This is a genomic window from Finegoldia dalianensis, assembly GCF_046255015.1.
Lineage (GTDB): Bacteria > Bacillota > Clostridia > Tissierellales > Peptoniphilaceae > Finegoldia > Finegoldia magna.
This window is the reverse complement of record NZ_JBDLBQ010000006.1, coordinates 57,672-115,342: the sequence shown is the minus strand read 5'-3', so window position 1 is coordinate 115,342 and position 57,671 is coordinate 57,672. Positions and strand designations below refer to the sequence as shown.

The window sequence follows — 57,671 nt, the reverse complement described above, 5'->3', positions numbered from 1 at the left end:
TACTGTCTATAATATTCTTAGGGAAGAAACTTACAAATACATCTGCAAAAGGTGGAACTTCCTTAACCTTGTCTGCAACATCCATTTTGATGTTGGCATTCATTCCTATGTTTACTAATTTACCTAAAATTATAGACAATATAGCAGCTAAAACATTGTGTAAAGCTAAAATAATAATTGTTTTGCCACCCATTGATCTTAATTTTTCTGAGCTTTCCAAAGATGCAACTGTAGTAATAATTGAGAATAATAATAATGGAATTACAAATGCTTGTAATAAACTTGCAAACACACGACCAAATATTGCTACGTAATCTGTGCTTCCTTTGAAAATAAGTCCTACTATCGCACCCATAGCTGTAGCTAATAAAATTCTAACCATGAATGAAGTACCTTTTTTCTTCAAACGGTCGATAACTACGCATAACGCAAAAGCTACAACTAAAGCGATTAAGCTTTTAATCATATTTACATCTCCTTTTTATTTTTTTGTCACATTAATCTTATCATATTGTCTGAATATAAACAATCATTTGTACTTTAAACTATCGTTTTCATGAAAATTTATTTATTGAATTATCCTATAAATCGATTTTTCCTGTAATTTAAGAGGTTTGTTTTAATACTAACCAAAAAAAATTATCAGAATACTTTTAAAATTATTTTAAAAATTATATGAGATATTATTAAGTTATCAATGTTTGTTCAAATTTTATGTTCAATTTTATAATTAGAAAATTTATTTAATTATTGTAATATATTGTTTTTATCAATAAAAAAAGACCGATGATTAACATCAGTCTTATCTTTCCCATTTGCCGCGTTTGTATATTATAAATCCTATCAAAACTGTAAGTCCGTTGGACACTAACATCGAAATCCAAATTCCTGTTGAGCCAAGATCTGTCAATTTTTTTAGTATCATAATTAGTGGAAGTCTTAAAACCCACAATCTAGCAAGTGATAAATACATTGTAAGCTTTGTTTTTCCAACTCCTTGGAAGAAACCATTGATTGCTGAGAAATAACCCATGAAAAATGTAATTATCGCTGAGAAATACATATACTCACTAGCTTGTCGCCAAAGTTCAATATCCGAACGGTCTTTGATGAATATGGACAGCAATTGATCTTTGAAAAGCAAAATAATTATCGCAGAAGCTAAAGAGAAGAAAGTTATGATTATATTTGCACGTTTGAAAATATCCTTGCTTCTTTCTTTTTTACCTGCTCCAATATTTTGTCCTGTAATTGATGTCAACGCCATTCCAATTCCTATAGCTCCTTGATTGAATATATCGGACAATCTGTTGCCCATAGAAAATGCAGCAAGTGTCGTTGTGCCGTATGATTGAATGAATCCATTAAGAACAGTAAACCCGATAGCCTCTCCACTTGATCCAAGTGATGCTGGGATAGCGATGGAGAATATGTGTTTGATAATTCCCATATCAAGCTTGAAGTTTTTGAAACTAACTTCGATTTCGGATTCTTTTTTGACAACTCTTATTGCAAAAACTACAAGCAATACTTTAGATAAAACTGTCGCCCATGCGGCACCTGCAAGTCCCATGTTAAGTCCTGGGATGCCCAAAACATTATCAAAAATAAAGAACGGATCTATAACAACATTTGTAATGGATGATATTGTCGATACAATCGTCATGGATTTCGTTCTTCCTTGAGAATTGAGTATCGATTGATATCCGAAAAATATCATATCAAACAATAGCCCTACAGAGTTTATTGCAAGAAATATGTATGATTTGTATTCAAAGCTTCCTGTCGCTCCCATCCATCTTACAATAAATGGTGCGGTAATTACACCTAGAATGCTAAAGATAACTCCAAGTACTGTGGTAAGTATTAATGTATGAACAGCGTATATTGAGCAGTCTTTTAATTTTCTAGCTCCAAGTCTTTGACTCATTAAAGAAGTAGCTGCCACACTTACCCCAAGCCCCACTGCTATGAACAAATAAAGCACCGGCCAAGTAAAAGATGTCGCAGCATAGTCTTCCGAGCTAATTCGAGCTACATATATTCCGTCAGTTATACCATAAAGGGTTTTGATTAGGTTGCTAATCATCAATGGGATACTTAATTTAAAAATCACATCCGTGATATTTCCGTTTGTAATAAATTCTATGTTACTTTTTTTATTTCCCATTCGCTCGCCCCCTATTAATTTATAATTTAAAATATCCTATTCCAAATAATCCCGGTCCAGTATGGATACTTAATGTTGGAACGATTTGTCCTTCGTAGTAGAACTTTGCTCCTTCAATTAAATCATTCATACTTTCCTTGGCCTTTTCCATTGCTCTTTGATTATCACCGTTTAATAAAACCAAGTAATAATCCTTGATACCATTTAATTCTTTTTTCACTATATCAATAGCATGGTTGATGTTTTTCATTGTACCACGATTTTTTTCTACTGTATAATATTCTCCGTCTTCATTACAAGATATTATAAGTTTCAAATTTAATAAATTACCAACGATCCCAGTAATTTTACCTATTCTACCACCTAAAGACAGATATTTTAAAGTATCCAAAGTTATAACTGGTACTGAATCTTTTATTTTTTGTTTCATTTTTTCAATTACAGATTCAAAAGATAACCCTTCGTCGATTAATTTTCTCGCAAATATTGCAAAAAATCCCGTACCAATTGAAATATTTTTTGAGTCAAATACTTCTACTTGCACATCTTCCACTTGGTCTTTAGCAAGCATAAATGCATTGTACATTCCACTTAGTTTTGAAGAAATGGAAATACAAATAATTTTATCGAATCCTTTATTCTTTATTTCGTTTAGTTTTTCTACAATATCTCCAAGAGATGGGATGGATGTTTTTGGAACTTCTCTATCTATATTTTCATATATATATTTTGGATCAACAGTATAATCATCGTAGGATACATCTGAGTAGTTTATTTGAAGTGGCATCAATTCAATGCCGTATTCTTCTGCTATTTTGGGTGTAATTTCACTACCCGAATCTGTTAAAATTGCAATCTTTCCCATAATATCTCCTAACTAGTCAAGGCTATTAAAATATTCTCTAACTTGTTTTATTTTACCACAAGTCATCTTTCCTTCTGGACAACTTCCTTTAACACAACCTGGCCCTGCTTTTTTGAAAATTTGTGGACACACTTTTTTCGCTTCAATCAGCATCAGTGTAGCCATTTCTCTTATTTCCCATTGGGCTCTTTGACAGCATCTCGCTTCGAAGAAATGCAATAATTCACGTGCATTCATCGTCATGACAATTTTAGTTTCTGTCGCATTTGAAAATACATATCTCGCATCTTCAATGGAGCTTTTTTCTGACATTGATCTTGCTTTTTTCTCGTCAACACCAGATTCGATTAATCTGTCGTATTCTTCTTGTATCAAAATTTCTGTGAGTTCGTTGTATGCATCAATCGTATGCTTCATGTGTTTCTCGTAGATTTCTAAAGCCTTGGGATTATTTTTTATTTTTGGAGGGATAATATACTCGTAATTATTCGCTCTCACATATCGTTGGGATTTTTGTGAGTAGCTTGCTAATCTGTGTCTGACCAATTGGTGGGTCAAAGTTCTAGATACACCCTCTATTGCAAAAGTAAAACTAATGTGTTCAACCGGTGACATGTGTCCCAAATCCATTAATTTATCTATGAAATTTTCTACATTTTCATCAGTTAGCCCCTCTTCAATCTCCATAACAGAACTATCTGAATAGCAAAGTTTTGCACTTGATGCGACAAGTTTTTGTGCATCAGGAGTGTATCTAATTAGATTAACCTTCATTAATTACTTCTCTCCCATATAACTCCATCTCTTGTGTCTTTTAACACAATTCCCATAGATAAGAGTTTGTCTCTTATTTCATCTGCTTTTTTGAAGTCTTTTTCTTTTCTAGCAGCATTTCTTTGTTCGATCAAATCTTCTATTTCAGAATCCAAATCATCGTCATCTTCTTTGAATAAAATTCCCAAAACATAAGAAATATCATCCATCAATTTCTTAGCGTCAAGCAAGATATTTTTCGATGTATTTTCATTGTAATTTTTGTTGATATATTTAATGAAATCAAACAATACGCTAATTGCATCGGCCGTATTGATGTCATCATCCATAGCTTGTTCGAATTTTTCTCTGAATGCTTTTATATTATCATCTTTTTCTTCTTTTTCAGAAGAGTTTTCCAAAATTCTATTCAAAAATTTCTTAGCAGTGTACAATCTTTCCAGAGAGTTTTTTGTAGCAACTAACGTGTCGTGACTGAAATCAATCGGATTTCTGTAGTGAACTGATAACAACCACAATCTGATAACTTCCAAATCAAATTCTTTTTCTATGTCTTTTAATAAGAAGAAATTATTCTTTGATTTGCTCATTTTTTCCTTATCTACAGTTATCATTGAGTTGTGTAGCCAATAATTTGCAAAATGAGCTCCAGTGCATGTTTCTGATTGTGCGATTTCATTTTCGTGGTGTGGGAATTGCAAATCTTCTCCACCAGCGTGAATGTCGATAGTGTCACCCAAAATTGATTTACTCATTACAGAGCATTCCAAGTGCCAACCAGGTCTTCCCATTCCCCATGGACTTTCCCAAGCCGGTTCACTTTCTTCTTTTCTCTTTTTCCACAAAGCAAAATCCATTGGATTTTTCTTTTCGCTATTTACATCAATTCTCGCTCCAGCACGTAAATCATCGATATTTTTCTTGGATAATTTGCCATAATCTTTTGCTTTTGTTATATCGAAGTACACATTGCCATCGACATTGTAAGCTGCGCCTTTGTCTTCCAAAGTTTTCACGAATTTAATCATCTCATCGATATATTCAGTAGCTTTTGGGTGAATTGTGTCTTCTTCGTCGAAATTAAGTCCCGATACATTGTCCAAATAAGCTTCAATGTACTTTTTTGTGATTTCTCTGAAGTCTATATCTTCATCTTTTGCTTTATTTATGATTTTGTCGTCGATATCAGTGAAGTTGCTTACAAATTTAACACTATATCCTTTGTAAATAAAATATCTTCTCAAAGTATCAAATACCACAATCGGTCTTGCATTTCCAACGTGAATATAATTATAAACTGTAGGACCACATACGTATATACCGACATTTTTTTCTTTTATTGGTTTGAATTCTTCCTTTTTTCGTGTCAGTGTATTGTATAACTTCATATCTTCTCCTATCTATTTAAAGCTTTGTTAATCCTATCTAAAACTTCTTGTTTTCCTAAAACTACCATGATAGAATCCAAGTCTGGTCCGTGAACATTTCCAGTAACCACAGCTCTTGTAGTCATCCACAAATCCTTACCCTTGATTCCTGTTTTCTTTTGAACTCTCTTCATAACTCCTGATGCAAATTCTTTTTCGATTTCATCAACTGATTCGACTTCTTCTTTTAGTGCATTCATCAATTCGTCTAATTTTTCGTAGTTTAAGAATTCCTTAGCATCATCATCCATTTCATAATCCTTGAACAAGAATTCAACTTTTTCAGTAATTTCTTGTAAATAATCCAACTCTTCTTTGAATAATGAGGCGATTTCTAATAATTTGTAATCTGGATAATCTTCAGAAATCACACCATCTTCAACCAAGTATGGTTTTAACATTGATGCTAATTTTTCGTTTTCTATTTCTTTAATATAATGTCTATTGATCCAGTTTAATTTTTCTGTATCGAAAACTCCACCGGATTTTGAAACTCTTCCGAAATCAAATTTGTGTTCCAATTCATCCATTGACATAATTTCTTGGTTATCTTCACTTGACCAACCTACTAATGCAAGGTAATTATCGATAGCTTCTGGTAAATATCCTTTTGTACGGAAATCTTTGACTGCAACGTCGTCATTTCTCTTGGATAATTTCTTACCTGATTTGTTTAAAACAACTGGTAAGTGAACGAATTCTGGAACATCCCATCCGAAACATTGATACATATACACATGCTTTGCTGTTGAAGAAATCCATTCATCACCACGAACAATATGAGTAATTCCCATCAAATGATCGTCAACTACAACTGCGAAGTGATAAGTTGGAAATCCGTCTGATTTTATCAAAACTTGATCGTCCATATCATTAGTGTTGAAAGTAATCTTACCTTTAATCGCATCGTTAAATGTGATTTCTTTGTTTTCAGGAAGTTTCAATCTAATAACATATTCTTCACCATTTGCAATTCTCTTCTTAGCATCTTCAACACTAATTCCTCTGCAAAGGCCGTCATATTTTGGCATCAAACCATCTGCTTTTTGTTGTGCTTTTACTTGATCCAATCTTTCTTTTGAGCAGAAACAATAATATGCGTAACCCTTTTCGATTAATTCATCGATATATTTTTGGTACAAACCTTGTTTTACTCTGTCAGATTGAACATAAGGACCACATTCTCCAACTTCAGTTACGTTTCCTTCATCATCAAGAACAACTCCTTCGTCCGGATCAAGCCCTGCCCATTTTAATTGTTCCAATAAATTTTCGATAGCACCATCAACATATCTAGTTCTATCAGTATCTTCAATTCTCAAAAGAAATTTTCCGTTATTTCTTTTAGCATACAAATAATTATATAAAGCTGTTCTAAGTCCACCAATGTGCAAAAATCCTGTTGGACTTGGAGCAAATCTTACTCTTACTTCACTCATAATATCCTCCATAAAAAATAAATTTAACTTATTTTATTATATCACAAATAGCCAAATTCAACATTTATTAATAAACCCAAAGCAATTATTTCGCCAAGTTTTTTACCCAAATTTTCTTTCCAACTAAATACAATCCCAAAATAACCTTGTACAAATCAATCACAGAAATTATCAAATACATCAACACCACATTTAAATCTGTAAATTTTGCCAATAAAAACGAAATTGGATACGAAATTAAAACAATTCCTACAGAATCAAAAAGCAAAGTCAGAATAGTTTTGCCTCCGCTTCTGAGTGTAAAATATGACGCATTGTACAAAGCAGATATCCACAAAAATGCTCCACCAACTCTAAGCATATTTGTCGCCATCGATTTTACATCATCAGTTGTGTTGTAAAATTCTGGAAAAAGTGGCGCCAAAATAATCAACACAATTCCAACTACAAGGGCTAACATCAATGAGAACACAATTAATTTCCTGTCTGTGTCCACAGCTTCATCGACATTTCCACTACCTAAAAGTCTTCCTACCATAATTGAAATACAATCTCCCATCGCCAAATTAAAAACGATGAAAAGCCCTATAATTGTCTGAGAAATATTGTACGCAGCCAAAGCTTCAATTCCTCTTGTTGAATAAGATTGTGTAATCGCAGCAATCCCTACAGAATACAAAACTTCATTGATTATCAAAGGGATTCCCGCAACAGTTATATTCTTGAAAAGCCCTGTATCGATATGGAAATTTTTGAAAAAATTAGAATAAAATGTAAATCTAAGTTTGTTTTTGTTTGCAAAATAAATAAACAATGAAAGTTCAACAAATCTTGAAATAACAGTCGCAATCGCAGCGCCCTTTGGTCCTAATGCAGGAAAACCTAAAAGTCCGAAAATCAAAACCAAATTGAACACAAAATTTACTAAAACAGTAATAATCGACGTTATCATCGGAAGTCTAGTTTCGCCATTCACTCTCATTGAGGATGAGATGGATTGTGAAAAAGCAAAAGGAATAAATCCTATAGTCATTATCTTGGTATAATCTAGTGCAAACTTCATAGTCGTATTAATATTTTTTACAGTATCTGTATCTGGATTCATAAATAAATACAATAATTTCTCGCCAAAAACCCAGAAAATTAAAACGCTAATCACAGAAACGATAAAAGATAACACCACATCAAAATACAAACAGTTTTGAACATTTTTGTAATCTTTCTTACCTGCAAATTGTGCCGCAAAAATACTAGCCGCTGACACAAGTCCAAAAATTGCCAAGTTAAATACAGTAATCAATTGGTTAGCAACAGAAACTCCACTCATCGCAAAAGTTCCAGTTTGTCCAACCATAATATTGTCCAACATATTTACAAACGAAGTAATAAGTTGCTGAATAATAATTGGAATTGCTAGTACCAACACACCTTTGTAGAAATTTTTATCCCCGAAAAACTTACTCTTCTTTAATGCTAAATTCAATCTATCCCTCCTTCAAATTCTTTATGTAATAATAATTGCAACGCTTTTTTGTTCCGTCAAAAATTTCATACAAATGTTCACCATAAAATTTGAACCCACATTTTTCAATAACTCTTGCACTCTTTTTATTCTCAACAAAACAATTGCAAGAAACATAATCATAATCCAAATCATTCATCAAATGATTCACAAAACACTTCACAACTTTTGTCATAATCCCACGATTCCAATAATTTTTATTCAAACTATATCCGATTTCAACTCCAGTTTTACCCTTAAACTGTAATTGTTCATACAAGTAGTCATCCTCATATACCCCAATCATTCCAATCAATTTATCATCCAAATAAATTCCATATTCTAATTTTGAATCGATGAAATCTTTGAGAATTTTCTTGGATTGTTCGATTGTTTTATGTGGTTTCCAGCCCGCAGATGGTCCCACCTCATTTTGCATAGCGTATTCATAAAAATCTCTCAAATATTTCATTTCCAACGCTTTTATTTCCACATCTTCACATTTTAAAATAAAATTTTCGTATTTCATTTATATCTCCAAATTTTTTCAATCTATATAATAATATATCTTTAAAAATTGGAAGTCAATCGATTTTAAACTATAATTCTCCATAAAAAAAGAGCCCTTTCGGACTCTTAATTAAATGAACTTTCACGAATTATTTTGTTTTTATTCCAAATTTTTCCATATCTTCATCAACTTCTCCTATTGGAGCAATTCCAAAATTTTCTACCAAAACATTGGCTACATTTGGAGATAAGAATGCAGGAAGAGTTGGTCCAAGATGAATATTTTTAACGCCTAAGCTCAAAAGTGCAAGTAACACGATTACTGCTTTTTGTTCATACCATGCAATGTTGTAGCTAATTGGCAAATCGTTGATATCATCAAGACCAAAAGCTTTTTGTAAAGCTTGTGCTATTACAACTAATGAATAAGAATCGTTACATTGACCTGCGTCTAAAACTCTTGGAATTCCATTGATATCTCCTAAGTTTAATTTGTTGTATCTGTATTTTGCACAACCAGCAGTTAAAATAATTGTGTCATCAGGCAATGCTTTCGCAAAATCTTCGTAGTAATTTCTACCTTTTTGTCTTCCGTCACAACCAGCCATTACTACAAATTGTTGAATATCTCCATTTTTAACAGCTTCAACAACTTTGTCTGCCAAAGCTAACACTTGATTATGTGCAAATCCACCGACTATTTTACCGTTTTCGATTTCTTTTGGTGAATCACATTTTTTTGCAAGCTCGATTATTTCTGAGAAATCTTTGTGTCCATTTTCATCTGCTACAATGTGTTTCATTCCAGGATATGCTGCAACGCCAGTTGTGAATACTCTATCTTTGTAAGAATCTTTTGGTGGAGTTATGCAGTTAGTAGTCATCAAGATTGGACCATTAAATGATTCGAATTCCTTGTCTTGTAACCACCAAGAATTTCCGTAATTTCCCACGAAATTGTCGTATTTTTTGAAAGCTGGATAATAATTTGCAGGTAACATTTCACTGTGAGTGTACACGTCTACTCCTGTGTTTTGAGTTTGTTCCAAAAGCATTTCCATATCTTTTAAATCATGACCCGAAATCAAAATTGCAGGATTGTTTCTAACACCGATGTTTACTTCTGAAATTTCTGGATTTCCGTAAGCAGATGTATTTGCACTATCCAAAAGAGCCATTGCTGCTGCACCATTTGATCCAGTTTCTAATGTAAGAGCTATCAAATCTTCTACGGATAAACTATCGTCCATTAATTTTGCTAAAGTATTTTCCATAAATTCGTCTACATTTTCATCGAATTTTCCCAAAACATTAGCGTGTCTATTGTAGGCTGCCATTCCCTTCAATCCGTAAGTAATAAGTTCTCTAAGACTTCTCTTATCGTCATCCAAAGTATTCAACACGCCGATAATTTGTGATTTCAATTTTAATTCATCATCGTCTTTTTCGTTATACAAAGCTGCCTTTGACAAGTTTTCTTTGTCATCTAAGCCTTCGATTAATTTTTGGTTCAAATCGATAGTTTCTTTTACTTTTTCTAACAAATCTTCATAGTGGAAGTTTGCGTTTGTAATTGTAGTAAACAAATTATTGTTGACATAAGAATGTAAATTAGAGATATCTTTGTTTTCTTTTCTCATTCTAGTTAGGATTTCGCCTAATCCTTTTGTAACCCATACAAGCAAGTCTTCGATGTTTGCTACATCTGATGTTTTACCGCAAACCCCTTTTTTTGTACATGCGATGTTTTTTGCAGTTTCTTGACATTGATAACAAAACATTTCTTCATTTTTTTCAATAGTTTTTTCCATTTTATTTCCCCCTTGATTAAGTCTAACTTATGATTTAATTATAATGAATCATAAGTGTGAGTTTCCGTAACATAAGTTACGTTAATCCATTACAGTAAATTTACCAATTCGGTTTTGTTTTTAATTATAATTTCACCCCCATGCAATTCTATCAATCCACTATCTTCCATATTTAATAATTCTCTAGATAAAGAAGGTCTAGTAGTTGCCATAAAATCTGCCATTTGTTGCCTTGTCATTCCAGTATTTGATACGTCATTTTTCTGCGTCTGAATTAAAAAAGTTGCAATCTTTTGTCTTAATGAAAAACTTGACAACAACCTCACCTTGCTATTTAAGAAAAATGCTTTTTCAGCAAGAATTGTAACCAAATTGGTCATTATTTTATTTTTTATCGGAGTTGAGTCTTTAGAAATATCGAAGAAACTAACAGGAATTTCTAATATTTCACAATCAGTATTGCAAGCTAAAGTAAAATCGCTGATTTTATTTAAATAAGAATACACTTCCGCCATGACTTCTCCATGGTTTTTGAAAATATTTACTACTGTATTTTTGCCATTTATATCCGTTTTTTCAAGACTTAGCTTGCCACTTTTTAAAACGTAGATTTTGTCGCAAACATCCCCCGGAGAAAAAACACATGAGTTTTTGTTGTATTTATTAAGTTTTGAATTTGATTCAACTACAAATTGTTCAAATTCGTCTTCTGTAAAATTTTTAAAAAGTTTTGATTTTATCATTTAATCACCATTATTTTTATACCCATTAAAGTCAACTCACACACAAAAAAACGCATTAGAATTTTCATCCTAATGCGTTTTTTATTAAGCATATGGTAAATATTTTTTATCGTCTGCATTGTATTTGGAGATTTCAACTGCTGCAATTGGATTAATGCCTAATGATTTTATGGCTTCCAATGTGTTTTTGATTTCTCCTAATCTTGAATCGTCTTTCTTGTAAAGTACGATTGCGTTTTGAATGTCTTTTGTCAAATCTGTAAGGTCTACTTTTTCTGAAATTGGACTTACAGCGGTAATTTTCTTATCAAAATTTGAATTGTATGCTTTGGCTAAATTTGCTGTATTTTGATCAAAACTAAATACACCAACATTATCAAAACTATCTATTCTTCTGTTCAATAAGCTTAATGCGCTATTTGAACTTTCATTGTAATCATTTGAAAGTACGCTAACTGTTTCAAGTCCCAATTTGTTTTGTAATTGTTCTTTACTGAAAATATTAGGATCTTTGTAATAAGATGCAAATGCATATGCTAGACCGATTAACATTCCCAAGAACAATCCTATTGCTGTGTCCATTTTATTGACAAGTTGTTTGATTTTCTTCTTGGCATTAGGTGCATCAACGACTTGAATGTTATCTTTTTTCATCGTTTTTTTAGTCAAATCTGTAATAGCTTTTAATGATTCTTCCAATACTTTGTTAGTTTGTTCAGCGCTTTCACTTGAATATTCCATTTCAATAATTGATGTAGATGGAACGCTTTTTACTTTTAAATCTTTTCTTAAATCAGAAGAGCTAACACCATTTCCTACTTTTTCTGCTACTCTATCCAAAACAGAATTTGATTTAATCAATTGTTCAACATTTGAAACCAATTGTGTATTGATCATTGCGTCTACTTTGGAAACAACTGCTCCTTCTTTTTCAAAATCTTCTGGACTTCCCACCATTATTGAAACTTTTGATGAGTAAGAGTCCTTTCCCAAAACATTATTAAAAACATTTGTCAATAACGCACACACAAGCATTATTATTATAATGTGTGGCAATTTTCTAAGTATTGCTTGCCACGCTTCTTTTAAATTTAATTCTTCCAAGTTTATATCTCCTTAACTTTTTTATCTCTTTTACTCAATAACCACATTAAAACTATGCTCATAATCAATCCGTGATATAGAAGTCCTGTAAGCAAATCCACACTAATAAGATTGAACACAGGCACAATAGTTATCGCTATAGCTACCCACAAAGGCATTTTTTTGTATGAGATTTCATCCATAATTCCAATTAACCAACCAGTGATCGCAGAATAAGTTAACATTCCGTAAAAACCAAAGTTAGCGTATCCATTTGCGATAAATCCTGTATTAACCCATGTGTTTGGATGACCGTAATAAATCATCGAAATCAACGCCTGGATTGGATAATTATATGGATACAATTTTCCACCAAATACCCAAGATTTGTCTGTCAAATACACGAAATCAATATTTTTGAATGCATCATAATATCTGAAATGATTATCTGCAGTTACCATGAAAACACGCCTTACGATTACACTTATAGGTTGCCAATTATCCGTTATCAAATAAAAAGCTAAACACAAAAATGTAAGCCCCGCTAGTCCCATAGTCATTAAATTTCCAGTGTATTTGTTTCCCTTTACGATAGCTATAAAAATTACCAAAACTGGATAAAACAGCATTGATTTATGTGAAGTAAATCCAAAGAAAAATACTTGGCAAATCAATGTGATTACCGTTCCTAATTTTTTTCTATCCCAAAGGCAGAACACCAACAAAGTTGGGTTGATAATTTTACCATACCAGTTCATAAAATATGCAAATGGTCCTGGGAAGATTACTTCCGCAATTTCCCTTCTAGTGTCGTATACTTTTCTAAAATCGAAATTCAAATATTTTAGCCCGCCTCGCATTATTATCCAAGCAAACATCAATATTCCAACCAGTGCAAAAGCATAGACTATGAAATTTTCGTTGATTTTTTTATCAGAGAAAGATAATCTCAATTTAGGTGAATTAGCGAAAATTTGAATTGTATAAAACGATGCTATCAACATGTACATATATAATCTGGAGAAATCCTTATAAGGATATATATTTAAACATGGTATGATTATCAAAACATAAAATAGCATCAGATAAAAATCACTGACTCTCTCTACTTTATGCCTTATCGTATAACACATTATCACAACCAAAGCGTATGATTCTATCAATTTGTAAATATTTAAATTGTTCACAAGCCCCATGTATGAAAACAACGGACTTATTGCATAAGAATAACTCAAATCCAAAAACAATTTAAACATCAATGATAAAAACACAAAAAACCCTTTTGATTGGAACAATGCTTTTATATCATCAGTCATAAATTCCCCTTTTCATTTTTTTACTAAATTAGTATACCATAATTAAACGCGATAATAAACTAATTTACTTTATTTTTAGGGATTTCTCCTTTTTTAAATTGCATAATATTATCAAAAGTAAATTCTCCCATTTGAACTCTCGCAAGTTTAGTTGCATTTCCCACATGAGGCGCCAATAAAATATTCTTGGCATTTCTCAAATCTTCTGAAATTTTGGGCTCAAATTCGTACACATCCAATGCACAACCAGCAATTTCTCCATTATTTAATGCATTTATCAAATCTTGTTCGCTAATAACTTTGCCACGCGATGCGTTGATAAGATATGCTGATTTTTTCATTTTTGAGAATGCTTTTGCATCTATTAAGTGATGTAGTTTTTCGCTATAAGCTGTGTGTAAAGTTATTACGTCACTGTTTTCAAGTAAATAATCTAAATCTACTTGCTTTGCCCCATCAACTTCCTTTTTGCTACGATTGTAGAATATCACATCCATGTCAAACGCTTTGGCTTTTCTCATAACTTCAGTTCCAATTCTTCCAAGTCCGATTATTCCCAAAGTTTTACCTTCCAATGTTTCTCCCAAACCATACACAGGCTTCCAGCCTTCGAATGAATTATCATAACAATCAGAATTCATTTTTGTAATATTTCTGAGTAGATCTATCATCAAACCAAAAGTCAATTCTGCAGTCGATTTTGTAGATGCAGATGCCGGTGCGTTTGTGACAATTATTCCTTTTTCTTTTGCGTAATCAATGTCAACATTGTCAAAACCAGCGCCGTAATTTGCAATTATTTTCAAATTTTTAGCTGCATCGATAATTTCTGAATCGATTTTTTCACTCAAAGGACACACTAATCCTTCGACATCTTTTATTCTAGTTTTCAATTCTTCTTTTGACAAAAAGTCCAAACTATCGTGATAATCTACTTCAAAATTCTCTTCGTATTTTTTTATAATTTCTTCAGGGATTCTATTAGTAATCAAAACTTTCATTACATATCCTCCATTTTTATTGTAGTCATTTTTCTATTTTCAAACATCGCCAAATACTTTGCATCCACGCTTTTTAATAATTTGAAAGCATCATCAAAGTGATATCTGTAATAATTTTCATAGTGCGCATCGCTACCAACTGAGAATAATTTGCCCTTCATTTTCACGTATTTTTTGAGCGCAAATGTGTAATATTCTAAGTTGTCGTATTGGTACACGCTTCTAGTGTTAAGCTCCAAGGCTTTTTCATCATTAATGAGTTCTGCAAAAACTTTTGTCAAATATTCATCTACAATGTCCATATTTTTAGATTCCAATTTATTAAGTCTTAATGCGTAATCAATGTGTGTTAACACATCAAAATCCTTGAAATTATTCACAGCTTCCAGCATTTTTTCAAAATAATTTGTAAGAAACTCTCTTTGAGAGTAATCTTCTGGCTTTGGATTCATAAAATCTTTACCATTGAATTGATGAACTGACAAAAGTTGAATGTCATAATCTCTGCTGTTCACAGTGTTTTTGATTTTTTCCAAATTCTCAGTTGTGTATCCAATTTCTATTCCTTTTAAGATTTTTTGTGAACTTTTTTGGTTGTGTTCTTCAATCACTTTTACGTATTTGTCATAATCAATGTCCACATTCTCAACTCTACCATCATTATAGGTAAACCCATAATCCAAGTGTTCGGTTGTGATAATGTCACCTTTGACAAGCTTTAAATAATTCTCAAATTTTTCTTTACTATCGAATGAAAATTCCGTATGACAATGTTGATCTCTATAATACATATTACTCCTTAAATGAACGAAAAGATGCTAAATATTTAGCATCTTTTACAATTATCCTTCTACTATTTTAATACCGCTTGATGCTCCGATTCTATCTGCTCCATTTTCTATCATAGATAAAGCTTCTTCTCTAGAATGAATTCCACCACTTGCTTTTACCATAGCTTTGTCTCCAACAGTATCTTTCATCAATTTGACATCTTCTACTTTTGCTCCGCCTGTTGAAAAACCTGTAGAAGTCTTCACGAAATCAGCGCCGCACTTCACGGAGATTTCACAAGCTTTTTTCTTTTCTTCATCAGTTAATAAACAAGTTTCGATAATTACTTTCAAAACTTTTCCTTTTGTAGCATCTCTTACAGCTTGGATATCTTTTTCAACATAATCATAATCTTGTTCTTTTAATTTGCCGATATTGATAACCATGTCAATTTCATCTGCACCATCTTCGATTGCTGTCTTTGCTTCAAAAGCTTTTGATTTGATACTCATAGCACCAAGTGGAAATCCCACAACAGTGCACACCAAAACGCTTGAATTTTCCAAAGACTTTTTAACCAAAGATGTGTAACAAGAATTTACGCACACGCTTTTAAAATCATATTTAACTGCTTCATCGCAGATTTTTTTGATGTCAGCTGATGTTGCATCTGCTTTTAATAAAGTGTGGTCGATATATTTATTTAATTCCATATTATTCACCTAATTCCAATGCAATTTCCATCATTTTTGTAAATGATGTTTGTCTTTCTTCAGGAGTAGTTTGCTTATCTGAATGGAATGAGTCAGAAATTGTCAAAATAGTCAAAGCTCTTGCGTTGTTGGCTTTTGCTGTCAAATACAATCCGTAGCTTTCCATTTCAACTGCTAGCACGCCCATTTTTTCCCATTTTTTCCATTCTTCAGATTTTTGGTTGTAGAAAATATCTGCTGAGAATACATTTCCAACATGAACGTCGATGTTTTTTTCTTCTGCAACATTTACTGCTTTTCTCAACAAATCATAATCACAAATTGCAGAAAAAGTTCCTTCTAAATCGAATTGGTGAGCAAAATTGGAATCTGAACAACTTCCCATTGCTATTACGACATCGTACAAATCAAGGTCTTTGCTGTAAGCTCCTGCTGAACCAATTCTAATAAGATTTTCTACTCCGTATTCGTTGATAAGTTCGTAAGAATAAATTCCTATAGATGGAATTCCCATTCCAGTTCCCATAACAGAAATCTCTTTTCCTTTGTATTTTCCAGTGTATCCGAACATATTTCTAACTGCGTTGAATTGTTTTACATCTTCCAAGAAATTATCTGCAATAAATTTCGCTCTCAATGGATCTCCTGGCAATAAAACTGTTTTTGCGATATCTCCTTTTTTCGCTTCGATATGTGGTGTTGACATAATTACCTCCTAATAATTTACAATGACAACATCAAAAATTTTTCTGATATATTTTTGATTGCATTTTTCTTCTTAAACTGATTTTAACATTATTTCCACTTAAATAAGAGAGAAATCCTGTTTCTCTCTTATTATATCATCAATTTGAACATTTTTGCTATTTTTCAAATCCTGGAACTAATAATCCGTAGTTGCCATCTTTTCTCTTGTAAACAACATTTACATTATTAGTTTTTGAATCCAAGAACACAAAGAAATCATGATCGATTAATTCCATTTGCATGATAGCTTCTTCCTTGTCCATTGGTTTGATTCCGAATTCTTTTGTCTTAACTATTGCACCTGTTGGGATTTCTTTGTCGTTGTTTTCTTCGTTTTCTTCAACAGCTTCAAATCTTATTGAATTACTTTCTGTAAATCTCTTTTGTAATTTTGTTTTGTGTTTTCTTATTTGTCTTGCTAACGCGTCTTCAACTTTGTCGATAGCTGTTTTAATATCTTCGTTGGATTCTTCCGCTCTTAAAACAACTCCTTTATCTAAAATCATAGTGACTTCAACTCTCGCTTTGTCCTTTTCTTTTTTGAATACTACACGAGCTTGTTGTTCGTCATGGAAATATTTATCTAACTTGTGTAATTTAGATTCTGCCATTTGTTTCAAATCATCAGTCAATTTGATATCTTTTGTTACATAATTAAGTTTCATAAAATTCCTCCTGTTTATGAATTAAGAAATAATTTCTTATTTTCTTATTCTATATATACCCAATTTACATTTTTGCAAACGATACTAATCACTAAATCCAAAAATCAAAAAAACTTCCCCTTACAAATTTTCATTTGCTCTGGGGAAGTTTTCATTATTTGATATATTTGTCAATAATGTTGATTACTTCTTCAATTTTTTCATCTGCATTATCATTTTCTATTGCATGTTTAACACATGTTCTCATATGCCCGTTTAAAATATCGATATTCGCTTTTTTCAATTGACCAATACAACTTAAAATCTGAGTGGAAATATCCACGCAATATCTATCCTCTTCAATCATATTTACAATCGCATCGAGTTGTCCACGAACAGTTTTGATTTTTTTGAGGGCTTTTTGTTTGTGTTCTGTCATTATTTCACAATAGCCTCAAATCCTATTTCATCGATAGCTTTGATGATATCATCTTCATTAAAATCGCCTTCAACTACTGCTTTTTTGTCTTCTAATGAAACATTTACATCTGTAACTCCATCGACTGATTTACAAGCCTTTGTCACTGATTCTACACAATGATTGCACACCATATCCAATACTTCAAATTCTTTTTTCATTATTTTTCCTCCTTAAAATTTTTAATTCTCAACGAATTTGTAACTACAGTTACCGAACTGAACGCCATTGCAGCACCTGCTATCATTGGATTCAAAAATCCAAATGCAGCAATCGGAATACCAACAACATTGTAGAAAAACGCCCAGAATAAATTTTGTTTTATGGTTTTAATTACCCTGTGACTTAATTTTATCGCAGTATTAACTTTATTTAAATCGCCATTTATAATTGTGATGTCACTCGCCTCAATCGCAACATCAGTACCAGTTCCAATAGAAAATCCAACATCACTTGTCGCAAGCGCTGGAGCATCGTTTATTCCATCTCCAACCATTCCTACTTTTTTGCCTTGATTTTTCAAATCCAACACTTTATCTGATTTGTCTTTTGGCAAACATTCTGCTATCACATGGTCGATGTTAGCTTTTTCTGCGATATGTTTTGCAGTATTTTCGCTATCACCAGTTATCATATATACATCGATATTATCGTCTTTTAACTTTGAAACAGCTTCTGGTGAGGATTCTTTTATTTTATCTGCAATCAAAATATATCCGTAAAATTCATCGTTCTTTCCAACAAGCACAACTGTATTTCCTTGAGATTGATATTTTTGAATATCTACATTGACATCAATATTATTGTCTCTCATCAATTTTTCATTGCCAATATAGTAATTGTCATTATTTATTGTAGCTGAAAGTCCTTTACCAGTAATCGAATCGAAATTTTCAACTTTATAGAACTCCGAACTATTTTTTTCATATTCTTTAACCACAGCATCTGCAAGTGGGTGCTCTGAATTTTTTTCAATTGAGGATACAATTTTTAAGAAGTCTGTATCTTTTGATTGGTAATCTACAACTTCTGGTTTACCATTTGTTATTGTTCCTGTTTTGTCCAAAATAACTGCATCGATTTTGTTTGCAGTTTCTAAAACTTCAGCACTTTTTATTAGAATTCCAAGCTCTGCGCCTTTGCCGCTTCCTACCATAATAGCTGTAGGAGTTGCAAGTCCCAATGAACAAGGGCACGCTATTACAAGAACTGAAACTGAATTTAACAACGCTCTGTCGAATTGTTTTGTCACAAAATAAGTGATGACGAATGTAATAACAGCGATTACAATAACAATGGGTACAAAAACAGATGAAATCTTGTCTGCTAGTCTTTGAATTGGCGCTTTGTTGGATTGTGCATCTTCCACTAATTTCACGATTTGACTTAGAACTGTATCTTCGCCAATTTTTTTCGCTTCAAATACAAATGATCCATTTTTATTAATCGTAGAACCTATACATTCATCTCCGACTTGTTTTTTCACTGGCATTGATTCCCCAGTAATCATCGATTCATCAACTGATGAACTTCCCTCAACAATTATTCCGTCGACGGCGATTTTTTCTCCTGGCTTTACGAGAATTTTATCTCCAACCATTACATCTTCAATATCAGTTTCGATAGTTTCCCCATTTTTTATTACGTTAGCTTTTTTCGCTTGGAGTCCCATTAATTTACTTATAGCATCAGTAGTTCTAGTCTTCGCTCTTTTTTCGAAAACTTTTCCGAGTAAAATCAAAGTGATAACAACAGCAGACGATTCAAAATACAATTGGTCAGATCCTATTAATACATGATAAATCGAGTAGAAGTAGGCAGCACTTGTTCCCAAAGCTATGAGAACATCCATGTTAGCTCCTCCACCTCTTAGTGATTTATACGCATTCACATAATATCTTCTTCCAATGTAGAATTGAACCACAGTTGCCAACGCCCATTGAAAATATCCATTATTTAAAATCGTGTGAACTCCTGCCATGTGAAAAAACATCGCTGAAAACAAAGGAATTGAAAAAATCGCAGAAATTATAAAATCACGTTTCAATTTTTCGTATTCAGTTATATTTTTTTCGTTAGCTATTTTATTGTCTGTTTTTATTTCTGCAGAATATCCTGCTTTGTCAACTAATCTTTTTACTTCAGAATTGGTCTTGTATCCCTCATAAAAACTTACTGTAAGTGAGTTTTGCAACAAATTTACGTTAACATCTTTGAAATTATTTTTATTCAAAACCTTCTCTATTCTAGATGCACATGATTGACAACTCATTCCTTCGATATCAAACTTCGATGTCTTTACCGGAACATCATATCCCGCTTTCTTTATTTTGCCTACGATAGTTTCTATATCGTATCCTTCTTTTAATTTCAAATATGCGTATTCTTGAAGCAAGTTCACGTTAACTGTGTCGATATATTCGTATTTACTTAAAACTTTTTCTATTCTAGCCGCACATGATTCACAGCTCATGCCTTGTATTTTTAATTTTATTTCTTCCATTTTTCTCCTTTCTATCCCCCCTACTGGTGGTATGGTTATTATATAATATTTAAAATACTTTGTCAAAGATTTGGATTTGGATTATAATATTCATAATAAAATATGGAGGCAGATTATGGATTGGAAAAATTATGAAAATTTAAGCATGTTATCTGATTTCTACGAATTTACAATGATGAATGGATATTTGGAAAACAATATGGAAGATGAATATGCTTATTTTGATTTGTATTTTAGAAGAATTCCAGACAACGGAGGATTTGTCATCGTTGCAGGATTAGAAGAGGTGGTTAAATATATTCAAAATTTGAAGTTTGACGAAAAAGACATCGAATATTTCAAAAGCAAGAATATGTTCAGCGAAAAATTCTTAGATTATCTTAGAAATTTCAAATTTGAATGCGATGTGTGGGCAATGCCTGAAGGTTCAGTTGCATTTCCTAACGAACCTTTGATGATAGTTCGTGGACCTGCTCCACAAGCGCAATTGATAGAAACTTTCGCGCTTTTATCAATCAATCATCAATCATTGATTGCAACTAAAACGAATAGAATTGTTCATGCAGCTGAAGGAAGAGTTGTTATGGAATTTGGCGCAAGACGTGCGCAAGGTGTGGATGCTACAGTTCTGGGTGCAAGAGCAGCTTTCATAGGTGGTGCTACTGCTACAAGCAATACTTTGACAGATATCACTTACGACGTGCCAGCTTTTGGTACAATGGCTCATTCATGGATTATGATGTTTGATTCAGAATACGAAGCTTTCAAAAAATACGCCGAAATTTTCCCAAATTCTTGCTCACTTTTAGTGGACACTTACAACGTTTTAAAATCCGGTGTTCCAAATGCGATAAAAGTTTTCGACGAAGTTTTGAAACCTCGTGGAATTAAGAATATGTCCATCAGAATTGACAGTGGTGACCTTGCTTATTTATCAAAACAAGCCCGTAAAATGTTGGATGATGCTGGATATGAAAACTGCCAAATCATGGCAAGTAATTCACTTGATGAATACACAATCTCTGATTTGATTGAACAAGGAGCAAAACTAGATGGATTTGGCGTTGGCGAAAGATTAATAACTGCAAAATCAGATCCAGTTTTAGGCGGCGTGTACAAATTATGTGCGGTTGAAAAACCTAACGGAGAAATAATTCCTAAGATTAAAATCAGTGAAAATATCGAAAAAATTACAACTCCTGGATTCAAAACAGTTTACAGAATTTACGACAAGAATAGCGGCAAAGCAGAAGCTGATTTGATAACTCTTCACGATGAAAAAATCGACGAATCAAAGGATTTGGAAATCTTCCACCCTATTCACACTTGGAAGAGAAAAACATTAACCAACTTCACAACAAAAGAATTGTTGGTTAGAGTGTTTGACAAGGGAGAATTGGTGTACGACCTTCCAACATTAGATAAAATAATCGAAAGAAAAAATGAACAAATTGCTGAACAATGGGAAGAAGTAAAAAGATTTGAACATCCTCATTTGTTCCACGTCGATTTGTCACAAAAATTGTGGGATATAAAATACAATTTATTAATGCAAAGCAAATAGTAAATTTAGCACAACCATAAAATTTAGGTTGTGCTTTTTTTGCAATTAAAAATCCACATGCATGACATGTGGATAAGATTTAGATATCGTATTGTACTAAAGTATTGATGTAATAATTTTTGTTAACATCTCTTCCGCCAAGTTCAGTAAGTTCAATCAAAAATTCCATAGCAGTGATCTCGCCACCGTTTTTTTCAACTAACTTAGCTACTGCATTCACAGTTCCACCTGTTGCCAATAAGTCGTCAACTATAGCAACTTTGTCGCCTTCATGAATCGCGTCTCTGTGTACTTCTAATTTGTCGGTACCATATTCCAAATCATAAGAATACTCTGACACTTCTCCAGGAAGTTTTCCAGGTTTTCTAACAGGAACAAATCTAACTCCAAGCGCATACGCTACAGCTGAGCCGAACAAGAATCCTCTAGCTTCTGGAGCTGCTATCACAGTTATGTCTTTGTCTTTTAAGTCTTCTACCATAAGGTCTACTGCGTGTTTATAGGCATCTTTGTCGTTTAACAATGTAGTAATATCTTTGAATGAAATTCCTTCTTTTGGAAATCCGTCTATAACTCTAATTTTCTCTTTTAAATCCATTTTCATCACCGTTTCTTTTTTACTGTATTATCTACATCTATAGTATACCATATTGTGAGATTTGTTTGTTGTTAAATTATTTTTAGTTTTCTAAATCGTTATGTTTTTTATTTAAAAATTTTGTCAAAATATTTTATTTACAACTATATTTATATATGTTACGATATGTTTGGAGAGTGATGTAATGGACAGTTCGAGTGTCTCGCAAATAATTGCGTTAGTGTTCTTGGTTGCAATGTCCTCCGTATTTTCATCAAGTGAAACGGCGATAACATCTGTAAGCAAAATAAAAGTTCGACAATTAGACCAAAAAGATAACAAAAATGCACATTTACTGAAGAAACTGCACGATAATATGCAAACTACCATATCTACTATTTTGATAGGTAACAACATTGTAAATATCGCAGCGAGTTCTATAGCTACAATTTTATTCACAAATATTTTTCATCAAAACGGAGCTTTGATATCTACAGTTGTAATGACTGTTTTTGTGTTGATTTTTGGAGAAGTTTTACCAAAAACAATTGCACAATACAAAAACAAATCTGTAGCATTAAAGTTTTCAAGGTTTATTTATTTTCTGACTTTAGTTTTCAAACCAATTGTAAAAGTATTAAACCTCTTAACTCGTTTGATAATCAAGCTTTTCGTTGGAGAAGACGAAGATAGTTCGACACTTACCGAAGAAGAACTAAAAACTTTGGTGGAAGTTAGTGAAGAAGAAGGCGTACTTAAAAATCAAGAAACTGAAATCATGATAAATGCGTTGGAATTAAAGGAAACTCTAGCAGTTGATATTATGACTCCAAGAACTAGCATGGCATCAGTTGATATTGAAGATGCAGAGAGTGATTTGAAGGAAATTATCAAAAATATTACTTATTCTAGAATTCCAGTCTATGAAGGCAGCATCGACGATATTATAGGCGTTCTTCACATAAAAGAATTAGCGCACAAAATCATCGAAGATGACCGAGATTTTAAAGTCAGAGATATCCTAAAACCAGCATTTTATGCTTATGAATACATTCCAGTAGTGGATTTGTTCAAACAAATGAGAACTAAAAATATTTCCATCAGTATAATTATCGATGAGTACGGTGGAACTAGTGGAATTGTAACGATGGAAGATATTTTAGAAGAACTTGTCGGAGAAATCGACGATGAATACGACAACGAAAAAGAAGTAACTAAACTTAGCGACAATGAATACTTAGTCGATCCTGAAATGAGAATTGATGAAGTAAACGAAAGATTTGACCTTGACATTCAAAGCGACAAATTCGATTCAATCGGAGGATTTGTAATAGAATTATTGGACAGAATGCCTAAATCAAAAGATGAGGTTGAATTTGAAAACTTGAAATTCGTCGTAGTTAATGTTGATAAAAGAAAAATTACACAACTAATGATAGTATTCAAATAATTTGCTCTCACGAGATTCGTGAGAGTTTTTTTTTGTGGGAAAAGTTCCAAATATAATAGCATAAACAAAAAGTAGAAAATCATTTTTGCACGAACATCTGACTACATAAATTAGTGATTTCAAAATCTCGAACTACTAAAATCCAAAACTCGAGCAAGGCTCTCAAACAGTTGGATTTTTAACGTAGTTCTTCGATGAGAAATCACAATAATTTATTCCGTATGATATTCTTAGCAAAAATGTAATCTACTTTAATTTTTTTAATACTTTATTGTTTCCCTATTCCCAACGCCTCTTTTGCCAATTCATCAGCCATATCGTTATAAGTATCGTTGGAGTGACCTTTAATTTTTACAAAATTAATATCGATTTGAGGCTTTATTTCGTCGATAAATTTCTTGTAGCTTTTGGTTAAATTATTGTTTGTTTTCCAGTCGCCATTAGCCCAACTTTCAATCCCTTGATAATCATAAAAAATCGTGATTTTGTTCATTTTAAGTTCGACTGCTTTTTTAATTGCAAATACCGACCCACTTACTTCTCCCGATACATTTCTATGAGTTGAGAATTCTGATTTGGGAAATTTTTGATTGAATTTGTCGATTTTACTATTGTGAAACAACACACAACCAAAACTATATTCTCCCGTATCTTTTTTAAATGATCCATCTACATAAGCCACACACTCATTTTCATTTAAGTTATCAATGGACGCTACTTTTTTATTATCTTCGCCATTTATAAAATTATCTGCCTCTTCTTTTGTCTTAAAAGATTTGAAAATCGCTCCCTTAAAACCATTTACTTGTTGTTGGCACTCTGACCAACTATTGTATATCCCAGGATTTCTCCCAATTTTTACTGCATAAAATTTACTCATTACATACCCACACGCTCAAAGTTCCGGCTCCCACTTCAAAACCCCCGAATCCTTGATTATCAATTACAATTTCATTAGAATTTGTTCCAGTGATTTCCGTATACTTTTTACCTGCATTTTCCTTTCCTACATTCATTCTCAAAGTGTTGATGTCACCCGTGCTGATTACAACAGCCATTGGATTGTGAAAATCATCACCGTGTCTAATCCAACCTATCAAATTTTCACTTTCCATATAATCTGTCTGTTCTCCAAATGCGTAGTGTTTTCTGATGTACATCAAATTATCTAAAATATCCTTTTGCCCTTCGATATTAAATTCTCCACCTATTTTATAATAATCACCATAAAACACGCAAGGATATCCGTCTTTTCTGAGCAAAATCAAGCCGTATGCAATCTTTTTGAACCAAGGTTCAACAAATGATTCCAACGATTGACCAGGTTCGCTGTCGTGATTATCCACGAATGTAACAGCAATTGCCGGATGTTCTTTTACCAAAGTATTGTCGAAAATTTTTCTCATATCAAATTTATCGCCCATTTTTGATGCAGAATACATATTAAAATGAAGTGCCACATCAAACAAATCCACATCGTATTTCGTATCGTACAAATAATGATTGGTGTTGTCCTTATCTTGTAACCAATATTCACCGAAAAAATAAAAATCGCGATTAACAACTTTTTGTATATGTTTGGTGAAATCAATTATAAATTCATCATCAATGTGTTTAAGCGCGTCGTATCTGAAGCCGTCCACATTAACATAATTCACAAACCATTCTCCCCATCTAAAAAGCTCATCTTTAACATCAGGATTTTTATGGTCAATATCTGCAAACATCAAATAATCGAAATTCCCTTTTTCGTTGGAAACATTCTTGCTAAATCCTTTGTTTTCTCCAGCGACTTCAAAAATTGCTTTCTTTTGTTGTTTATTATCAAAATCAACTCCATTAAAATGTTGGAAATGCCACACGAACTCAGAATATTTTCCGTTCCTGCCCTTAAAATCAAATCCAGTCCATGCTTCAATATCATAAGCATCAGTAATTCTTTTCGTCCTGTCGTTAGGATCCACTTCATAAGCCTTAAAAGTTTCTGAGAAATCAGCTCCAGCTTTGTGATTTAAAACTACATCTGCATACACTTTTATATCATTTTCGTGCAAAACTTCGATTAGTTTTTTCAATTCTTCTACAGTTCCGTATTTTGTACGCACAGATCCTTTCTGATCAAATTCTCCCAAATCGTACAAATCATACACACCATAGCCAACATCATTAGTTCCTGTTGCTTTAAACATTGGAGCAAGCCACAACGCATCAATACCTTTTTCTTTTAAATTTTTCGCTTCTCTCGTTAAATTTTTGTAATAATTTCCATCATCTGGTAAGTACCACTCAAAAGCCTGCATCATTATTTCGTTTCCCATTTGTTCCTCCTATTAATTGTAAGAAATTGCTTTATATTGTATAATCTAATAAGATTATAACATTAAAATGATAAGAATAAGGAGAATAAATGCAATATTTAGTCGGTAGAAATCCTGTTATGGAAGCTTTGGAAATGGATATGGGAGTAACCAATCTATACATACAAAAAGGCGAATTAAAAGGATTTATTAAAAAAATAGAAAAAAAAGCTTACGATATGGGAATTAAAATCGAATATGTCGATAAAAAATACATCGAAAAATTCGCAGAAAACACTGCTCATCAAGGTGTTATGGCAAAAATGCCAAGTTTCGGATATTCAAGCATTGATGAAATGATAATTTACGCCAAAAAAAGAAACGAAGATCCATTTTTGATAATTTTGGACGAAATAACAGATCCTCACAATTTGGGTTCCATCATTAGAACTGCAGAAGTTGCAGGATGCCACGGAGTTATAATTCCAAAACACCGAGCTTGTGAAGTCAATGCAACTGCAATCAAAACAAGTGCAGGTGCTGTTTTCAATATCAAAATCGCACGTGTAACCAATATAACCACGACAATTAATTATTTAAAAGAACATAACATATGGATTTATGGGGCTTGTGGCGAAGCTTCACAAACTCACACACAAGCTAACTTGAAAGGACCTATCGGCCTTGTAATCGGAAACGAAGGCAAAGGAATTTCGAGATTAGTCAGAGAAAATTGTGATCAGTTAATTAAAATCCCTATGTATGGAAAAACAGAATCACTCAACGCATCAAATGCTGCGAGCATTCTAATTTATGAAGTCATACGCCAAAGGTATGAAAAATAAACAAATTTATCTTTATGTCGATGGTTATAATATAATAAATGCATGGCCTAATTTGTACAAATTATCAAACGATGTGGACTTGGATAGCGCTCGTGAAGAGCTCATTGATATAATGAAAGAGTATCAAAATCTAAGTGGAGAACAAGTTTATGTAGTTTTTGATGCTTATCTTGTAAAAGGTGGAATGAGCATTGAAGAAAAGCGTGATAATTTGACGGTGGTTTACACAAAAGAACACGAATCTGCAGACCGATACATTGAGAGAAAAGTCAACGATATGAAAAAGCACGACAAAATGTATGTGGCAAGCAACGATGGGATGATTCAACGAATTATTTTATCGCGTGGAGGAATTAGAATTAGTGCCAATGAACTTTGGAAAAATTATCTAACTTTAAAAGAAAACCTCAGAAGATCTAAGCTAAGGAAAAGAAAACAATCTACTGAAAATATTGTTACTATAGATGATGAAATTTATCAACAATTAGAAAAACTTCAAGATGAAATAAAAAAACAAAACTAGGTTATGTGACCTAGTTTTGTTTTTTAACATAAGGAGATACCCATTTAATGGATAAAATGAAAACGTTATTAACTGTTTTTATTATATCACCCTATATATAAATTGTCAAAATTTAAAATTAAATTTCCACCATTTATTCTTGTTTATCTTTCTCTATCAAGTTTTTTATTGCTTCAATTGCAACTTTAATGGCTACATCAGTATCATGACACACAGGATTGTCTAAGTGTTTTTTCTCACGTTCTTGGTTTGCTACAACCAAAAAACAAGATCCACATCTTACTCGAAGGTAATTTGCAACTACAAAAAGAGCTGCCGATTCCATCTCACTTGCCAATGTGCCAAGCCTTTTCCAAGCTTCCCATTTGTTTAATAAATCGTATGACACAGGCATTTTTTCTGGCTCGTGTTGTCCATAAAAGCTGTCTTTGCATTGAACAACACCAACGTGGTAATGTTGTCCTAAATCTTTTGAAGCTTTTACCAAAGAATTTGTCACATCTAAGTTAGCAACTGCTGGAAATTCTATAGGAGCGTATTCTTTACTCGTTCCTTCAGCTCTTATTGCAGAACTTGCTATAACCACATCAGAACTTTTGATATCTTCTTGAATTCCTCCACAAGTTCCAACTCTTATAAAAGTATCTGCACCTGCTTTGACAAGTTCTTCCATCGCAATTGCTGAAGACGCACCTCCGATTCCAGTGCTAGTTACGGAAACTTTTTCTCCATTTATAGTTCCAGTGTATGTTACATATTCTCTATGATCTGCTACTAATTTTGCATCGTCAAAATACTTTGCAATTTTTTCGCATCTTTTTGGATCTCCTGGAAGGATTACATACTTCCCTACATCTCCATTTTTAATATTCAAATGATATTGAACGCCTTCTTCTGCGTATTTCATAAAATCACCTCTTTTTTATCTATATTACTAGTATATACTAATTTTAGATAAATAGCATTATTGAGCGTTGATTTTTATGTAATTTGTGCGATAAATTATTTTTTTGAAGAAAATTCCTACAATTGTATTTAAAATTGAAGTCGGTAAACATACTGCTAAGAACATCGACGGTAGTAGATTTGTAAAGTTTTCAGTACCCATTCCCATTGGAATTGCAAGAGATAAAAATACAAATCCACTTGTAAAAGTTCCTATCGCAAATATGAGATTGGATTTTCTGCTGGTTTTTCCCATCAATTTGAACAAATAAAACACAATAATTCCTGAAACTAATTTATCAATTATGTTTGGAAGCTGTCCCATTGGGAAACTTGTTGTAAAAGCTGCAATTGTCCCTGCAAACAAACTCAACACAAAAGCTTCTTTTACATTATCCATAAATAATAATGCCAAAAACATCATTACTAATAAAAAATCTGGCTTTACTCCCATAAACAACGCAGGTGTAACGTAATGAAGCAATAATCCTACACTTAAAAATATCGAACTTACTGTTAATTTTTTTGAATCCATAATATCTTCCTTTCTTTTTCATAAAATTTTTCTCTTCTAAAATCATTTCATAAGTTCATTTCATTACACTCACCTGCCTTTATAATAAAAAAACACCTGTTCCCTAAAAGGAACAAGTGTCAAAACTCGCGTTACCATCCTAATTTATGTGCAAAAATGCACACATCTCTTTCAGATACTTCCATATCCTATCCCTGTAAAGTGAGAATCACTTTTTGAACTACTATTTTTCATTCAAAATTCAGATAACCCCATTCATATAAACTTCCCTTAGAAATTCACACCAACCATTTCCTCTCTTGAAGTTTCATTTATACTACTATCTTATCTATTGAATTTAATATTTTTAAATATTTTCTAATATTATATCACAAATAAAATAATTTACAAGTTATAAAACAGTTTTAAAATTAACATTTACCAAATCTTTTATAGAATTGTAAATCAAAGTTCTATCCAAAACTTCATCCAAAAACTCTTGTAATTCTTCTCCTTCATAAAATGAGAAGAAATAAATGTCAATATTGATTTTATTAATAATACTCTTATCTTCAAAACCGATAACATTTAACAGATACATCGGATTGTCGATATCTAAGTTCACCTTAGCTTCGATATCTTGCAATATAGTGTTTCTTTTCTTCGCAACTCTCATCATAGTCAAAATCAACTCTGAAACGATGGAGCTTACGAAGAAATCAATTGATGTGAATTCTTCTTTTTCTGAATCAAATGAAATAGATGAGTCCACAGGAATACATGATTTTTCGTTGTAAACTTTAACCAAATCATCGGATACAATAGCTCTGAAACTCTTTTGGAATGAATTTATATCATCATTCATATTCTTTCCTCAATTTATTTCTAGCATCAATCATCGATTGTAGTTTTTCTCTTATGTGGTCGTATTCATTTACTGGTCTATTGGAGAATGTAGCAAATCCACAGTCTGGGTTTAGCCATAATTTATCCTTGTCGATAAATGTAAGAGCTTCCTTGGCTCTTTTGTAAATTCCATCTGTATCTTCCTTATCATCCAATCTTGGATTTAACACTCCAAGTCCCAAAATCACTTTGTTGTTGATTCTTTCATCAGCTAGTAATGCTTTTAATTCCCCAGCTCTTGGAGTAGAAAATTCTAACGCCAATAAATCAGCATTGATATCTGCAAACAAATCTAAAAGAGGAGTATAAGGTCCTGTCAGTAAAATACTTTCGTTTTTACTCCAGTTTCCACGACACACGTGAAGTGAACAGATAGATTTGTCCCTATCGACACTATCCATCACACTTTTTATCAAATGTGTGGCAAACTTCAATTCTTCAGTTGGATCTTTTCTAGTTGACAAAGATGCACACATGAAAGTTCTTGGTTTGCCTTCAGTGAACACAATTTCTGTAAGAACTGGTTCATCAAATTGAATTACATCTACTCCGATTTCTTGAAGATTTTTGATTTCTTTTCTGTAAATATCAATTACATCTTCTCCCAAATCTTCCTTACTGTCGTAGTATTTGGAACTAACATTTGCAAGCCACATACTTCTTGTAACCAAGTAAGGGCCAGGCATTGTAATCTTAACAGGCTTATCAGTCAATGATTTCAAAAGTTTTAATTCTTCTGATACAATGTCTCCTTTATATTCCAATTTGCCAGTACAAATAGCGTTCTTAATAGATGTAGCAGGAACATCCAATGTCGTCAAAATATTTTCGAACTCTCTTTTATCATCGACGTAATCTAGCATTTCGGCCATACTCATTTGAGTTACTCCACCTAGTTTTTCAGAAATAAAAGATACGTAATTATCTCTTTCTATTTCTCCACTTGTGATTACATCGATATCCAAATCTTCTTGTAATTTTACAACTTCTTTAGTCTTATCATATACCAATTTTTCGTAGTCAGAAAGGCTAATCATATTAGCCTTTAACATCCTACGAGCTTTCATTATTTCGTCTCCTCTTGGCATAGATCCTATCAAAGAGGTATTGAATAATTTATTGTTCACTATTGAATTCCTTTAAGAAATTTCCTAAATATTCATTAGCTTCAGTAATTTGTTTGAAACCTTCTCTTCTACCAGGAATCCATTGTTTTAATCCTTCAAGATCCATGATTTCTTTTTCTTTTTCGTTGTTGTAATCCATCTTGAACATAATGTCATCAAATGCTTTGATGTCTTCATCAGAAACTTCAGGATTGAATGTAAATATACAATGATCAAAGTTATCAGTTTTATCTAAAACTTCAACTTCATTTTTGTCTAGTGTACCATCACTAATCCAAGCATCATAATTTGTACTTAAGCAGAATGATGCATCAACTTCTCCATTAACCATAGCAATCATGCTATCTTTTTCTCCACCAACGTGGTCTCCATGTAAGCCAACACCGATATCAAATCTTTTTTCAGTGTAATCTTTACCATATTCTATACCATTTTGGTGTAAATAGTTTATAGGAATAAGTCTTGCTTGTGGAGAATCAATAGCCCCAAATCCTATTGTTTTGCCCTTTAAATCAGAAACTTTTTCAAAATTTCCCTTTTTAACTACTAGATAAGTTTTCTTATCTCTATCAGTATCTCTCATACATCCGATCTTATCTTTTCCGTCAGATCTCAAGTGAGCGTCTAAATGTGCTAATGGGGAATTCCATGCTCCATCAATTTCTCCATTCATTAAAGCATCTACTTGTAGTTTGTAGTCTTTGAAGAATACTCCTTCGATTTCTGCTCCATTTTCCTTGAAAAATTCTTCAATCATTTCCCATATTACTGTAACTCTTGGAGCGTAAATAACTGCACCTATTTTTAATTTTTTCATTTAATTCCTCCTATTTTATTTACTTGATAAAGATTGTCCTAACATAACATGCAACACATCTAAAGATGGTGCCATAATTTGTCCAGCGTAAGCATCTCTCATCAACTTTTCAATTTCAGTCTTTCTATTGTAACTAATTCCTCCACCCACTCTCATTGCAAGAGTTGAGGATTCCATCGCATGTTCAATTGCAATAACTCTGGAAGCTATGATTTTTTGTAAAGCATCTTCATCATTTCTATCTAATGCTTCGGCTGCATCTTCTGCTAATGTTCTTGAACTTTGTGCTTTCGAGTAAATCTTGGACAAATACATTTGAACAATTTCTATATCTGCTAAACATCTTCCATCTGGATACTTTCTATTTTTTGCATGATTTGTTGTGATTTTTGATAATCTAATATTTAAGCCAGAATATACGCTAGCTAGACCTAATAGGAAAAACTTAGTAACTATTTTAGAAACTTCAGGACCTTCTCCTTCCACTCCTAATCTATTCATGTCTGTTAACTTAACATCTTCGAGTTTCATTGGGCATGAAACATTTCCTCTCATTCCAACTCCATCCCAATATTTCATATTGAAACTCAATCCTTCAGATTCCAAAGGAACTGTCCAATAAGTAGTCTTACCTTCAAAATCACATGATTTACTCAAGAACAAATAATAACTAGCAAACGTAGCAGTAGTTACCATTGACTTTGTTCCGTTAAATACAAAATAATTTTCATCTTTTATGCAAGTTGTTTCTGGATTACCAAAGTGAGTTCCTGTTCCAAATTCAGAATTAGCCAATGCCAAATACTTATTGTGATTGACTACATCATCCACAACTTTTTCATACAAATCTTTTTGTCCACATTTAATTACAGCATTCAATGCTACATTATGCATCATATAACATAATGCAGCTGACGGATTATACTCAGCAAAAGCCATAATTACTTTTTGGTGTTCCTTCGCTCCTTTGCCAAGTCCATCCATTTCTTCCGGAACCAAAAGTTTTAAAAAACCTTCTTCTCCCATTTTTTCAAATGCTTCTTTTGGAAATGAACAATCCACGTCTGAATTTTTCCCAGCCGTTTCTAAATAATTTTTCGCAAACTCTTTTGCTTGTTTGTAAATATCCATAATTTCTACCTTTTTATTGACATTTGTGTCCTATTTACTTGTTTTCTGTCGCTAAAATACCACCTAACATTACATGGAGAACATCCAATGATGGTGCCATAATTTGTCCAGCGTAAGCATCTCTCATCAACTTTTCTATTTCAGTCTTCTTATTATAAGTGATTCCGCCGCCAACTCTCATTGCAAGTGTAGCTGAGTTCATTGAATTTTCAATTGAAGTCACTCTTGCTGCTATAATTTTTTTAAGCATATCTTCGCTATTATTAACTATAGCTTCTGCTGCATCTTCTGATAGTGTTCTTGCGCTTTGTGCCATTGAATATATCTTAGACAAATACATTTGAACAATTTCAATATCTGCTAAGCATTTTCCATTTGGATATTTTCTACTTGTAGCGTATTTATTAGTAATGTTTGATATTCTAATATTTAAACCAGCATATACACTAGCAAGTCCAAGTAAAAACATCTTTGTTACAACACTTGCGACTTCATCTGCTCCGCCTTCTTCTCCTAATCTGTAATCAGATGTCAACTTAACATTGTCAAATTTCATTGGACAAGAAACATTTCCTCTCATTCCAACTCCATCCCAATATTCCATATTGAAACTCAAACCTTCAGATTCCAATGGAACAACCCAATATGTCGTTTTCCCTTCAAATTCAGCTGATTTACTGTTATATTGATAATAACTTGCATAAGTTGCACTTGTTACCATTGATTTAGTACCCTTGAACACATAGTCATCTCCATTTTTAGTACAGGTCATTTCTGGATTACCAAAATGTGTTCCACTACCAAATTCTGAATCAGCCAACGCCATAAATTTATTATTTTCAACGACATCTTTTACTATTTTATCAATTAAAGTTTTTTGACCATAATCCAACACTCCACTGATTCCAACATTATGCATCATATAGCATAATGCTGCAGATGGATTGTATTCAGCAAATGCCATTGTAACTTCTTGATGTTCTTTTGCTCCTTTGCCAAGTCCGCCCATTTCTTCAGGAATCAAAAGTTTTAAAAATCCTTCTTCTCCCATTTTTTCAAATGCTTCTTTTGGGAAAGTGCAATCCTTATCAGATTTTTTTCCTTCTTCTTCTAAATATTTTTTTGCAAATTCTTTTGCTTGTTCGTAAATACTCATTAAATCTCCTACAATAGTGGTTGACCTGTTATAGCTTTACCTAACCAAACGTTAAGAACGTCTAGTGATGGAGCCATAATTTGTCCAGCGTAAGCATCTCTCATTAATCTTTGGATTTCAGATGCACAGTTGTAAGTCTTACCTCCACCTACTCTCATTGCAAGTGTTGAGGATTCAATTGCATTTTCGATAGCAGCAACTCTTGCTGCGATAATCTTGCAAACTGCGTCTTCTTCACCAGCAACTAAAGATCTAGCTGCTAATTCTGTAAGAGCTTTTGCACTCATACCATTAGCATAAATCTTAGCTAAGTGAACTTGAACTGTTTCAATGTTAGCTAAACATTGTCCTGAAGGGTATTTTCTCTTTAATGCGTAATCATTAGTAACTTTTGATAATCTTAAGTTCAATCCAGTGTATACACTAGCTAAACCTAAAATGAAATATGGGGCAACTACGTTAAATACTTGGTCAACACCTGAACCTTCTTCGCCGATTCTGTTAACTTCGTCTAATTTAACATCATTCATAGTCATTGGACATGAAACATTACCTTTCATACCAATACCTTTCCAGTGACTCATCTTGAATTCTAATCCTTCTGATTCTAATGGAATTAACCAGTTGTTGATGTCTCCTTCTTTTTCAGTTGATGGAGTCAAAATTAAGTAGTAGCTTGCATGAGTTGCACTTGTTACCATTGACTTAGTTCCGTTGAATACGAATTTGCCACCATCTTTAGTAACTTTGATTTCTGGAATGTAGAAGTGAGTACCAGTTCCAAATTCAGAATATGCTAATGCCATGAATTTGTTGTTTTCAACGATGTCTTTAACAACTTTTTTCTTTAATTCTTCGTTACCATTAGTAAGAACTGTCATTAAAGCTACGTTGTGCATCATGTAGCAAAGACCAGCAGTTGGGTTGCTTTCAGCAAATGCTAAAACAGCTTGTTGGTGTTCAACAGCAGTCTTTCCTAAACCACCCATTTCTTCTGGAATAAGTAATTTGAAGTATCCAGCTTTTCCCATTTCTTCAAATGATTCTACAGGAAATCTACCTTCTTCATCTGATCTCTTTGCATATGGTTCGACATGTTCCAATGCAAATTTTCTTGATTCTTCGTAAAAATTCATAAAACCCTCCTAAAGTTTATATTTCATTTATATGATATCACTAATTCTCTAATAAAACCAGAAATATTGTTAAAAATTCTTCATTTATTGAATCTTTCTATAAATCCTACCAATTTCATTCTAATTTTAACAAATTAGAAAATTTTGCAATTTTTTTCATTCATTTATCATTGAAAAATCAACGTTATAAATTTTTTAATCATTTATAGAAAAAATCTATAAATGATTTTTCAAATTGTTAAAAATTTGTAATAAAAAACACCGTGAGATAATTCTCACAGTGTTTTGGTTACATTATCTATTTGTAGAATTTGGATTTACAACATCATCTTTCTTTGCGCCTTCTTCTTCCTTAGCTTTTTCTACAGATTCAACTTTTTTACCTTCTTTTTCAAGGTTTTCTTCTTTTTCTGCTTCATCTGTATCTTCTACCGAGTTAGAATAATCCATTTCTGCCATTCTCTTGTAAGTGTTGTATCTTTCCTTAGAATCTCTTTCAGCTTCTTGGAATAATTCTTCAGCTTGTTCAGGGAATGATTTTTGTAATGACAAGTATCTTACTTCTCCTCTGATGAAGTCTTGGAATGATCCAGTTGGCTCTTTAGAGTCTAATTGGAATGGATTCTTTCCTTCTTCTGCAAGAGTTGGATCGAATCTGTATAAGTGCCAGTAACCAGCTTCTACAGCTAATTTTTCTTGACGTTGGCTCTTACCCATACCAGCTTTAATACCGTGGTTGATACATGGTGAGTAAGCGATGATTAATGATGGTCCATCATATTCTTCAGCTTCTCTAATAGCTTTTAATGTTTGATTTTGGTTAGCACCCATAGCAATTTGTGCTACGTATACGTATCCGTAAGTTGATGCCATCAAACCTAAATCTTTCTTTCTAACTTTCTTACCACTTGCAGCAAATTGTGCTACAGCAGCTGTTGGAGTTGACTTAGAAGCTTGTCCACCAGTGTTTGAGTAAACTTCTGTATCGAATACCATAACGTTGATGTTTTCACCTGATGCTAATACGTGATCCAATCCGCCGTATCCGATATCATAAGCCCAACCGTCTCCACCGAAGATCCATACAGATTTCTTAATTAAGAAGTCTCTGTCTGTTCTTATATATTTCAATAATTCTTCAGCTTCTTCGTTGTTTGTATTGTCATCTAAGTGTTGTAAGATTTCTGCTGCACATGCTTTTGATGTAGCTACATTGTCCATGTTTTCAACGAATTTCTTGAATGGTGCATTCAATGGACTTTCAATGTTCAAGTCTAAGAATGCTTGCATTTTTTCTTTTAATTGTAATCTAATTTTCTTGATAGCTAAGTGCATACCATATCCGTATTCAGCGTTGTCTTCGAATAATGAGTTAGCCCAAGCTGGTCCTTTACCTTCAGCGTTTGTGCAGTAAGGAGTTGAAGGAGCACTTGCACCCCAGATTGATGAACAACCTGTAGCGTTAGCTATAAGCATTCTATCACCGTATAATTGAGTGATTAATTTAGCGTATGGAGTTTCTCCACAACCAGCACAAGCTCCAGAGAATTCAAATAATGGTTGTTGGAATTGTGAGCCTTTAACTGTTTTTTCTGCTGGCATTAAGTCTTCTTTGTATCCAACTTTTTCTACAGCATAAGTCCAATTGTCTTTTTGTGCAAGATGTTGTTCTTCGAAAGGTTTCATTATTAATGCCTTTTCTTTTGCTGGACATACATCAGCACAGTTACCGCAACCTGTACAGTCTGCTGGTGAAACTTGGATTCTGAATGTCAAATCTTCGAATCCCTTACCTACTGCTTTTTTGCTTTCGAATGTTTCAGGAGCGTTCTTTCTGTCTTCTTCGTTTAATAAGAATGGTCTGATAACTGCGTGTGGACATACATAAGCACATTGGTTACATTGGATACATTTATCCATTTGCCATTCTGGAACGTTAAGAGCGATACATCTCTTTTCGTAAGCTGAAGTTCCCATTGGGAATTCACCGTTTGCTCTGTCTTTGAATGCAGATACTGGTAAATCATTACCTTGTTGTGCATTCATTACACTTGCAACTTCTTTTACGAATTCTGGAAGGTTAGCGTCTTTTTCAACGTCTTCTTCAGCATTTTTCCATTCAGCTGGAACATTGATTTCTACAAGTTGATCGATACCTTGATCTACTGCAGCGTAGTTCATGTTTACAATGTCTTCACCTTTTCTTCCGTAGTTATGAACTATAGATTCTTTTAATTTCTTAATAGCTTCATCTATAGGTAATACTTTAGATAATTTGAAGAATGCAGCTTGCATAATCATGTTAGTTCTTCCACCTAATCCTACTTCTGCTGCAATCTTAGAAGCGTTGATTGTGTAGAATTTAATGTCGTTTTCAGCGATGTATTTCTTTAATTTGCCTGGAAGGTGAGTGTCTAATTCTTCTTCATTCCAGATACAGTTTAGTAAGAATGTACCACCTTTTCTTAAACCTCTTAATAAATCGTATTGATATACATAAGCTTGTTTTGAACAAGAAATGAAATCTGATTCATCTAATAGGTAAGTTGAGTGAATTGGGTTGTTACCGAATCTTAAGTGAGACATTGTAACCCCACCAGATTTTTTAGAGTCATAATCGAAGTAACCTTGAGCGTACATGTCAGTACCATCACCTATAATCTTTATAGCTGATTTGTTAGCACCTACTGTACCGTCAGAACCGAATCCCCAGAACTTACATCTGATAGTTCCTTCAGGTGAAGTGTTTATAGTATCTTTTACTTCTAATGATCTATGAGTAACATCATCTACTATACCGATAGTAAATTGTGTTCTTGGTTGATCTTGTTTTAAGTTTTCGTAAACTGTGTTAATGTGAGTTGGAGTTGTATCTTTTGAACCTAAGCCGTAGATACCACCAACGATAACTGGTTTATTTTCATGATCGTAGAAACAATCTCTAACGTCAAGATATAGAGGTTCTCCTAATGAACCTTTTTCTTTAGTTCTATCTAAAACTGCAATCTTCTTAACTGTTTTTGGAATAGCATTTAAGAAATGTTCTTTAGAGAATGGTCTGTATAAGTGAACTTTTAATACTCCGACTTTTTCTCCTTTAGACACTAAATAATCAACAGTTTCTTCAATAGTTTCAGTAACTGAACCCATAGCTACTATAATATTTTCAGCATCTTCAGCACCATAGTAGTTGAATAATCCGTAGTTTCTGCCTGTAATCTTGTTAATTTCATTGATATAGCCTTCTGTAATACCAACGATATCTTCATAGTATGTATTAGATGCTTCCATACCTTGGAAATAAACGTCTGGATTTTCAGCTGTACCCATAGTCTTAGGGTTTTCTGGATTTAAAGCATTTCTTCTGAATTCATCAATAGCTTCCCAGTCAACAATCTTAGCTAAGTCTTCATAATCCATAACTTCGATTTTTTGAATTTCGTGACTAGTTCTGAAACCATCGAAGAAATGTAAGAATGGAACTTTACCTTTAATAGAAGAAAGGTGAGCTACTGCTGCTAAATCCATAACTTCTTGTACTGAACCTGAACATAACAATGCAAAACCAGTTTGTCTTGCTGCCATAACGTCTTGGTGGTCACCAAAAATGCTAAGCGCATGTGATGCTAAAGCTCTTGCTGATACGTGGAATACGCCAGGTAAGTTTTCTCCGGCAATCTTGTACATATTTGGAACCATCAACAATAAACCTTGTGATGCTGTGAATGTAGATGCCAAAGCCCCTGCAACTAAAGCCCCGTGTACTGAACCAGCTGCTCCACCTTCTGATTGTAATTCAGTTACTTGTACAGTTTCACCGAATAAGTTCTTACGTCCATCTGCTGCCCATACATCAATTGCTTCAGGCATTGGTGATGATGGAGTAATTGGATAAATAGTTGCCACATCTGAAAATGCATAAGCTACGTGAGCAGCGGCTGTATTTCCATCCATGGTTTTCATGTGTTTTGCCATTTATTTAACCCCCTATATATAAATAAATAAATTGTTTAATTTAAAACGGACGAACTCCGCTCTATGAGTTATTATAACTCAATAAAATCCTCATTGCAAGAATAACAAACTTCATCAAAAAATTTTATTGTGAAATTAATTTTTGTTATTTTTTAACTGCTTTCTGTGTTCTTCAGTATCTTTTTTCATATTTGCAATTAACTTATTATTTAACTCTTGTGCCGCATTATAACCCAAAAGTTTTTGTCTTTGATTTCTAACTGCAACCTCAACAATCATTGCAATATTTCTACCTGGTTTTACAGGAACTTCAAGATATGGAAGCTCAACTCCTAAAATTTCTGTAGTGTGATCGTCAAGTCCAATTCTGTCGTATTCTTTATCGTCTTGCCATTTTTCTAGCTTTATAACCAAATCGATAAATGTAGTTAATCTTACAGAACCTGTACCGTATAACCTTTGAATATCTAAAATTCCAAGACCCCTAACTTCCAAATAGTGTCTGATGTTAAGGGGAGCTTGTGCCAATAACCCCTTTTCGATTTTTCTTATTTCAACCACATCATCTGCAACAAGTCTGTGTCCTCTAGTAACCAAGTCCAAAGCCGTTTCGCTTTTTCCTACAGAACTATCTCCCATCAACAAAACACCCATACCAAATACATCTAATAAAGATGCGTGTATCGTATCTTCTTCACTCAAAAAATATTCTAATACTTCATCCAATGCTGAGATAAGTCTGGTAGTTGTTCTGTCAGAAATTAATAGAGTTTTATCGTATTCTTCAGCTAATTTTCTAACTTCATCAGGAATTTGAGCATAATGAGAAAACACAATACAAGGAATATCATATTCCATCATTGCTCTTACTCTTTCTTTTCTAAGCTCCATATCCATCGCCATATAATACGCAAGTTCAGCCTTACCGAACAACTGAATTCTTCTATATGGAAATTCTTCCAAGAAACCAGATAATTGTAAACCTGGTCTGTTTATTTCAGAATTTGTAATCTCAATTGTTTCGTAATCAGAACTTGTCCTTACAACGTGCAAATCTAATTTTTTAACGACCGCACTTAATTTTACTGTTTTCATAAGTTCCCTCCTTATTATATTTTATTATCTAATCTGTATATAAGCAAACAATCTTCGATAATAAATGACGAAATCACAACTTAATTGTTACGTTTTTGTAATATTTAACGTTTTTTTAACCTAATTTGTTACAAAAAAGTTACAACAAGTTACAAATGTGTTACAATATATTATATTAAATTTGCAGATTAAAAAACTTTTAATCGTAAAATTAGGAGGAAAAATGAACAATATCAAAAAACCATTGTTAGTGATGGGATTAATGTTTACCTTTTCTACTTTAAATGCAACTTCTTCATTTGCTGATGTTGACAATACAAAGCTTGTAGAAGAAGTAAAACATGACGCTTTAAATTACACTACAAATTTGCAAAATACAATTAAAGATCAAGAAAATGTGAAAACAGAGGATTCCATCAAATCCAATGATACACAACAAACTGAAAAAGTTAATACCGAAAATACTGAAAAAGAAGATAAAAAAGAAACTACAAAAGAAGATTTAGAAGAAAATGTCGAAGATACAAAAGAGCTTTCGAAAAAACCAGCTGAAGTAAAAGCAATGAAAAGAGCTGATGTTAAAAAAATTACTTCAACTAGTAAATTTGAAACAGCTACTAATATAAGAGATAAATATTTCTCAAAATCAAACACAGTTATCTTGACAAACAGTTCTACATTTGTAGATTCATTGTCTGCTGTGTCATTATCTAGAGGTAACACTCCAATATTATTTACTAATCAATCTTCATTAGATAGCACAACTTTGGCAAACTTGAAAAAGAATAAACCTAAAAAAGTTTACATTTTAGGTGGAGAAAAATCTGTTAGTAATGCAGTAGTTAATCAACTTAAAAATTTGGGAATAGTTGTTGAGAGAATTGCAGGCCATGACAGATATGAAGTTAATGCAAAAGTTGCAACAAAAACACATAATCCAAATAAAAAACAAAAAACAAATATACTTATAACTTCAGGCGAAAATCATAGTGATGCTATATCATCTGCTGTTTTGGCACAAAACAAAAAAGCTCCTATACTTTTCGTTAGAAAAAATGAAGTTCCTACATCTATAAAAGGTTATTTGTTATCTTTAAAGAGAAACAATGCTATTGGAAGTATAACAATAGTCGGCGGTAAATTATCAGTATCTCAACAAGTAGAATCTTACTTAAAATCTTTTAGTAATAATGTAAGTAGGATTGCTGGTCGTGACAGATACACTACTAACGTAAAAGTTGCAAAACAAGTTAACCCTAACGCAAAAAGAGTAATCGTAGCTGAAGGTAATGGTTACAACGATGCATTATTAATGTCACCTGTTGCTACAAAATTAAATGCTTCTTTAATATTGACAAAACCTAACGATGTAACAAGAACAAAAGATTATTCTTCAAACGACAAAAGCGCTACTATGGAATCATTCTTTAAAAACAACTCTAACATAGACCAAGTTATAGTTTGTCAAGGAAATAATTCAATACATGATTTCGTATCATCATCAATCGCTGATTTATTAGCTGGTAAGAGCCTTAAAACAGCACCTAAAGCAGATGCATTATACAAAAAAGAAAAAGCAGAACTAAGAAAAGAAAATACTAAAAAACCTCAAAAACCTGTAAATTCTTTGCAAGCTCAACTTGCAAAAGCAAAAAAAGTATTTACCGTAAGAGCTACAGCTTACACTTCTGACCCACGTGAAAATGGCGGATGGAATGTAACAGCTATCGGAACTAAAATTAGACGTGGCGTTATAGCAGTAGACCCAAGAGTTATTCCTTTGAGAACAAGAGTATATGTAGAAGGATACGGATTTGCTACAGCAGAAGACACTGGTGGAGCTATTAAAGGAAATAAAATTGATGTAGTTATGGATACTAAAGCTCAATCTCGTAACTGGGGAGTTAGAAACGTCAAAATCTACATCTTATAATATAAACTACTAAGCACTGATTAAAATCAGTGCTTTTTTAATGTAATTTTTTACAATGATTCTGAGAAATAATGTCAGTTTTCAGTCGTTACCAAACAAATTTTAAGCGATTTTTCATAAAAACCAGCAATTGTTACATTTTTTTAATAATTAAGTTTTTGAGTGGTGCATTTCATGTTTTTTTCTAAAAGTTACAAATTGGTTACAAACTATTCCCTATTTTATGGGAAGTGTGATTTTCAAGTAATTCACAAATTTTTCAATTTGTAAATAGTTTTGAGCAAATTTTACATAAAATCTAGCACATTGTGCAAATTAAACGAATAAATGTCAAATTTGTTTGAAAGTTATGAAAAATTCTTGTAAACTATTAGAGTAATTTGAATAAGTTACAAATTGGTTACAGAAATAATGAGCAATTAAAATTAGCTCATTGAAGTATATTAGGAGGATACATGAATAATTTTAAGAAGCCACTTCTTGTAATGACTTTGGCTGTATCATTATCTTTGGGAGCAAATGTTTCATTTGCAGATAATGAAAATAACAAGTCAGAAACAAATGTTAAAGCTATATTAGATAATTCAAGTAAAACTGAAACAACAACTAAGATACAAGTAAAGCTAGATGAAAATAACAAAGTAATATCTAATAAAAATCAAAATAATACAGAAAAAAAAGAAGCTGAAGTCAAATCACAAAAAAGTGCAAAAACAGAAAGAATAGACGCAAAAAACAGATTTGAAACAGCTAAGAAAATCAAAGAAAAAGAATTCAAAAATGCAGACACTGCTGTAGTTGTGAATTCAAACGAATTTTCGGATTCAATCAGTGCAACAAACATTTCAAATGGTAAATCACCTATTCTTTACACTGATTCCAACAAGCTAGACAACTTGACAAAAGAAGCTTTGAAAGGTGTCAGAAAAGTCTACATAACTGGTGGTGAAAAAACTATTAGTTCAAAAGTAGTTGACGAATTAAATGGTATGGGAATTGAAGTCATCAGAGTTAAAGGCAAAGACAGATACGAAGTTAATGCAAAATCAGCTACTACATCTCACCCAGTTTCTAACAAGAAACAAAACGTAGTTATCGCATCTGGTGAAAACTTTGCAGATTCTATTTCTTCAACTTCTTTAGCTAAGAAAAAGAACGCTCCAGTTCTTTTAGTTAAAAAGAATGAAGTGCCAAAATCAATCAAAGAATACTTAAATTCTTTCAGCAAAAAAGGTCTTTTGGGAGACATCACTATAGTAGGTGGAGAAAATTCAGTTTCAAAAGCTGTTGAAAATGAACTTTCCAAACTTTCAAAAGTTACTAGAATTGCAGGATCTGACAGATACCAAACATCTGTAAAAGTTGCAAAACAAGTAGGCATAAATTCTGAAAGAACAATCGTAGCTAGTGGAGAAAAATTTGTAGATGTACTTGCTGCATCTCCTGTAGCTCAAAAATACAATGCACCAATAGTTTTGGTTAAGAAGATGGACGTTCCAAGAAACGAAGATTACAAAACACAAGAACAAAAATCAAACTCTGTGGAATCTTTCTTCAGACAAAACAAATCAAACATCATGTACACAATGGTATTTGGCGGCAAAAACACTATCGATAATTTCGTAGTAAATGGAATTAAAGATTTGTTAGCTGGTAAGTCACTACAAGCAAAACCAAAAGTAGATGCATTAGTAAATGTACCTAAAAAACAACCTCAAAAAGAAACTAGTAAATTAGACAAAATCGTAAGTCTTGCTTACAAACAATTAGGTAAGCCTTATGTTTGGGGAACTCGTGGCCCTAGATCATTTGACTGTTCTGGACTTACTTCTTATCTTTATAGACAAGCTTATGGAATTTCAATAAGCTCAAGTTCAAGAGCACAAGCTTCTTATGGACACAAAGTTTCCAAATCAAACTTGAAAAAAGGCGATTTGATGTTCTTTGCAACAGGTGGTGGCGGAATAAGTCACGTTGGAATCTACGTTGGTAACAACAAATTAATCCACGCTTCTACACCATCAACAGGAGTTATCTTATCAGATATCAACTCCAGCTATTACCAAAGAACATTCGTTACAGCAAGAAGATTATTAGGTTAAATTCAAAAGCAATGATTCCGATGAATCATTGCTTTTTTGATTGTCTATTTGAATTTTATAGTGTCATCATTGAACACTCCAATTGAGTTTTTAATTTTCAAACTGTACACGCTATCACCTACTGGAACAATCATTGTATCATCTTTTGCATCTTCAAAAAATACGAGCTTATCTTTTTCTAGATTATAAGCAATCTTATTATCCAACCAAGTCATATATTTTTTAGACACTTTAAATCTTTTCAATACATTTTCATAACCTTTTATCGTAGATTCCATTATCAGCTTATCATTCTTATACAACCTTGAATTTCCAGTTTTAAAATCGTACAAAGAATAGAAGACATCCTTATTATTCATCACAACATCAATAGGATACTCATCTTCTTTCAAATCTCTACTGAAGATTTCCTTATCGTCCATATCCTTGACAGTTAATTTGTCCTTCTCATAATGCATATACATTATAGACTTATCGTTTTTGATTAATTTTCCAATTTTGCCAGTAGATTCAAATGCGTCATTATTATTCCTGAAAATCTCACATTCAAAAAATTTAATTGGAGAATCAGAACGCAAAACCATAGCATACACATTTTTATCCGATAACTTAGCATCACTAATATGCTCTGTTGATGTGAGATTTTTCATTCCATCATCACTTTTAATCATCAACTTAGAAGCAAAAGATTCATCTGATTTGTAAAGTAAATAATCTTTATTATCGACATCGTGTATTCCATATCCATCATCTAGTTGTGCCAATTCGTCCTTGGAATCGTCGTAAACAAAGTTCTTGCCATCTTTTAACACGACAATTTTATCTCCATACAATTTCTGAATAAACTCAGAGTTCTTTAACTTATCTGTGTATTTGTTGTGAGAATCCATTTTTTTGATTCTATCAACTTTTACGCTGGATTCCACGCCTTTGTACACTTCTTTTTTCCCACACGACACAAAAATCATCATACATAATGCAACCATCAAAAATTTCTTCATAAATTCCCTCCCATATTAATAAAATGTTTCTACTAATATTTATTAATTAATATATACCCAGAATTTACAAAAAAAACAATTAGCGTAAATTTTTATAAAACTTTTCGGTTTCTTTTACAGTTGGGAAATTAAACACAAGGTTTTTATTATCCTTAGTCTTTATCCAAATAGCCCTTGGATTATCGTTGTGAATGTACACATCACAGTTTCCAATTCCTTTTATTGAAAACTTTCCATAAGAATAGCGTTTTAGTGATGTTCCATTTAATCTAACGCCATCTGTTTTGTTGATATCTTCGATTAATTCAACTTTTTCGATTGATTTTTTGTCGATTACAGTAGTATAAACAGATTCAGTGATTGTGAGAGTGCTTGGCGTGTTATCTACAGTATACGTTTTTGGTAAACTCATATTTATCATCATAAATTCAATTGAAATCAATAAAACTGCAGTCAATGCGTAGAGTATTTTGCCTGATAATTTTGCCCTATTAAATGTCATATTACCATTTCTTACGCTTACATCTTCAACCATAAGCCTGTCATCTTTCGGATTATAATAACCCCACGGATCAAAGAAGTCCCCATTGTACAAGTCGCTATTAATCGCAGTTAAGTTTTTTGCTATGGTTTGATATTTAAAAAGAGCCAATATTATCGCTAATGTATACAAAACAATGTATGAAAAAATCGGGAAAATTCTGTAAATATCTTTTGATGAATAGTAAGCTACGACAAATCCTAAAACTATAAACATTATATATATCGCATACATCGTTTGTTGTACTTTTATGATGCTTTCTTCATTCAACTTTAAGTTTTCATCAGAATTAGTCGAATAAACTTTGGTGTTTTTCCTTCCCAAAAACCATCCCGTTAATATTGTACTCACACTCATTGCGACTAGCAACAAAATTATGACGAAGAACATCTCGCTGTTTTTGAAAAAAGCTACCAACAATACGATTTGAACTACCAGCGGAATTATCCAGGCTTTTAGTTTGATTTTCTTTTTTTCAATATCTCTTGAAGTCTTCAAATCATACGTCAAAATACTACTCTCAGTCGATATATTATTGTCCTTTTTGTATTGTCGTATTTCTTTCATTGCGTTGTATTCGATAATATTTGCACTCACAAGATACACGACTATTAAATTGTAATATACAAGCATTATCCAATCATAATCAAGTAACACAAGAAAAGATAAAACAATGCTCACCGCAAATAAAATATTCAATTTTTTCTTAGTTTTTCCCAGCAAATCGACGATGAACTCATCATCTTCATGACCTTTTGGAAAATTTGTATACAACATAAAAGTATCGTTTATTTTCAATGTATATATGTTCATTCTTCGCATGATGAACAAAATAAACACCAAACTAAAAAATAAAATAAATTTCCAAATCATTTTATAATTTCCTCCACTATATTTTTAATATCCTTTTGTGATTTGCCGCGAATTTTCGCTTCCATTAACAGTAGTTTCAATTCATCTTCAAATGAATTTCGTGAATAACCTTCGTCCACGCAAATCTTCGCCCCAACTCTTCTATCTATTACAATTATTTTTTCGTCCTTCAAAATATTGTAAGCTTTGCTAATCGTCATAGGATTAATTCCCAAATCATTTGCAAATTGTCTAACAGAAGGAAGTTCGTCGCCATTTTGTAAGTTGCCATTGGCAATTTCTCTAATAATCTCGTTTCGAATTTGAGTGTAAATCGGAACATCACTCGTCGTATTTATGTTAATCATTCTGTCCTCCTTGTATTAGTTATTATAATACAGATTAGACACAGATGCAATATTTTTTCAAAGAAAAAAGAGCGCATCGAAATGCACTCTAAATTATTACTCGTATTTAATAGTAAACCAATCATACTAAGAATATCATACGGAAAAAATTGATTTGATTTTAAATCGAGAAATCCGTTAAAAATTGCACTGTTTGAGTGAAACGAGTTTGCAATTTTAGGAATTTGAAATTTAGAAATCAACAATTTTTGAAGTCTAGATATTCGTGTATGATGGTTTATCTACACAATAAATTTCTTCTATAAAACTACATTGCACCGATTAATTTGTTAAACGTATCCTTGTCGATTTCCCACACTCCTTCGTATGGTTTTTCGATATAGAATTTTTTGTTTTGGTACAAATACAACGTCATTTTTTCGTCTTTTCCGTAGAATATTTCCATTTTTCTGAAATCTTTAGTGTTAGCTGGTGTGTCGTTGTTTGATTGTTTTCTAGTTGGTTTTGCTTTTTCTTTTATCAATTTAATTGTGTCTACGATATCTTTTTTCGAAGTGATGGATGCTGTTGGTCCTTCCTTGTTTTCTTCGATTTTTGTAACTGTGATTACTTGTGAATCATCTGTATTTGGAAGTGTGATTGGATTTGCTTTTTTGCAAGATACCATAACCAACATCAACACCATAACTAACAATACTAATTTAAATTTGTTTTTCATAATTACCTCAATTCTAAAACTTGTTTTGATTTTTCTAATAATCTGTGCGCTTTTTCTTGTGGATTGTCGTCATTCATCAACGCTCTTACAACTGCTATCCCACTTGCACCACTGTTTTTTAATACATCTATGTTATCCTCATTTAAACCGCCAATAGCGACAGTTTTTATGTTTATGCTATTGTTGATATCTCTTAGAGTTTCAACCGATGTTATCTTCGTTTTAACATGGGTTTTTGTAGGATAAATCGCCCCAACTCCAAGATAATCTGCGCCTTCTTTTTCACATTGTATAGCTCTGGCAACACTTTTAGCCGTTGCACCAATAATGTAATTATCTCCAAGAATTCTTCTTGCATCTTTTATTTCCATGTCTTCATCTCCAAGATGAACTCCTGCACACTCGCTTGCCAAGCAAACGTCAATTCTGTCGTCAATTAAAAGCGGCACATCGAACTTGTCACAAATTACCTTCACTTTTTTCGCCAAGTCTATGTATTCTCTTGTAGAGATATTTTTCTCCCTTAGTTGTACCAATGTTACTCCACCTTTAAGAGAATCTTCAATTTTTATTAAAAAATCTTCCTCATCTTTAACATTTGTCCTATCAGTAACCAAGTACAAGCTAAGATTCAACTTTTCTCGCATTTATATTCTCCTTTATTTGTTCCCATTTTATTTTGGATAAATTATCGTACAAACCGATTTTGAAAGAACTAAGTCCAACACTTTTATCCACCATTTCACAGCTAATATTCATCATAGTAACTCCTAGAACACATGCTTCTATCGATTGGGATACGCTAAGTGTACACGCTATTAAACTTCCCACAACACAACCTGTCGCAGTGATTTTTGAAAGCCTTTCATCGCCATTATTAAGCAGATAAATCTCATCTGAACACACAATATCCGTATGCCCTGTTGCCACAACGATTGAATGGTACTTTTCGTGCAAATTATTACAATAATTAATCACATCGTCTACTTCAAGCTTTCTAGAATCCACACCTTTTGTACTTAAATCTTTACTAAACAGCGATTTTATCTCGCTGTAATTTCCTTTTATGCAAGTTATTGTGTATTTTTGCAAGATTTTTAGTGTGAAATCAAGCCTTAATTTTGACGCACTCACTCCAACCAAATCCAATGTAATTGGAATGTTGTTTTCATTTGCAATTCGTAGGGATTTTTTGATTGATTCCATTCTATAATCCGTGATGTTTCCTAAATTTACCAACAGAGAATCAGAATTTTTCGTAACATCTTCGACTTCTCGTGGATTATCTGCCATAAACGGACTTTGGTTAACACTCAGAACTGCGTTTGCCATATCATTGATTGAAATCGCATTCGTAAGGCAATGAATCAGATTATTACTGTTGTACAAATCAGAGTAAATCTCTGACATTTTTTGTATTAAATTATCCATTGATACTTTCCTTTAATTTATCTAGCATTTTATTTTTTTGCATAGCCTTTAAAAATGCGAATGCTACAGTCGCTCCCATTAAAGTCGCAAGTACAAATGATGGCGTGTAGAAAAACAAAGTCAAATTGCTTTTTCCGAAGAAAAACTTCATAACAGGAACGCTTACAATTGATCCTATTATTCCAGTTCCAATAACTTCTCCAATACAAGCCATAATCAATTTGTTCGTTCTCTTATACAAAACTCCCGACAAAAACGCCCCAAACACAGCTCCAGTCAGCGCTAACGGTGGAATTGCCATTAATGACATTCTGATTATCCCAATCAACGTAGCACACAAAAGTGCATACCATGGTCCCAAAAATACCGCACAAACTATATTAACAAAATGTTGTGTCGGACAAAATCCAACCACTCTCAAAATTGGAGATATCACAACTCCTATTGCGACAAATATTGAAAGCATTATCATTTTAATTAAAGTAGAATTTTTTCTTGTCATAAACCATCCATCCTTCACTACCTTATATATTACCATCAATCAATATTTCTTTACAATAAAAAATATAGCAAATTATTGCTTAAAATAATTCACTATATTTTCTGCTGCTTTTTCATTCATTCCATCAACTTTGCAAAGCTCTTCTATACTGGCTTTTTTTATTCTGTCAAGAGTTTTAAAATGTTTCATCAAAGCTTTTTTTCTTTTTTCTCCGATTAAGGCTATATTGTCTAATTCAGATTTCTTGAAGTTTTTTTCGTGAAGTTTTCTGTGATAATTGATTGCAAATCTGTGTGTTTCTTCTTGAATCGCAAACAACAACCTGTACAAAGGAGTGTTCACTTTCAACCTGATTTCGTCGTTTTCGTAAATTATTCCACGCGTCCTATGCTTATCGTCTTTTACAAGACCCAAAATCGGGATATCCAAGTTGAATTCGTTCAACACTTCTTTTGCGATGTTGACTTGACCTTTGCCACCATCCATCAAAATTATAGAAGGCATTTCATCAAAGCTGTTGTCTCTTTTATCAGAATCCAAAAGTCTTCTGAATCTTCTCGTCAATACTTCCCTGTGCGATGCATAATCATCGGCACCTTCTACAGTTTTTATTTTAAATTTACGATAATCTTTGGAAGATTTAGCCCCGTTTTTGAACACAATCATACTTCCCACAGAATCCACGCCACTTGTGTTGGAAATATCGTAGCATTCAATTCTATCAATTGGTTTAACCCCTGTAATGTCTTGCAAATCTAAGATTGCATTCTCACGATTACGTTCTCTTTTCAAATGTCTGGAAATGTATTTGTCCAGTCCTTCTTTTGCGTTTATTCGAACCATTTCCAAGAGATCAGTCTTGTTACCTCTTTTAGGAATTTTAATTTCGACCTTGGAACCTTTTTTCTCAGTTAGCATTTCTTCGATAAGCTCTCTGTCTTCGATTTCAATATCGGTTAGGATTTGTTTCGGAACGTAAGTCAAATCAATGTAGAATTGTTTGAAAAATTCTCCTACAATGTGTTCGTTTGATTCTTCGTATTTATTGTCGATAATGAAATGTTGTCTTTCAATAATTTTGCCATTTCTCATGAAAAATACTTGAACGCATACAGTCTCCGCTTCTCTAGCCATGGATATCATATCCAAGTCCAATCCTTTTGTGTTGGTGATGTTTTGTTTTTCCAAAATCACTTGAATATTTGCAATAGAATCTCTGAGTTTAGCTGCCAATTCAAAGTTCAAATTCTTGGATGCAGCCATCATTTTATCGGTCAATTTCTTAGTCAAGTCATCTTCACGACCATTCAAGAAATTTTCCACTTCTAACAATTCTTTGTTGTAATATTCTTCGTTAACATCATAAACGCACATTCCGTCACAACGATTGATATAATAATTCAAACAAGGTCTCTTAAGCTTTTGACCCTTATCAAAATTCAAATTACACGTTCTGATTTTGTACGTTTCATGAATTAAATCTATAATATCATTAACTGCATAAGCATTAGGAAAAGGCCCAAAATACTTCGCCTTATCCTTCAAAACACGTCTAGTTTTCAAGACTCTTGGAAACTTTTCGTTCGTGATTTTGATGTATGGATATTGCTTATCGTCTCTTAAAACGATGTTGTATTTCGGGCTGTTTTTCTTGATTAAGTTTGATTCCAGAACCAAAGCTTCACATTCATTATTCACGATAATATATTCAAAATATTCTACGTGACTTACCATTGCAGCGACCTTTGCGAGTTTTTTTGATGAATCAAAATATTGACCCACACGTCTTCTCAAATCAATCGCCTTGCCAACGTAGATTATCTCGTCATTCTTGTCGTGCATAATGTAAACGCCTGGTTTGTGAGGTACTTTTTGCAGTTCTTTTTTTATATCAAACATTTCTATATTGCTTTTGTTTGTTGTTCAAGATATTCTAAGTCAGATCCTTCCAAGTATGGTGATAATTTTTCGTAGCATTCTTTATTGTAATTGTTCAACCATTCTAATTCGAAAGGAAGTAATTTTTCTTTGATAACAGGTCTCGTGTCAATTGGACAAATAGACAATGATTCAAATCCCAAGAATTCTCCAAATTCAGATTCTCCAACTTTGATGCAGTGCATAATATTTTCGATTCTAATTCCGTGTGAACCTTCAATATAAATTCCTGGTTCGTCACTAGTAACCATTCCTTCGTCCATGTCGATATCATTATTTACGGACGAAATTCTTTGTGGTCCTTCGTGAACACCAAGGTAGAATCCCACACCATGACCTGTGCCGTGTCTGAAATCCAACATTTCTTGCCAAATAGGTCTTCTTGCAATTGGATCTAAGCTCGATGATTTTGTTCCTTTAGGGAAGATTGTAGTCATCAAATTGATGTGTGATTTTAATGTTAAAGTATAGTGTAGTTTTTCATCATCAGTCAATTCACCAAGAGCAACCGTACGAGTAATATCAGTAGTTCCATCCAAATATTGCGCACCACTATCAACCAAGTACAATCCCTTCGGTTGTAAAGTGACTGGATGATCAACTGATGGTTCGTAATGAGGAAGTGCCGCATTTTCTCCATATGCAGATATAGTACCGAAACTTAAATCCATGAACAAATCGCCTTGTTCTCTGAAATATCTCAACTTATCTGCTGCACTCATTTCAGTAACATTTCCAGTTGGAGTACCTGTTTCTACCCAATTGAAAAACTTAACCAACGCAACGCCGTCTTTGATGTAAGCATTCTTTTGATTTTTAATTTCTGTTTCATTCTTGTGAGCTTTCATCAAAGTTGTAGGTTGAATTCCTTTTGAAATTCTAATATTTGAATTAATTGAATTGTAAATTCTAACATTTGTCTTAGATGGATCCAAGAATAAAACACTTTTTCCTGGAAGTTCACTCAAATCTTCGAAGACTTTTTCGTAAGCTTTTACAGTAACACCTTGTTCTTTTAATAATTCAATCAAATCATCGTCGATTTTTTCATCATCAATGTACAAATTAGCAAAATCTTTTCCAACCAATGCATAACTTATGATAACAGGATTGTACAAAACATCGTTACCTCTAATATTGTAAAGGTAGCAAATATCATCCAAAGAACCTATAAAGTTATAATCACAATCGTTGGAATCCATAAAATATCTCAACTCTTTTAATTTTGTCTTAGTATCCTTGCCGCAGTATTTCACATCAAATGCATAAGCTTTTGAGTTTGGTTTTTCAGGACGATCTTCCCAAATATCTCCAACAAAATCCACATCTGTGATTATCATTCTGTCGCCTAATTTTTCTAACCATTGATAATAATCGTTATAGTCCAAAGTAAGACCATCAACTCCGATTTTTCCACATTCGCCGACATTTTCATTCAAATATTCAATTAAAGTTGGAACCCCAGGTTCACCCATCTTCATCAATTCTACAGTAGACCCTTTAAGTTCCTTTGCAGCTTGAATAAAATATCGTCCGTCAGTAAACAAAGCCGCTTTTTTCTTCAAAATTACAGCAGTTCCTGCACTACCACTAAATCCAGTAATATATTTTCTAGTTTTATAATAATCTGCTAAATATTCAGATGTATGAGGATCGCTCGATAATACAACATACGCATCGATATTTCTTTCGCTCATTTTTTTTCTTAGCTTTTCTAATCTTTCTGTAATCATAAATTACCTCCTCGTAGTTATAATAATTATATCACAAAAAATAACGATGTTTATTTTCACGCTAACAAAAAAACTAGGTAAATTAATACCTAGTTTGTAAATTATTCTAATAAAAAAATCAAAACCAATTAGCACAAATATCTGTCTCCAAAAACAAACAAATTCAAAGCTTATGAAGCTAAAATCTCAAACTCGGGCTACGCACTCAAACAATGAGATTTTTTAACGCTTCATTTCGCTAGAATTTGTAATTATTTTTTACGAATGATATTCTTAGCTAATACGGTTTTGATTTATATTCTAATATATTACCAATCCCTTTAACTGGTTTTTGATACTTATATGTGTTTTTATTTTAAACGTTAAATCTAAAATGAACTACATCTCCATCTTGCATCAAGTAGTCTTTGCCTTCCAATCTCATAAGTCCTTTTTCTCTGACTGCAGGCATAGATTTTAATTCGATCAAATCATCGTAATTTACGATTTCTGCTCTGATGAATCCTCTTTGAATGTCTGTGTGGATTTTACCAGCTGCTTGTACTGCAGGAGTATTTTTCTTGATAGTCCATGCACGAGTTTCATCTTCACCAGTTGTCAAGAAGCTCATAAGTCCAAGCAAATCGTAACTTTGTGTAATCAAATCATCAATTCCTGATTTTTCAAGTCCAATTGCTTCCAAAAATTCCTTCTTGTCTTCTTCGCTATCCAACGCAGAAATTTCTGATTCAATTTGCGCAGAGATTACAACTACTTTTGCATCTTCAGATTTGGCAAAATCTTTTACTTTTTGAACCATTTCGTTGTTTTCGTAAGCATCTGCTACTTCGTCTTCACTTACATTGCACACGTAAATTATTGGCTTTACACTCAAAAGATTGAAGCTTCTCATAAGTTTCATTTCATCTTCGTCCAAATCCAAGATTCTGATTGATTTTCCTTCTGATAAAACGTCGTAGATTTTTTCGAGAAGATCCACTTCTTCCTTCAAATCCTTATTACCTTTCAAAGATTTTCTGGATTTTTCTAATCTTCTTTCAACCATTTCCAAATCAGACAAAATAAGTTCGTAGTTGATAGTGTCGATATCTCTAAGTGGATCCACTGAACCATCAACGTGAACTATGTTTTCGTCTTCAAAACATCTTAGAACTTCAACAATAGCATCGGATTCTCTAATGTTTTCCAAAAATTTATTTCCTAAACCTTCTCCCTTACTTGCGCCTTTTACAAGACCTGCAATGTCGTAAAATTCGATAGTTGCTGGAATAACTTTCTTGGAATTAAAAAGTTCTGCTAATTTATACACTCTTTCATCAGGAACATTTACAAGTCCGATGTTAGGATCTATCGTACAGAATGGATAATTCGCCATTTCTGCACCTGCTTTTGTTATCGCATTAAAAAGTGTGGACTTTCCTACATTTGGAAGCCCCACAATACCTAATTTCATATCATTCACTCCTTTTAACTAACTCAAATTTTACCATATACCATATTTTTTGTAAATTATACGCATTCAAAAAAGAGCTCTTTTCAGAGCTCTAATTTAAAAATTATTTAGTTTGGCATTTTTTATAATCTTTGGATAGTTTTTGTAGGAATAGTTCATATCCACTCCACCTTCTCCAGTATCTGGAACGCCTTTTATTTTTGATTTATTTGTGAATTGCCACATTCCATAATCTGGTGTGAAGCAGTTAGGACTTGTAACGTGCCAATGTGCAATCCAAATATCGTAATCTTTCAATCTTTCCTTTTCAAATTGGTTGTTAATCCAATATCCTGAGCTGTACAATCCTGTGTAGTATCCATTCTTTTCAAGAATACTCATAAAGGCAATCGCCATATCTGTTTTTGTTTTTGTTGGAATTCTTCTTTGTGAAGGATCTTCAAAATCCAAATATACTGGGTATTCAAATTGCTTGTTTTTCAATATCTTCAAGTATCTTACAGCCTCTTCCTTAGCTTCTTCGACATTTACTGCATAAGAGTACCAATACGCTCCAACATTTAATCCAGCAGCTTTTGCGTTTCTATAATTTTGTTGGAATTTTGGATCTTCTCCACTGTATCCAGAACCGGCTTTTAATATCACAAAATCCATTCCATTTTGCTTAGCTAATTTCATATTTACATTGCGGTTGAATTTTGAAAGGTCTGCTCCTTGTTGAAATACTAATCTGTATTTGTTAGGATTAAACATTCCAAAATCATCAATTTTTGCATATCCTTTAAATCCATTTATATCCAATTGCATCCATCCGTTTTTTAAAATATTTATAACTTGCATAACTGTTGAAGTGTTGATATCTCTCACAGATTTTGCAGAACTATTTGCAGCATTGTAAAGTTTTGTTGAGTGTTTTGCAACCACGAAATCGTGCAAACCTATCGCTTTATCTTCTTCGATAATATCTGATTGATCCTTTACAACTGGTGGCTTTGGTTTCGGCTTTTCTGGAGTTTTTGCCAAAACATTTTTAACAGTACCATATACGTTGTTGTCGATAGTTCTGTATCCACCAACAATATATACATCCTTGATCGACTTTTTGAAGTTATTCAAGAATGCTATGACACTTGTGTCTAGTTTACTTCTTGAACTCAATAAAATCGGTGCATTTAATTTTTGAGCCAATGGACTTATAGCCAACGCATCTGCAAAATCTTCCCCACTTGCAATGAACACTTTATCCTTTTTCATAGAATTAGCCACTTTTACAGATCCATCGTATCTGTTTCTGCCACTAATTCTACTCACATTTTTGCCGGTTACTGATTGAATATATCTAACTGTAGCCGATGATATGGATTGTCCTCCACCAACAACTGTTACTTTTCCAATACTAGATTTATTTCTAAGTAAATAATCTCTTGTTTGTCTGGACAAAGTTTTTCCAGAACTCAACAAAATCTTAGCGTTGTTGGAATAAGCATAAGAAGATGCGTAAAGTGGGTCGCTGAAGTTTTCTCCACTTGCAATAACTACGTTCTTTTTCTTGCTCATAGCTGCAACCTTTGCGCTTGTTTCGTATCTGTCTCTTCCGGCAATTCTAGTAACTTTATTTGAGTATTTCTTTAATATGTTTTCAATTCCAGAACTAATGGATTCCTTGCCACCAAGAAGATATACTTCTACAGGGTTAAGTCTTTGAATTTCATTTCTTGTAGCTGTTGGAAGTGAATCTTTTTCTGTGTATAAAATAGAATATTTTCCATCAGACAAAGTCGTTGCACTCAATGCATCAGCGTATTTTTGTGCATTAACAACAATAACCTTCTTAGCATTAGTAAATTGTTCTCTTGAAATTCGTGCAGCAGATTCGTATCTGTTTTGACCTGCAATTCTAGAAGGAATGATTTGTCCAGCAGAATTTAATGCTTTTACTTCTTCATCTTGCGCTTTTTTGTCATCAGTTTCTTCAGAAACTTGTTCTTCTAAATTTTCCTTTGATACAGATTTCTCAGTTTTAATAGGCGAATCTTCTAAGACTTCTTCTGTATCTTTTACATCTGATTTTTCAGATATAACTTCTTTTTCAGTTTCTTCTTCATCTTTTGTAGACTCTGAAGCTTCTTTTTTTTCTGACTTTTCCTTAATATCTTTATTTGAATCTGTAGATTTTAAATCTTCACGATTCAAATCATCATTTTCCTTTTTTTCATTTTGTAAGTTGTCTACGTTAGCGTATCCCAATTTAGCTTTCTTAGTCAACTTACTTTGATTATGTGTGCTAATTGATGTATATTTGGCACTAAGCTCGTTTTCTACATCTTTTTTATCGTTTTCTGTTTGAGCCATTGATCCTGTAGAAATCATTAATGACACAGACAGTGCAACAAACGATACCTTAGCAATATCTTTTAAGTTCTTCATAGATACAACCTCCTAATATACATACATAATATCATAAAAAGTTACAAAATGGTATCAATTTTGATAATTGTTGACATTCAAAACGAATTAATAAAATTTCTTAACAATTTAATACGAT

At 32.8% G+C, this 57,671-nt stretch carries 50 protein-coding genes (1 of these 50 only partly in view); 6 read left to right on the top strand and 44 right to left on the bottom strand.

Annotated features, from left to right (window positions below):
* From ABDJ34_RS07465 to ABDJ34_RS07370, 20 genes are all read right to left on the bottom strand, one after another.
* Window positions 1–466: the 5' end (the start) of a dicarboxylate/amino acid:cation symporter gene (locus tag ABDJ34_RS07465; RefSeq protein WP_412701908.1), read on the bottom strand. It extends 815 nt beyond the left edge of the window; 466 of the gene's 1,281 nt are visible here — the first part of the coding sequence; it begins with the start codon at window positions 464–466; its stop codon lies off the left edge, out of view.
* A 336-nt stretch (window positions 467–802) separates the two neighbouring features.
* Complete coding sequence (locus tag ABDJ34_RS07460) at window positions 803–2,170, bottom strand: MATE family efflux transporter (protein WP_412701907.1); 1,368 nt, start codon at window positions 2,168–2,170, stop codon at window positions 803–805.
* Window positions 2,171–2,189: 19 nt separating this feature from the next.
* Window positions 2,190–3,035: a DegV family protein gene (locus tag ABDJ34_RS07455; protein WP_412701906.1), complete on the bottom strand. Its 846-nt coding sequence runs from the start codon at window positions 3,033–3,035 to the stop codon at window positions 2,190–2,192.
* A gap of 12 nt (window positions 3,036–3,047) precedes the next feature.
* Window positions 3,048–3,809, bottom strand: a complete 762-nt coding sequence (thyX, locus tag ABDJ34_RS07450; RefSeq protein ID WP_412701905.1) for an FAD-dependent thymidylate synthase — start codon at window positions 3,807–3,809, stop codon at window positions 3,048–3,050.
* On the bottom strand, window positions 3,809–5,197 hold the full coding sequence (gene cysS, locus ABDJ34_RS07445) for a cysteine--tRNA ligase (RefSeq protein ID WP_412701904.1): 1,389 nt from the start codon (window positions 5,195–5,197) through the stop codon (window positions 3,809–3,811). Before cysS ends, thyX begins: the two co-directional genes overlap by 1 nt.
* Before the next feature lie 8 nt (window positions 5,198–5,205).
* On the bottom strand, window positions 5,206–6,675 hold the full coding sequence (gene gltX, locus ABDJ34_RS07440) for a glutamate--tRNA ligase (RefSeq protein WP_412701903.1): 1,470 nt from the start codon (window positions 6,673–6,675) through the stop codon (window positions 5,206–5,208).
* A gap of 85 nt (window positions 6,676–6,760) precedes the next feature.
* On the bottom strand, window positions 6,761–8,158 hold the full coding sequence (locus ABDJ34_RS07435; RefSeq protein WP_412701902.1) for an MATE family efflux transporter: 1,398 nt from the start codon (window positions 8,156–8,158) through the stop codon (window positions 6,761–6,763).
* Between the two features lies 1 nt (window position 8,159).
* A complete protein-coding gene (locus ABDJ34_RS07430) occupies window positions 8,160–8,705 on the bottom strand; it encodes a GNAT family N-acetyltransferase (protein ID WP_412701901.1) in 546 nt (181 codons plus the stop codon).
* 130 nt (window positions 8,706–8,835) lie between these two features.
* The gene (gene hcp, locus ABDJ34_RS07425; protein ID WP_412701900.1) at window positions 8,836–10,497 is read right to left on the bottom strand and encodes a hydroxylamine reductase; all 1,662 of its coding nucleotides are present in this window, start codon (window positions 10,495–10,497) and stop codon (window positions 8,836–8,838) included.
* A gap of 89 nt (window positions 10,498–10,586) precedes the next feature.
* Window positions 10,587–11,240: a Crp/Fnr family transcriptional regulator gene (locus ABDJ34_RS07420; RefSeq protein WP_412701899.1), complete on the bottom strand. Its 654-nt coding sequence runs from the start codon at window positions 11,238–11,240 to the stop codon at window positions 10,587–10,589.
* Window positions 11,241–11,324: 84 nt separating this feature from the next.
* Complete coding sequence (locus ABDJ34_RS07415; protein WP_412701898.1) at window positions 11,325–12,344, bottom strand: YveK family protein; 1,020 nt, start codon at window positions 12,342–12,344, stop codon at window positions 11,325–11,327.
* 2 nt (window positions 12,345–12,346) lie between these two features.
* Window positions 12,347–13,639: a hypothetical protein gene (locus ABDJ34_RS07410; protein ID WP_412701897.1), complete on the bottom strand. Its 1,293-nt coding sequence runs from the start codon at window positions 13,637–13,639 to the stop codon at window positions 12,347–12,349.
* A gap of 59 nt (window positions 13,640–13,698) precedes the next feature.
* On the bottom strand, window positions 13,699–14,640 hold the full coding sequence (locus tag ABDJ34_RS07405; RefSeq protein ID WP_412701896.1) for a 2-hydroxyacid dehydrogenase family protein: 942 nt from the start codon (window positions 14,638–14,640) through the stop codon (window positions 13,699–13,701).
* Window positions 14,640–15,431: a PHP domain-containing protein gene (locus ABDJ34_RS07400; protein WP_412701895.1), complete on the bottom strand. Its 792-nt coding sequence runs from the start codon at window positions 15,429–15,431 to the stop codon at window positions 14,640–14,642. The genes ABDJ34_RS07405 and ABDJ34_RS07400 overlap by 1 nt, the downstream gene beginning before the upstream one ends.
* Before the next feature lie 51 nt (window positions 15,432–15,482).
* A complete protein-coding gene (deoC, locus tag ABDJ34_RS07395; protein WP_094208345.1) occupies window positions 15,483–16,124 on the bottom strand; it encodes a deoxyribose-phosphate aldolase in 642 nt (213 codons plus the stop codon).
* Between the two features lies 1 nt (window position 16,125).
* On the bottom strand, window positions 16,126–16,830 hold the full coding sequence (gene deoD, locus ABDJ34_RS07390; RefSeq protein WP_002835475.1) for a purine-nucleoside phosphorylase: 705 nt from the start codon (window positions 16,828–16,830) through the stop codon (window positions 16,126–16,128).
* A 157-nt stretch (window positions 16,831–16,987) separates the two neighbouring features.
* Window positions 16,988–17,536 (bottom strand): ribosome hibernation-promoting factor, HPF/YfiA family, encoded by a 549-nt coding sequence (gene hpf / locus ABDJ34_RS07385; protein ID WP_412701894.1) that lies wholly within the window; start codon window positions 17,534–17,536, stop codon window positions 16,988–16,990.
* A 154-nt stretch (window positions 17,537–17,690) separates the two neighbouring features.
* The gene (locus ABDJ34_RS07380; protein ID WP_002841343.1) at window positions 17,691–17,954 is read right to left on the bottom strand and encodes a metal-sensing transcriptional repressor; all 264 of its coding nucleotides are present in this window, start codon (window positions 17,952–17,954) and stop codon (window positions 17,691–17,693) included.
* On the bottom strand, window positions 17,954–18,154 hold the full coding sequence (locus tag ABDJ34_RS07375) for a heavy-metal-associated domain-containing protein (RefSeq protein WP_412701893.1): 201 nt from the start codon (window positions 18,152–18,154) through the stop codon (window positions 17,954–17,956). The genes ABDJ34_RS07380 and ABDJ34_RS07375 overlap by 1 nt, the downstream gene beginning before the upstream one ends.
* On the bottom strand, window positions 18,154–20,496 hold the full coding sequence (locus ABDJ34_RS07370; RefSeq protein WP_412701892.1) for a heavy metal translocating P-type ATPase: 2,343 nt from the start codon (window positions 20,494–20,496) through the stop codon (window positions 18,154–18,156). The genes ABDJ34_RS07375 and ABDJ34_RS07370 overlap by 1 nt, the downstream gene beginning before the upstream one ends.
* Window positions 20,497–20,611: 115 nt before the next feature.
* Between ABDJ34_RS07370 and ABDJ34_RS07365 the strand changes: the two genes are divergently transcribed.
* Window positions 20,612–22,060, top strand: coding sequence for a nicotinate phosphoribosyltransferase (locus tag ABDJ34_RS07365; protein WP_094224437.1), 1,449 nt, complete (start codon window positions 20,612–20,614; stop codon window positions 22,058–22,060).
* A 79-nt stretch (window positions 22,061–22,139) separates the two neighbouring features.
* Here ABDJ34_RS07365 and ABDJ34_RS07360 read toward each other — a convergent pair whose 3' ends face one another.
* Entirely contained in the window at window positions 22,140–22,658 is a 519-nt protein-coding gene (locus ABDJ34_RS07360) for an adenine phosphoribosyltransferase (protein ID WP_412701891.1), read from the bottom strand.
* Window positions 22,659–22,842: 184 nt separating this feature from the next.
* On the opposite strand from ABDJ34_RS07360, the gene ABDJ34_RS07355 reads away from it, so the two are divergent.
* Complete coding sequence (locus ABDJ34_RS07355; RefSeq protein ID WP_412701890.1) at window positions 22,843–24,087, top strand: hemolysin family protein; 1,245 nt, start codon at window positions 22,843–22,845, stop codon at window positions 24,085–24,087.
* 268 nt (window positions 24,088–24,355) lie between these two features.
* Here ABDJ34_RS07355 and ABDJ34_RS07350 read toward each other — a convergent pair whose 3' ends face one another.
* Together ABDJ34_RS07350 and ABDJ34_RS07345 are read right to left on the bottom strand one after the other, a co-directional pair.
* Window positions 24,356–24,967 carry a ribonuclease H1 domain-containing protein gene (locus ABDJ34_RS07350; protein ID WP_412701889.1) on the bottom strand — a complete coding sequence of 204 codons (612 nt, stop codon included), beginning with the start codon at window positions 24,965–24,967 and terminating at the stop codon, window positions 24,356–24,358.
* Window positions 24,960–26,405, bottom strand: coding sequence for an alpha-amylase (locus ABDJ34_RS07345; RefSeq protein ID WP_412701888.1), 1,446 nt, complete (start codon window positions 26,403–26,405; stop codon window positions 24,960–24,962). The genes ABDJ34_RS07350 and ABDJ34_RS07345 overlap by 8 nt, the downstream gene beginning before the upstream one ends.
* Window positions 26,406–26,494: 89 nt before the next feature.
* On the opposite strand from ABDJ34_RS07345, the gene rlmB reads away from it, so the two are divergent.
* A complete protein-coding gene (gene rlmB, locus ABDJ34_RS07340) occupies window positions 26,495–27,229 on the top strand; it encodes a 23S rRNA (guanosine(2251)-2'-O)-methyltransferase RlmB (protein ID WP_412701887.1) in 735 nt (244 codons plus the stop codon).
* Window positions 27,219–27,752 (top strand): NYN domain-containing protein, encoded by a 534-nt coding sequence (locus ABDJ34_RS07335; RefSeq protein ID WP_094205354.1) that lies wholly within the window; start codon window positions 27,219–27,221, stop codon window positions 27,750–27,752. Before rlmB ends, ABDJ34_RS07335 begins: the two co-directional genes overlap by 11 nt.
* Window positions 27,753–27,885: 133 nt before the next feature.
* Here ABDJ34_RS07335 and udp read toward each other — a convergent pair whose 3' ends face one another.
* The 10 genes from udp to hprK all read right to left on the bottom strand — a co-directional run bounded on the left by udp (window position 27,886) and on the right by hprK (window position 40,554).
* Window positions 27,886–28,659, bottom strand: a complete 774-nt coding sequence (gene udp / locus ABDJ34_RS07330) for a uridine phosphorylase (RefSeq protein WP_412701886.1) — start codon at window positions 28,657–28,659, stop codon at window positions 27,886–27,888.
* A 57-nt stretch (window positions 28,660–28,716) separates the two neighbouring features.
* On the bottom strand, window positions 28,717–29,232 hold the full coding sequence (locus tag ABDJ34_RS07325; RefSeq protein ID WP_412701885.1) for a tryptophan transporter: 516 nt from the start codon (window positions 29,230–29,232) through the stop codon (window positions 28,717–28,719).
* A gap of 391 nt (window positions 29,233–29,623) precedes the next feature.
* A complete protein-coding gene (locus tag ABDJ34_RS07320) occupies window positions 29,624–30,076 on the bottom strand; it encodes an OsmC family protein (RefSeq protein WP_094203338.1) in 453 nt (150 codons plus the stop codon).
* A complete protein-coding gene (locus ABDJ34_RS07315) occupies window positions 30,069–31,244 on the bottom strand; it encodes a 5-methyltetrahydropteroyltriglutamate--homocysteine methyltransferase (RefSeq protein WP_412701884.1) in 1,176 nt (391 codons plus the stop codon). The genes ABDJ34_RS07320 and ABDJ34_RS07315 overlap by 8 nt, the downstream gene beginning before the upstream one ends.
* Window positions 31,234–32,061, bottom strand: a complete 828-nt coding sequence (locus tag ABDJ34_RS07310) for a phosphate/phosphite/phosphonate ABC transporter substrate-binding protein (RefSeq protein ID WP_412701883.1) — start codon at window positions 32,059–32,061, stop codon at window positions 31,234–31,236. Before ABDJ34_RS07310 ends, ABDJ34_RS07315 begins: the two co-directional genes overlap by 11 nt.
* Before the next feature lie 15 nt (window positions 32,062–32,076).
* Window positions 32,077–33,192, bottom strand: coding sequence for an acyl-CoA dehydrogenase family protein (locus tag ABDJ34_RS07305; RefSeq protein WP_094224427.1), 1,116 nt, complete (start codon window positions 33,190–33,192; stop codon window positions 32,077–32,079).
* A 34-nt stretch (window positions 33,193–33,226) separates the two neighbouring features.
* Entirely contained in the window at window positions 33,227–34,348 is a 1,122-nt protein-coding gene (locus ABDJ34_RS07300) for an acyl-CoA dehydrogenase family protein (RefSeq protein WP_094224426.1), read from the bottom strand.
* An 8-nt stretch (window positions 34,349–34,356) separates the two neighbouring features.
* A complete protein-coding gene (locus tag ABDJ34_RS07295) occupies window positions 34,357–35,484 on the bottom strand; it encodes an acyl-CoA dehydrogenase family protein (RefSeq protein ID WP_281682326.1) in 1,128 nt (375 codons plus the stop codon).
* Between the two features lie 294 nt (window positions 35,485–35,778).
* Entirely contained in the window at window positions 35,779–39,459 is a 3,681-nt protein-coding gene (gene nifJ, locus ABDJ34_RS07290; protein WP_412701882.1) for a pyruvate:ferredoxin (flavodoxin) oxidoreductase, read from the bottom strand.
* A 135-nt stretch (window positions 39,460–39,594) separates the two neighbouring features.
* Window positions 39,595–40,554 carry an HPr(Ser) kinase/phosphatase gene (hprK, locus tag ABDJ34_RS07285; RefSeq protein WP_154272932.1) on the bottom strand — a complete coding sequence of 320 codons (960 nt, stop codon included), beginning with the start codon at window positions 40,552–40,554 and terminating at the stop codon, window positions 39,595–39,597.
* A 223-nt stretch (window positions 40,555–40,777) separates the two neighbouring features.
* Between hprK and ABDJ34_RS07280 the strand changes: the two genes are divergently transcribed.
* On the top strand, window positions 40,778–42,487 hold the full coding sequence (locus ABDJ34_RS07280; RefSeq protein ID WP_412701881.1) for a cell wall-binding repeat-containing protein: 1,710 nt from the start codon (window positions 40,778–40,780) through the stop codon (window positions 42,485–42,487).
* Between the two features lie 455 nt (window positions 42,488–42,942).
* Window positions 42,943–44,589: a cell wall-binding repeat-containing protein gene (locus ABDJ34_RS07275; protein WP_412701880.1), complete on the top strand. Its 1,647-nt coding sequence runs from the start codon at window positions 42,943–42,945 to the stop codon at window positions 44,587–44,589.
* A 44-nt stretch (window positions 44,590–44,633) separates the two neighbouring features.
* Here ABDJ34_RS07275 and ABDJ34_RS07270 read toward each other — a convergent pair whose 3' ends face one another.
* From ABDJ34_RS07270 to ABDJ34_RS07220, 11 genes are all read right to left on the bottom strand, one after another.
* Window positions 44,634–45,590 carry a hypothetical protein gene (locus ABDJ34_RS07270; protein ID WP_412701879.1) on the bottom strand — a complete coding sequence of 319 codons (957 nt, stop codon included), beginning with the start codon at window positions 45,588–45,590 and terminating at the stop codon, window positions 44,634–44,636.
* Between the two features lie 79 nt (window positions 45,591–45,669).
* Window positions 45,670–47,004, bottom strand: a complete 1,335-nt coding sequence (locus tag ABDJ34_RS07265; RefSeq protein ID WP_412701878.1) for a PH domain-containing protein — start codon at window positions 47,002–47,004, stop codon at window positions 45,670–45,672.
* Entirely contained in the window at window positions 47,001–47,351 is a 351-nt protein-coding gene (locus tag ABDJ34_RS07260) for a GntR family transcriptional regulator (RefSeq protein WP_094206842.1), read from the bottom strand. Before ABDJ34_RS07260 ends, ABDJ34_RS07265 begins: the two co-directional genes overlap by 4 nt.
* Before the next feature lie 307 nt (window positions 47,352–47,658).
* Window positions 47,659–48,069, bottom strand: coding sequence for a DUF5301 domain-containing protein (locus ABDJ34_RS07255; protein ID WP_412701877.1), 411 nt, complete (start codon window positions 48,067–48,069; stop codon window positions 47,659–47,661).
* A 2-nt stretch (window positions 48,070–48,071) separates the two neighbouring features.
* Window positions 48,072–48,716 (bottom strand): thiamine phosphate synthase, encoded by a 645-nt coding sequence (gene thiE, locus ABDJ34_RS07250; protein ID WP_412701876.1) that lies wholly within the window; start codon window positions 48,714–48,716, stop codon window positions 48,072–48,074.
* The gene (gene thiM, locus ABDJ34_RS07245; protein ID WP_412701875.1) at window positions 48,694–49,500 is read right to left on the bottom strand and encodes a hydroxyethylthiazole kinase; all 807 of its coding nucleotides are present in this window, start codon (window positions 49,498–49,500) and stop codon (window positions 48,694–48,696) included. Before thiM ends, thiE begins: the two co-directional genes overlap by 23 nt.
* Window positions 49,493–50,002, bottom strand: coding sequence for an energy coupling factor transporter S component ThiW (gene thiW / locus ABDJ34_RS07240; protein WP_094203323.1), 510 nt, complete (start codon window positions 50,000–50,002; stop codon window positions 49,493–49,495). The genes thiM and thiW overlap by 8 nt, the downstream gene beginning before the upstream one ends.
* Before the next feature lie 72 nt (window positions 50,003–50,074).
* Window positions 50,075–51,901, bottom strand: a complete 1,827-nt coding sequence (uvrC, locus tag ABDJ34_RS07235; protein ID WP_412701874.1) for an excinuclease ABC subunit UvrC — start codon at window positions 51,899–51,901, stop codon at window positions 50,075–50,077.
* Between the two features lie 2 nt (window positions 51,902–51,903).
* A complete protein-coding gene (locus ABDJ34_RS07230) occupies window positions 51,904–53,673 on the bottom strand; it encodes an aminopeptidase P family protein (RefSeq protein WP_412701873.1) in 1,770 nt (589 codons plus the stop codon).
* A gap of 355 nt (window positions 53,674–54,028) precedes the next feature.
* Window positions 54,029–55,126: a redox-regulated ATPase YchF gene (gene ychF, locus ABDJ34_RS07225; protein WP_412701872.1), complete on the bottom strand. Its 1,098-nt coding sequence runs from the start codon at window positions 55,124–55,126 to the stop codon at window positions 54,029–54,031.
* 96 nt (window positions 55,127–55,222) lie between these two features.
* Window positions 55,223–57,553, bottom strand: coding sequence for a cell wall-binding repeat-containing protein (locus ABDJ34_RS07220; protein ID WP_412701871.1), 2,331 nt, complete (start codon window positions 57,551–57,553; stop codon window positions 55,223–55,225).
* Window positions 57,554–57,671: the final 118 nt, after the last annotated feature.

Coding starts and splice junctions, on each gene's coding strand:
- udp (WP_412701886.1), bottom strand. CDS start 28,659: ATGAAATACGCAGAAGAAGGCGTTCAATATCATTTGAATATTAAAAAT.
- ABDJ34_RS07345 (WP_412701888.1), bottom strand. CDS start 26,405: ATGGGAAACGAAATAATGATGCAGGCTTTTGAGTGGTACTTACCAGAT.
- ABDJ34_RS07310 (WP_412701883.1), bottom strand. CDS start 32,061: ATGAAAAAATTAAAAATAGGTGCAGTTATTTACGCTCCAAGAGTTACA.
- ABDJ34_RS07460 (WP_412701907.1), bottom strand. CDS start 2,170: ATGGGAAATAAAAAAAGTAACATAGAATTTATTACAAACGGAAATATC.
- ABDJ34_RS07350 (WP_412701889.1), bottom strand. CDS start 24,967: ATGAGTAAATTTTATGCAGTAAAAATTGGGAGAAATCCTGGGATATAC.
- nifJ (WP_412701882.1), bottom strand. CDS start 39,459: ATGGCAAAACACATGAAAACCATGGATGGAAATACAGCCGCTGCTCAC.
- uvrC (WP_412701874.1), bottom strand. CDS start 51,901: ATGTTTGATATAAAAAAAGAACTGCAAAAAGTACCTCACAAACCAGGC.
- ABDJ34_RS07410 (WP_412701897.1), bottom strand. CDS start 13,639: ATGACTGATGATATAAAAGCATTGTTCCAATCAAAAGGGTTTTTTGTG.
- ABDJ34_RS07375 (WP_412701893.1), bottom strand. CDS start 18,154: ATGAAAAAAGAATTTGAAGTATTGGATATGGTGTGCAATCATTGTGTA.
- ABDJ34_RS07320 (WP_094203338.1), bottom strand. CDS start 30,076: ATGAATGATGATATAAATTCATTCCAAAAGAGTTTCAGAGCTATTGTA.
- ABDJ34_RS07360 (WP_412701891.1), bottom strand. CDS start 22,658: ATGGATTTAAAAGAGAAAATTAGAGTTATAGACGGATTTCCAAAAGAA.
- ABDJ34_RS07405 (WP_412701896.1), bottom strand. CDS start 14,640: ATGAAAGTTTTGATTACTAATAGAATCCCTGAAGAAATTATAAAAAAA.
- gltX (WP_412701903.1), bottom strand. CDS start 6,675: ATGAGTGAAGTAAGAGTAAGATTTGCTCCAAGTCCAACAGGATTTTTG.
- ABDJ34_RS07325 (WP_412701885.1), bottom strand. CDS start 29,232: ATGGATTCAAAAAAATTAACAGTAAGTTCGATATTTTTAAGTGTAGGA.
- ABDJ34_RS07260 (WP_094206842.1), bottom strand. CDS start 47,351: ATGATTAACATAAATACGACGAGTGATGTTCCGATTTACACTCAAATT.
- ABDJ34_RS07265 (WP_412701878.1), bottom strand. CDS start 47,004: ATGATTTGGAAATTTATTTTATTTTTTAGTTTGGTGTTTATTTTGTTC.
- hpf (WP_412701894.1), bottom strand. CDS start 17,536: ATGAAACTTAATTATGTAACAAAAGATATCAAATTGACTGATGATTTG.
- ABDJ34_RS07275 (WP_412701880.1), top strand. CDS start 42,943: ATGAATAATTTTAAGAAGCCACTTCTTGTAATGACTTTGGCTGTATCA.
- ABDJ34_RS07230 (WP_412701873.1), bottom strand. CDS start 53,673: ATGATTACAGAAAGATTAGAAAAGCTAAGAAAAAAAATGAGCGAAAGA.
- rlmB (WP_412701887.1), top strand. CDS start 26,495: ATGCAATATTTAGTCGGTAGAAATCCTGTTATGGAAGCTTTGGAAATG.
- ABDJ34_RS07430 (WP_412701901.1), bottom strand. CDS start 8,705: ATGAAATACGAAAATTTTATTTTAAAATGTGAAGATGTGGAAATAAAA.
- thiW (WP_094203323.1), bottom strand. CDS start 50,002: ATGACAAGAAAAAATTCTACTTTAATTAAAATGATAATGCTTTCAATA.
- deoD (WP_002835475.1), bottom strand. CDS start 16,830: ATGTCAACACCACATATCGAAGCGAAAAAAGGAGATATCGCAAAAACA.
- ABDJ34_RS07220 (WP_412701871.1), bottom strand. CDS start 57,553: ATGAAGAACTTAAAAGATATTGCTAAGGTATCGTTTGTTGCACTGTCT.
- thiM (WP_412701875.1), bottom strand. CDS start 49,500: ATGGATAATTTAATACAAAAAATGTCAGAGATTTACTCTGATTTGTAC.
- ABDJ34_RS07420 (WP_412701899.1), bottom strand. CDS start 11,240: ATGATAAAATCAAAACTTTTTAAAAATTTTACAGAAGACGAATTTGAA.
- hcp (WP_412701900.1), bottom strand. CDS start 10,497: ATGGAAAAAACTATTGAAAAAAATGAAGAAATGTTTTGTTATCAATGT.
- ABDJ34_RS07455 (WP_412701906.1), bottom strand. CDS start 3,035: ATGGGAAAGATTGCAATTTTAACAGATTCGGGTAGTGAAATTACACCC.
- ABDJ34_RS07255 (WP_412701877.1), bottom strand. CDS start 48,069: ATGAAAAACAAATTTAAATTAGTATTGTTAGTTATGGTGTTGATGTTG.
- deoC (WP_094208345.1), bottom strand. CDS start 16,124: ATGGAATTAAATAAATATATCGACCACACTTTATTAAAAGCAGATGCA.
- ABDJ34_RS07300 (WP_094224426.1), bottom strand. CDS start 34,348: ATGAGTATTTACGAACAAGCAAAAGAATTTGCAAAAAAATATTTAGAA.
- ychF (WP_412701872.1), bottom strand. CDS start 55,126: ATGAAATTAGGTATTGTGGGGCTTCCAAATGTAGGAAAGTCCACACTT.
- ABDJ34_RS07400 (WP_412701895.1), bottom strand. CDS start 15,431: ATGTATTATAGAGATCAACATTGTCATACGGAATTTTCATTCGATAGT.
- ABDJ34_RS07365 (WP_094224437.1), top strand. CDS start 20,612: ATGGATTGGAAAAATTATGAAAATTTAAGCATGTTATCTGATTTCTAC.
- ABDJ34_RS07280 (WP_412701881.1), top strand. CDS start 40,778: ATGAACAATATCAAAAAACCATTGTTAGTGATGGGATTAATGTTTACC.
- thyX (WP_412701905.1), bottom strand. CDS start 3,809: ATGAAGGTTAATCTAATTAGATACACTCCTGATGCACAAAAACTTGTC.
- ABDJ34_RS07355 (WP_412701890.1), top strand. CDS start 22,843: ATGGACAGTTCGAGTGTCTCGCAAATAATTGCGTTAGTGTTCTTGGTT.
- ABDJ34_RS07335 (WP_094205354.1), top strand. CDS start 27,219: ATGAAAAATAAACAAATTTATCTTTATGTCGATGGTTATAATATAATA.
- ABDJ34_RS07305 (WP_094224427.1), bottom strand. CDS start 33,192: ATGGATATTTACAAACAAGCAAAAGAGTTTGCGAAAAATTATTTAGAA.
- ABDJ34_RS07370 (WP_412701892.1), bottom strand. CDS start 20,496: ATGGAAGAAATAAAATTAAAAATACAAGGCATGAGCTGTGAATCATGT.
- ABDJ34_RS07270 (WP_412701879.1), bottom strand. CDS start 45,590: ATGAAGAAATTTTTGATGGTTGCATTATGTATGATGATTTTTGTGTCG.
- ABDJ34_RS07295 (WP_281682326.1), bottom strand. CDS start 35,484: ATGAATTTTTACGAAGAATCAAGAAAATTTGCATTGGAACATGTCGAA.
- hprK (WP_154272932.1), bottom strand. CDS start 40,554: ATGAAAACAGTAAAATTAAGTGCGGTCGTTAAAAAATTAGATTTGCAC.
- thiE (WP_412701876.1), bottom strand. CDS start 48,716: ATGCGAGAAAAGTTGAATCTTAGCTTGTACTTGGTTACTGATAGGACA.
- ABDJ34_RS07380 (WP_002841343.1), bottom strand. CDS start 17,954: ATGACAGAACACAAACAAAAAGCCCTCAAAAAAATCAAAACTGTTCGT.
- cysS (WP_412701904.1), bottom strand. CDS start 5,197: ATGAAGTTATACAATACACTGACACGAAAAAAGGAAGAATTCAAACCA.